This is a genomic window from Pseudomonas sp. PGPPP1 (assembly GCF_002255865.1).
GTDB classification, from domain to species: domain Bacteria; phylum Pseudomonadota; class Gammaproteobacteria; order Pseudomonadales; family Pseudomonadaceae; genus Aquipseudomonas; species Aquipseudomonas cremoris.
The window spans coordinates 1-57,671 of record NZ_NKIG01000002.1; the positions used below are offsets into that span (position 1 = coordinate 1).

General features: G+C 60.9%; 47 protein-coding genes (1 of these 47 running past the window's edge). 28 read left to right on the top strand and 19 right to left on the bottom strand.

The window, feature by feature from the left end:
- On the top strand, window positions 1–338 hold a 338-nt coding region (locus CFE47_RS04615), incomplete at its 5' end, for a ribonucleotide-diphosphate reductase subunit beta (RefSeq protein ID WP_258247061.1).
- A gap of 87 nt (window positions 339–425) precedes the next feature.
- Window positions 426–914 (top strand): DUF1289 domain-containing protein, encoded by a 489-nt coding sequence (locus CFE47_RS04620; RefSeq protein WP_286835703.1) that lies wholly within the window; start codon window positions 426–428, stop codon window positions 912–914.
- A 122-nt stretch (window positions 915–1,036) separates the two neighbouring features.
- Here the strand turns inward: CFE47_RS04620 and mdeB are convergent, their stop codons facing one another.
- Window positions 1,037–3,715, bottom strand: coding sequence for an alpha-ketoglutarate dehydrogenase (mdeB, locus tag CFE47_RS04625; protein WP_286835704.1), 2,679 nt, complete (start codon window positions 3,713–3,715; stop codon window positions 1,037–1,039).
- Between the two features lie 190 nt (window positions 3,716–3,905).
- On the opposite strand from mdeB, the gene CFE47_RS04630 reads away from it, so the two are divergent.
- The 3 genes from CFE47_RS04630 to CFE47_RS04640 all read left to right on the top strand — a co-directional run bounded on the left by CFE47_RS04630 (window position 3,906) and on the right by CFE47_RS04640 (window position 6,644).
- The gene (locus CFE47_RS04630) at window positions 3,906–4,820 is read left to right on the top strand and encodes a class I SAM-dependent methyltransferase (RefSeq protein ID WP_286835705.1); all 915 of its coding nucleotides are present in this window, start codon (window positions 3,906–3,908) and stop codon (window positions 4,818–4,820) included.
- Between the two features lie 149 nt (window positions 4,821–4,969).
- Window positions 4,970–5,689: a phosphatidylcholine synthase gene (gene pcsA, locus CFE47_RS04635; protein ID WP_185709115.1), complete on the top strand. Its 720-nt coding sequence runs from the start codon at window positions 4,970–4,972 to the stop codon at window positions 5,687–5,689.
- Window positions 5,690–5,864: 175 nt separating this feature from the next.
- Window positions 5,865–6,644, top strand: coding sequence for a TSUP family transporter (locus CFE47_RS04640; protein ID WP_185709114.1), 780 nt, complete (start codon window positions 5,865–5,867; stop codon window positions 6,642–6,644).
- Here the strand turns inward: CFE47_RS04640 and nudC are convergent.
- Entirely contained in the window at window positions 6,612–7,445 is an 834-nt protein-coding gene (gene nudC, locus CFE47_RS04645; protein ID WP_286835706.1) for an NAD(+) diphosphatase, read from the bottom strand. The two genes, CFE47_RS04640 and nudC, sit on opposite strands and share 33 nt — an antisense overlap.
- 5 nt (window positions 7,446–7,450) lie before the next feature.
- The gene (locus CFE47_RS04650) at window positions 7,451–8,263 is read right to left on the bottom strand and encodes a crotonase/enoyl-CoA hydratase family protein (protein WP_286835707.1); all 813 of its coding nucleotides are present in this window, start codon (window positions 8,261–8,263) and stop codon (window positions 7,451–7,453) included.
- A 192-nt stretch (window positions 8,264–8,455) separates the two neighbouring features.
- Here CFE47_RS04650 and CFE47_RS04655 point away from each other — a divergent pair, with 192 nt between their 5' ends.
- From CFE47_RS04655 to CFE47_RS04670, 4 genes are all read left to right on the top strand, one after another.
- Window positions 8,456–9,712, top strand: coding sequence for a chloride channel protein (locus CFE47_RS04655; protein ID WP_286835708.1), 1,257 nt, complete (start codon window positions 8,456–8,458; stop codon window positions 9,710–9,712).
- A gap of 74 nt (window positions 9,713–9,786) precedes the next feature.
- Window positions 9,787–10,341, top strand: a complete 555-nt coding sequence (locus CFE47_RS04660) for a UPF0149 family protein (protein WP_286835709.1) — start codon at window positions 9,787–9,789, stop codon at window positions 10,339–10,341.
- Between the two features lie 91 nt (window positions 10,342–10,432).
- The gene (locus CFE47_RS04665; RefSeq protein WP_286835710.1) at window positions 10,433–11,689 is read left to right on the top strand and encodes a 3-phosphoshikimate 1-carboxyvinyltransferase; all 1,257 of its coding nucleotides are present in this window, start codon (window positions 10,433–10,435) and stop codon (window positions 11,687–11,689) included.
- Between the two features lie 32 nt (window positions 11,690–11,721).
- Complete coding sequence (locus CFE47_RS04670) at window positions 11,722–12,111, top strand: hypothetical protein (protein WP_286835711.1); 390 nt, start codon at window positions 11,722–11,724, stop codon at window positions 12,109–12,111.
- Window positions 12,112–12,117: 6 nt separating this feature from the next.
- On the opposite strand, the gene CFE47_RS04675 is transcribed toward CFE47_RS04670, so the two are convergent.
- Complete coding sequence (locus CFE47_RS04675; protein ID WP_286835712.1) at window positions 12,118–12,495, bottom strand: tautomerase family protein; 378 nt, start codon at window positions 12,493–12,495, stop codon at window positions 12,118–12,120.
- Between the two features lie 106 nt (window positions 12,496–12,601).
- Between CFE47_RS04675 and CFE47_RS04680 the strand changes: the two genes are divergently transcribed.
- Window positions 12,602–13,465, top strand: coding sequence for a LysR substrate-binding domain-containing protein (locus tag CFE47_RS04680; RefSeq protein WP_286835713.1), 864 nt, complete (start codon window positions 12,602–12,604; stop codon window positions 13,463–13,465).
- On the opposite strand, the gene CFE47_RS04685 is transcribed toward CFE47_RS04680, so the two are convergent.
- Window positions 13,462–14,067, bottom strand: coding sequence for an NAD(P)H-dependent oxidoreductase (locus CFE47_RS04685; protein ID WP_286835714.1), 606 nt, complete (start codon window positions 14,065–14,067; stop codon window positions 13,462–13,464). The genes CFE47_RS04680 and CFE47_RS04685 overlap by 4 nt on opposite strands.
- Before the next feature lie 69 nt (window positions 14,068–14,136).
- On the opposite strand from CFE47_RS04685, the gene CFE47_RS04690 reads away from it, so the two are divergent.
- A complete protein-coding gene (locus CFE47_RS04690) occupies window positions 14,137–14,736 on the top strand; it encodes a TetR/AcrR family transcriptional regulator (protein ID WP_286835715.1) in 600 nt (199 codons plus the stop codon).
- Here the strand turns inward: CFE47_RS04690 and CFE47_RS04695 are convergent.
- Both CFE47_RS04695 and CFE47_RS04700 read right to left on the bottom strand, forming a co-directional pair.
- Window positions 14,711–15,394, bottom strand: a complete 684-nt coding sequence (locus CFE47_RS04695) for a GNAT family N-acetyltransferase (RefSeq protein ID WP_286835716.1) — start codon at window positions 15,392–15,394, stop codon at window positions 14,711–14,713. The genes CFE47_RS04690 and CFE47_RS04695 overlap by 26 nt on opposite strands.
- Before the next feature lie 21 nt (window positions 15,395–15,415).
- Complete coding sequence (locus tag CFE47_RS04700) at window positions 15,416–16,324, bottom strand: LysR family transcriptional regulator (RefSeq protein WP_286835717.1); 909 nt, start codon at window positions 16,322–16,324, stop codon at window positions 15,416–15,418.
- 112 nt (window positions 16,325–16,436) lie between these two features.
- On the opposite strand from CFE47_RS04700, the gene CFE47_RS04705 reads away from it, so the two are divergent.
- From CFE47_RS04705 to CFE47_RS04730, 6 genes are all read left to right on the top strand, one after another.
- On the top strand, window positions 16,437–17,618 hold the full coding sequence (locus tag CFE47_RS04705) for an MFS transporter (RefSeq protein ID WP_286835718.1): 1,182 nt from the start codon (window positions 16,437–16,439) through the stop codon (window positions 17,616–17,618).
- Window positions 17,619–17,672: 54 nt separating this feature from the next.
- Window positions 17,673–18,383, top strand: coding sequence for a FadR/GntR family transcriptional regulator (locus tag CFE47_RS04710; RefSeq protein ID WP_286835719.1), 711 nt, complete (start codon window positions 17,673–17,675; stop codon window positions 18,381–18,383).
- A 103-nt stretch (window positions 18,384–18,486) separates the two neighbouring features.
- Window positions 18,487–19,680 (top strand): L-2-hydroxyglutarate dehydrogenase, encoded by a 1,194-nt coding sequence (lhgD, locus tag CFE47_RS04715; protein WP_185709099.1) that lies wholly within the window; start codon window positions 18,487–18,489, stop codon window positions 19,678–19,680.
- A gap of 58 nt (window positions 19,681–19,738) precedes the next feature.
- Window positions 19,739–21,064 carry an MFS transporter gene (locus CFE47_RS04720; protein ID WP_286835720.1) on the top strand — a complete coding sequence of 442 codons (1,326 nt, stop codon included), beginning with the start codon at window positions 19,739–19,741 and terminating at the stop codon, window positions 21,062–21,064.
- Window positions 21,065–21,144: 80 nt separating this feature from the next.
- Window positions 21,145–21,996, top strand: coding sequence for a CAP domain-containing protein (locus CFE47_RS04725; protein WP_185709097.1), 852 nt, complete (start codon window positions 21,145–21,147; stop codon window positions 21,994–21,996).
- 153 nt (window positions 21,997–22,149) lie between these two features.
- Window positions 22,150–24,333, top strand: coding sequence for a GAF domain-containing hybrid sensor histidine kinase/response regulator (locus CFE47_RS04730; RefSeq protein ID WP_286835721.1), 2,184 nt, complete (start codon window positions 22,150–22,152; stop codon window positions 24,331–24,333).
- 3 nt (window positions 24,334–24,336) lie between these two features.
- Here CFE47_RS04730 and CFE47_RS04735 read toward each other — a convergent pair whose 3' ends face one another.
- From CFE47_RS04735 to CFE47_RS04750, 4 genes are all read right to left on the bottom strand, one after another.
- Window positions 24,337–25,503, bottom strand: coding sequence for a GGDEF domain-containing protein (locus tag CFE47_RS04735; protein WP_286835722.1), 1,167 nt, complete (start codon window positions 25,501–25,503; stop codon window positions 24,337–24,339).
- A 51-nt stretch (window positions 25,504–25,554) separates the two neighbouring features.
- Entirely contained in the window at window positions 25,555–27,792 is a 2,238-nt protein-coding gene (gene glgB / locus CFE47_RS04740) for a 1,4-alpha-glucan branching protein GlgB (RefSeq protein WP_286835723.1), read from the bottom strand.
- Complete coding sequence (treS, locus tag CFE47_RS04745) at window positions 27,789–31,151, bottom strand: maltose alpha-D-glucosyltransferase (RefSeq protein ID WP_286835724.1); 3,363 nt, start codon at window positions 31,149–31,151, stop codon at window positions 27,789–27,791. Before treS ends, glgB begins: the two co-directional genes overlap by 4 nt.
- 148 nt (window positions 31,152–31,299) lie before the next feature.
- Window positions 31,300–33,294, bottom strand: coding sequence for an alpha-1,4-glucan--maltose-1-phosphate maltosyltransferase (locus tag CFE47_RS04750; protein WP_286835725.1), 1,995 nt, complete (start codon window positions 33,292–33,294; stop codon window positions 31,300–31,302).
- A gap of 204 nt (window positions 33,295–33,498) precedes the next feature.
- Between CFE47_RS04750 and CFE47_RS04755 the strand changes: the two genes are divergently transcribed.
- Window positions 33,499–33,657: a hypothetical protein gene (locus tag CFE47_RS04755; RefSeq protein WP_286835726.1), complete on the top strand. Its 159-nt coding sequence runs from the start codon at window positions 33,499–33,501 to the stop codon at window positions 33,655–33,657.
- A gap of 145 nt (window positions 33,658–33,802) precedes the next feature.
- Window positions 33,803–34,894, top strand: coding sequence for a M10 family metallopeptidase C-terminal domain-containing protein (locus CFE47_RS04760; RefSeq protein ID WP_286835727.1), 1,092 nt, complete (start codon window positions 33,803–33,805; stop codon window positions 34,892–34,894).
- 5 nt (window positions 34,895–34,899) lie between these two features.
- On the opposite strand, the gene CFE47_RS04765 is transcribed toward CFE47_RS04760, so the two are convergent.
- Window positions 34,900–35,394: an MgtC/SapB family protein gene (locus CFE47_RS04765; RefSeq protein WP_286835728.1), complete on the bottom strand. Its 495-nt coding sequence runs from the start codon at window positions 35,392–35,394 to the stop codon at window positions 34,900–34,902.
- A 121-nt stretch (window positions 35,395–35,515) separates the two neighbouring features.
- Between CFE47_RS04765 and CFE47_RS04770 the strand changes: the two genes are divergently transcribed.
- The 3 genes from CFE47_RS04770 (at window position 35,516) to mapR (ending at window position 38,818) form a co-directional block, all read left to right on the top strand.
- The gene (locus CFE47_RS04770) at window positions 35,516–35,755 is read left to right on the top strand and encodes a DUF3203 family protein (protein WP_185709089.1); all 240 of its coding nucleotides are present in this window, start codon (window positions 35,516–35,518) and stop codon (window positions 35,753–35,755) included.
- 185 nt (window positions 35,756–35,940) lie between these two features.
- Complete coding sequence (gene ccoG / locus CFE47_RS04775) at window positions 35,941–37,350, top strand: cytochrome c oxidase accessory protein CcoG (RefSeq protein ID WP_286835729.1); 1,410 nt, start codon at window positions 35,941–35,943, stop codon at window positions 37,348–37,350.
- A gap of 58 nt (window positions 37,351–37,408) precedes the next feature.
- Window positions 37,409–38,818, top strand: a complete 1,410-nt coding sequence (gene mapR / locus CFE47_RS04780) for a GntR family transcriptional regulator MpaR (protein ID WP_185709087.1) — start codon at window positions 37,409–37,411, stop codon at window positions 38,816–38,818.
- 115 nt (window positions 38,819–38,933) lie between these two features.
- Here mapR and CFE47_RS04785 read toward each other — a convergent pair whose 3' ends face one another.
- From CFE47_RS04785 to tpx, 7 genes are all read right to left on the bottom strand, one after another.
- Window positions 38,934–39,680: an SDR family oxidoreductase gene (locus CFE47_RS04785; protein ID WP_185709086.1), complete on the bottom strand. Its 747-nt coding sequence runs from the start codon at window positions 39,678–39,680 to the stop codon at window positions 38,934–38,936.
- A gap of 54 nt (window positions 39,681–39,734) precedes the next feature.
- Window positions 39,735–41,831, bottom strand: coding sequence for a putative bifunctional diguanylate cyclase/phosphodiesterase (locus CFE47_RS04790; protein ID WP_286835730.1), 2,097 nt, complete (start codon window positions 41,829–41,831; stop codon window positions 39,735–39,737).
- Window positions 41,832–42,031: 200 nt separating this feature from the next.
- Window positions 42,032–43,480 carry an efflux transporter outer membrane subunit gene (locus CFE47_RS04795; protein WP_286835731.1) on the bottom strand — a complete coding sequence of 483 codons (1,449 nt, stop codon included), beginning with the start codon at window positions 43,478–43,480 and terminating at the stop codon, window positions 42,032–42,034.
- Window positions 43,477–46,584: an efflux RND transporter permease subunit gene (locus CFE47_RS04800; RefSeq protein ID WP_286835732.1), complete on the bottom strand. Its 3,108-nt coding sequence runs from the start codon at window positions 46,582–46,584 to the stop codon at window positions 43,477–43,479. Before CFE47_RS04800 ends, CFE47_RS04795 begins: the two co-directional genes overlap by 4 nt.
- Window positions 46,581–49,682, bottom strand: coding sequence for an MdtB/MuxB family multidrug efflux RND transporter permease subunit (locus CFE47_RS04805; protein ID WP_286835733.1), 3,102 nt, complete (start codon window positions 49,680–49,682; stop codon window positions 46,581–46,583). Before CFE47_RS04805 ends, CFE47_RS04800 begins: the two co-directional genes overlap by 4 nt.
- Window positions 49,679–50,983 (bottom strand): MdtA/MuxA family multidrug efflux RND transporter periplasmic adaptor subunit, encoded by a 1,305-nt coding sequence (locus CFE47_RS04810; RefSeq protein ID WP_286835734.1) that lies wholly within the window; start codon window positions 50,981–50,983, stop codon window positions 49,679–49,681. Before CFE47_RS04810 ends, CFE47_RS04805 begins: the two co-directional genes overlap by 4 nt.
- 231 nt (window positions 50,984–51,214) lie before the next feature.
- Complete coding sequence (gene tpx, locus CFE47_RS04815) at window positions 51,215–51,715, bottom strand: thiol peroxidase (protein ID WP_185709080.1); 501 nt, start codon at window positions 51,713–51,715, stop codon at window positions 51,215–51,217.
- 157 nt (window positions 51,716–51,872) lie between these two features.
- Here tpx and CFE47_RS04820 point away from each other — a divergent pair, with 157 nt between their 5' ends.
- The 6 genes from CFE47_RS04820 to CFE47_RS04845 all read left to right on the top strand — a co-directional run.
- Window positions 51,873–53,162: a glycosyltransferase gene (locus CFE47_RS04820; RefSeq protein WP_286835735.1), complete on the top strand. Its 1,290-nt coding sequence runs from the start codon at window positions 51,873–51,875 to the stop codon at window positions 53,160–53,162.
- A 72-nt stretch (window positions 53,163–53,234) separates the two neighbouring features.
- On the top strand, window positions 53,235–54,140 hold the full coding sequence (locus tag CFE47_RS04825) for an AraC family transcriptional regulator (protein ID WP_286835736.1): 906 nt from the start codon (window positions 53,235–53,237) through the stop codon (window positions 54,138–54,140).
- Window positions 54,141–54,240: 100 nt separating this feature from the next.
- Window positions 54,241–54,660 (top strand): hypothetical protein, encoded by a 420-nt coding sequence (locus tag CFE47_RS04830; RefSeq protein ID WP_286835737.1) that lies wholly within the window; start codon window positions 54,241–54,243, stop codon window positions 54,658–54,660.
- Window positions 54,661–54,854: 194 nt separating this feature from the next.
- Window positions 54,855–56,165, top strand: coding sequence for an ABC transporter substrate-binding protein (locus CFE47_RS04835; protein WP_286835738.1), 1,311 nt, complete (start codon window positions 54,855–54,857; stop codon window positions 56,163–56,165).
- Between the two features lie 181 nt (window positions 56,166–56,346).
- The gene (locus CFE47_RS04840; protein WP_286835739.1) at window positions 56,347–57,237 is read left to right on the top strand and encodes a carbohydrate ABC transporter permease; all 891 of its coding nucleotides are present in this window, start codon (window positions 56,347–56,349) and stop codon (window positions 57,235–57,237) included.
- A gap of 10 nt (window positions 57,238–57,247) precedes the next feature.
- Window positions 57,248–57,671, top strand: the 5' portion of a protein-coding gene (locus CFE47_RS04845) for a carbohydrate ABC transporter permease (protein ID WP_005788583.1). Its footprint extends 407 nt past the window's final position; the window shows 424 of its 831 coding nt (coding positions 1–424); the start codon lies at window positions 57,248–57,250; the stop codon falls past the right edge of the window.

Sequence of the window (57,671 nt, forward strand, 5' to 3'; positions counted from 1 at the left end):
TGATCAACCAGATCAAAATCGAAAACCCACATTTGTGGGATGCCGAGATGAAAGAAGAAGCGACCCAGATGATCCTGCAAGGGACTCAACTGGAGATCGAATACGCCCGCGATACCATGCCGCGCGGTGTATTGGGCATGAACGCGGCGATGATGGAGGATTACCTCAAGTTCATCGCGAATCGTCGTCTGTCGCAGATTGGGTTGAAGGAAGAGTATCCAGGGACGACGAATCCGTTCCCTTGGATGAGCGAGATCATGGACTTGAAGAAAGAGAAGAATTTCTTCGAAACCCGTGTGATCGAGTATCAGACCGGCGGCGCGCTGAGCTGGGACTAATCAACAACACAGATCCAGTGTGGGAGCGGGCTTGCTCGCTCCCACATGGGTTTGCGGTGCTTTCCGGATTTTGTAATCAAGCCTCTTATGCCCAACCAAACCATCAAAACCCCCTGCGTCGGCCTGTGCTCTACCGTCTATGGCGACCTGGTCTGCCGGGGCTGCAAGCGCTATCACCATGAAGTGATCCAGTGGAACGGCTACAACGCTGAGGAAAAACAGGCAGTGTGGCTGCGCCTGGAGCAATTGCTGGTGCAGGTGATGGCCAGCAAGCTGGAAGTGTTTGATCCGCCCCTCCTGCGCCAGCAACTTGAAACGCGCAAGATCCGCTTTGTGCCGCAGCAATCGCCGTATTGCTGGGCGTACCAGTTGATTGCGCGAGGCGCACGGGTGATTTCCAAGTTGGACGCCTATGGCCTTGCGTTGTTGCCGGAGTTTCGCGAGCGTCACCTGGCGGACTTGCGGGATGCAATTGACCGGGAGTTTTTCCTGTTGTCGGAGGCGCATTACGAGCGCTATATCGCGCCGGGGTTTCTAAAGGAAGCCTTTGGGCCAGCCCTGATCGCCACTTTATAACCAACACCTCTTGATTGTGTGGGAGCTGGCTTGCCTGCGATGACAGGGTGTCAGTCAGCACTCTTATCGACTGACATACCGCTATCGCAGGCAAGCCAGCTCCCACATTTGATCTTCTGCGGTCAGGAGGTCCAGGACGACTCGCGATCGCTCTGCAACGCGTACCGCTCAATCGCCTCTTGGCAAATCTGCCTCTCCAATCCCCCCTGCTCCACCAACGCCGTCAGCGCTGCCAATACGATGTGGTAACGATCCACCTCAAAGAAATCGCGCAACGCTGCCCGCGTATCACTGCGTCCAAAACCGTCGGTCCCCAGTACGGTGTAGCTGGAGTTCACGTACGAGCCGATCATCTGCGGCACCGCCCGCACATAGTCGGACACCGCCACCACCGGCGCACCGTTGGGCAAACAGTCAGCCAAATGGCTCGTGCGCGCAGTGCCTTGTGGGTGCAGACGGTTCCAGCGCTCCACCTCTCGCGCATCCCGCGCCAATTCGCTGAAGCTGGTCACGCTGAACACCTCGCTCGCCACTTGCCAATTCTCTGCCAGCAACTGCGCGGCTGCCTGCGCCTCACGCAGCAACGTGCCGGACGCTATCAGGCGCACCTTGGCATCGGCCGCGCCTTCAAGGCGATACATGCCCTTGATAATCGCTGCCTCCACACCGTGCGGCAGGCTCGGCTGCGGGTAGTTTTCGTTCATCAGGGTCACGTAGTAGAACTCGTCCACATCGTGCTCGAGCATCTGGCGCATGCCATGGTCGAGGATCACCGCAAATTCCCCGGCAAACGCGGGATCGTAGGCGCGGCAGTTGGGGACCGTGGCCGCAGTGAGATGGCTGCTGCCGTCCTGGTGCTGCAAGCCTTCGCCGCCCAAGGTGGTGCGCCCGGCGGTGGCGCCGAGCAGGAAGCCACGGGCGCGCTGGTCGGCGGCGGCCCAGATCAAGTCGCCGACACGCTGGAAACCGAACATCGAGTAGTAGATATAGAACGGCAGCATGCGCAGGCCGTGTACCGAGTAGCTGGTGGCCGCCGCGACCCAGGAGCTGATGGCGCTGGCTTCGCTGATACCCTCTTCGAGGATCTGGCCGTCAGTGGCTTCGCGGTAGCTGAGGATCGAGCAGATATCTTCCGGTTCATAGCGCTGGCCGACGCTGGAATAGATGCCAATTTGCTTGAACAGGTTGGCCATGCCGAAGGTACGCGCCTCGTCGGCGACGATGGGCACGATGCGCGGCCCCAGGGCCTTGTCCTTGAGCAGGTTGGTGAGCATGCGCACGAAGGCCATGGTGGTGGACATTTCCTTGCCCTCAGCGGCCGTCGCAAAACCGGCATAGCCCTCTCTTACAGGTACGTTGACCGGTGCGGCGGCCTGGCTGCGGCTGGGCACATAACCGCCGAGGTCTGTGCGCCGCTGGTGCAGGTAGCGCAGCTCCAGGCTGTCGTCGGAAGGTTTGCAGAAGCTCAGGGATTCGGTCTGCTCGTCCGTCAGCGGCAATTGGAAGCGATTGCGGAACGCGATCAGCGCGTCACGGTCGAGTTTTTTCTGCTGGTGGGTGGTCATCTTGCCCTGCCCGGCTTCACCCATGCCGAAGCCCTTTTTGGTCTGGGCCAGGATCACGGTGGGTTTGCCTTTGGCCCGACGTGCCGCGTGGTAGGCCGCGTGGATTTTGACCATGTCGTGGCCGCCACGCTTGAGGCGGTCGATCTGCTCATCGCTCATGTTCTCGACCAGCTTGGCCAGGGCTTCGCTTTGGCCGAAGAAATGTTCGCGGTTGTAGGCACCGTCCTTGGCGGCAAAGGTCTGGAACTGCCCGTCGACGGTGTTGGACAGGGTCTCGACCAGCGCGCCATCCGTATCCTTGGCCAGCAAGGCGTCCCAGTCCGAGCCCCAGACGAGCTTGATCACGTTCCAACCGGCACCGGCGAACAACGCTTCCAGTTCGTCGATGATGCGCCCATTGCCTCGCACAGGACCGTCGAGGCGTTGCAGGTTGCAGTTGACCACCCAGGTCAGGTTGTCGAGGCCTTCGCGGGCGGCCAGGGTCAGGGCCGACATGCTTTCCGGCTCATCCATCTCGCCGTCACCGAACACGCCCCACACGTGGCGATCGGTGGTATCCAGCAGGGTGCGGTGCTGCAAATAACGCATGAAACGCGCCTGGAAAATCGAGCTGATGGGGCCGATGCCCATGGAGCCAGTGGGAAACTGCCAGAAGTCCGGCATGAGCCACGGGTGCGGGTAGCTGGACAGCCCGCGTGCGCCCGTCTTGGGCCCACCGAGTTCCTGGCGATAGTGGGCCAGGTCCTGCTCGCTGAGGCGCCCTTCAAGGAAGGCCCGCGCATAAATACCGGGAGCGGAATGCGGTTGATAGAACACCAGGTCTCCACCAAAACCGTCGTTACGCGCCCGGAAGAAGTGGTTGAAACCCACCTCAAACAAATCCGCTGCACTGGCATAGCTGGCGATATGCCCGCCGAGTTCACCATAGGCCTGGTTGGCACGCACCACCATGGCCAGGGCGTTCCAGCGCACCAGTGAGGCCAGGCGCTCTTCGGTGGCCAGGTCGCCAGGGAACGCCGGTTGCCTGTCAACGCTGATGCTATTGATGTACGGCGTGCCGTGGCGCGGTTTCCAGTCGATGTGCGGGGCACTGCCTTCGCGGGCCAGCAGGTCGAGGATCTGCCGCGCCCGCGCCGGGCCGGCATTGGCGACCAGTGACGCAAGGGCATCGCGCCACTCGTCCAACTCTGCCTGATCCAAGGCTGTGTGATTCACTGCACTCGCGAAACCGTTCATGGGCACCTCCGGGCTTTTTTCCAGTTTATGTCGGGGCCTGAGGATTTTTTGCCTGTTATCAGGCGGGAAATTTTGTTTTTTGAGCATGTTTAACTGCTATTCAGACGTTTCTCAGCACGTTGTGCTCATGTCCCCCGAAACCCTGCAACTGTGTTTAAAATGCCGCCCGCTCAACGACCGACGCTAAACGATGAACCCAGACGCACTCGCCACCTTGCACGCTCACCTGCTCACCGCCCTGGAGCACCCACCCAGCGAAACCCGACGCCTGTTCCACGGCCGTGGCCGCTGCTGGCCGGGCCTGGAGCAACTGACGGTGGACTGGTTGCAAGGTGTGTTGCTGGTGTCGCTGTTCAAGGAGCCCGAGGCGGCGCAGCTGGAAGCCCTGAAACAGCTGCTGCACACCCAGTTCAGCGCCTACACCGTTGCCCTGCAACACCGTTACCTGCCGCAAAGCACCACCGAATGGCTGGTGGGCAACCCCATCGACGAACTGACCATCACCGAAGGCGGCCTGCGTTACCTGATCGACCTGGGTAAAAAACAGAACAGCGGGCTGTTCCTCGACATGCGCTACGGCCGCAACTGGGTACGTGAACAGGCCCAGGGCCAGCGCGTGCTCAATCTGTTTGCCTACACCTGTGGGTTCTCCGTAGCAGCCATCGAAGGCGGTGCCGACCACGTGGTGAACCTCGACATGGCGCGTGGTGCACTGAGCCGTGGCCGCGACAACCATCGCCTGAATGGCCATGACCTGAGCAAGGTCAGCTTTCTTGGCCATGACCTGTTCAAGTCCTGGGCCAAGGTCACTCACAGCGGCCCCTATGACCTGGTGATCATCGACCCGCCGTCATTCCAGAAAGGCAGCTTCCTGCTGACCAAGGACTACCAGCGCGTGCTGCGACGCCTGCCGGATTTGCTCACCGCACAGGGCACGGTGCTGGCGTGCATGAACGACCCGGCCTTCGGCGAAGACTTCCTGATCGACGGCGTAACCCGCGAAGCGCCGGGCCTGCGCTTTGTCGAGCGCTTGGCAAACCCGCCGGAATTTCCTGATATTGATGCGCAAAGCGGCTTGAAGGCGCTGGTGTTCCGCCAGGGCTAATGCCGAAACGTCCTACGCTTGCTACGCTAAGTGATACACCGGGGTGGTGAACCTTCTTGCCCCCTTCCCGGTCGATACCTGCATTCCCCGGCCAGACCCGACGGCGTTACGTTGTCGGCTGCCCCGTTTCACCTTTTGGAGAACCGCCCGTGATATCGACCCTGCATGTAGCCAGACTCAAAGCCTGGGGCGCCCACGGCTTTACCGCTACCGGTGTGGTGCTGGCCTTCCTGGCCACGCTGGCACTGCTGGAAAACTCACCCAAGGCCTGCCTGCTGTGGCTGGGGCTGGCGTTGGTGGTCGATGGCGTCGACGGCTCGCTCGCGCGACGGGTCAATGTGAGCACGGTGCTGCCCAGCTTTGACGGCTCGGTGCTGGACCTGGTGATCGATTACCTGACCTATGTGTTTATCCCGGCACTGTTTATCTACCGTTATATCGACCTGCCGGACTTCACCCACCTGTTCACGGTGTCGGTGATCCTGGTGTCGTCGCTGTTCTGCTTCTGCAACGTGAACATGAAGAGCAAGGACAACTATTTTGTCGGCTTTCCTGCCGCGTGGAACGTGGTGGCGCTGTGCGTGTACATCATCCAGCCCGAGGCCTGGGTCACGTTGTTGACGGTGATCGGCTTGGCGCTGCTGACCGTGACACCGATGAAGTTCCTGCACCCGTTCCGGGTGAAGCGGTTTATGCCGATCAATATCGCGGTGACCACCATCTGGTTGCTGTGCAGCTTCTTGATGGTGGTGGATTACCCGAACACCAACCCGTGGACGTTTGGGTTGTGGTCGCTGATGTCGGCGTATTTCTTGGGGATTTGCATCTGGCGTACGGCGTTGGAGTGGCTGGACAAGCGTCACGGCTGATCGCGGTTAAAAATGTGGGAGCGGGCTTGCTCGCGAAAGCGGTGGATCAGTGAGAGATGCATTGACTGACACACTGCATTCGCGAGCAAGCCCGCTCCCACATTTGGTTCTCCATACATCTGGCAGTAAGATGGCGGCCTTTCGCATAGCGCCCTGCCAACCATAAGCCCTGCCCATGCCCTTCGAACTCAGCGTTGACCTCACCACCCTCGCCATCCTGGCGTTTGTCGCCTTTATCGCCGGTTTCATCGACGCCATCGCTGGCGGCGGCGGTCTGCTCACCACGCCTGCCCTGCTCACCGCCGGCATGCCGCCGCACTTGGTATTGGGCACCAACAAGCTCAGTTCTACCTTCGGCTCCGCCACCGCCAGCTTTACCTTCTATCGCCGCAAGCTGTTTCACCCGCGCCAGTGGGTGCATGCCATCGTCGGCACGTTTATCGGTGCGCTGACCGGCGCCGTAGTGGCTCACTACCTGCCCGCCGAGACCCTGAACAAAATGCTCCCGGTGATTGTGTTCGGTTGCGGCTTGTACCTGTTGTTCGGCGGCACGCCCAAGGCGCCGCTGGACGCCGATGCGCCAATCAAGAAGAAATGGCAGTCCACCCAAGGCTTTGGCCTGGGCTTCTACGATGGTGTGGCCGGCCCGGGTACCGGTGCATTCTGGACCGTCAGCACGATGTTGATGTACCCCGTGGACCTGGTGAAAGCCAGCGGCGTGGCGCGCAGCATGAACTTCGTCAGCAACGCGGCAGCGCTGTCGGTGTTTATCTTCAACGGGACGGTGGACTGGATCGTCGGCCTGACCATGGGCATTTGCGTGATGTTCGGCGCGTTCTTTGGCGCGCGCAGCGCAATCAGCGGCGGCGCCAAATTCATTCGCCCGGTGTTTATCACCGTGGTGCTGGGCCTGACCGTGCGCCTAGCCTGGCAGCACTGGTTCAGCGTGGCCTAAACGCCGCGCCAGGTAGAGGTCGATCAGGTAGCGCGCGATCGAACGTGACGCCGGCAACGGCGGCAGGTTGTGCACATTGAACCACTGCGCGTCTTCGATCTCGTCGGCCTGGGGCACGATATCGCCACCGGCGTACTCGGCATGGAAGCCCAGCATCATCGAGTGGGGAAACGGCCAGCACTGGCTGCCCATGTACTGGATGTTCTTCACCTCGACCTGCACTTCCTCGCGCACTTCGCGGATCAAACAATCCTCAGCCGACTCACCCGGCTCGGCGAACCCCGCCAGGGTGCTGTAGACCCCGGTGACAAAGCGCGGCGAACGCGCCAGCAGGATCTCGTCGCCACGGGTCACCAGCACGATCATGCTCGGCGAAATTCGTGGATAGCTGCGCAGGTCGCAGGCCTGGCAATACATCGCCCGCTCACGTGGCACCTGGACCATGGCCTGGCCGCAACTGCCGCAAAACCGGTGCTCGCGCGCCCAGGTGCCGATCTGCGCGGCATAACCCAGCACTTTGTACAGGGTGTGATCGCCTTGCAGCATGAAGGCCCGCAGGCCCTGCCAGCTGCAACCCGGCACTTCGGCCGGCGCGCTCAGCTCAAGCAGGTACACCGGCTCACCGTCGAGGTGGCCGATGCCGTGCTCGGCGAACACCGACAGGTCCTGGCGTTTAAGCCATTCGCGAGGGAACAGCGGGCCGTTGGCGTCATGTAAAAAACCATCGCGGCTGCGGGCGACAGCCCAGCCGCCAGGGGTGTCGTTGTCCAAAAGCGTTGTGGTAATCCAGCCTGGGGTCATGTCAGTCAATCCACGAATTCGGGTTTCTGCTTGCTCATATGGGCCGCGATGGCCACGCGCAGGTCGTTGGATTGCAACATAGCCGAGTTCCAGGTGGCAACGTATTCCAGACCATCATTGACCGTATGGTCACGCATGTAGCTGATCATGGCTTTGGTGCCGGTGACGGCAATCGGCGATTTGGCGGCGATTTCATGGGCAATCTCCAGCACACCGGCCAACAGGCTCTCCTGATCGGGATAGACACGATTGACCAGGCCGATGCTGCGCGCTTCCTCGGCGCCGAATTGGCGACCGGTATAGGCCAACTCACGCAGCATGCCGTCGCCGATGATGCGCGGCAGGCGCTGCAGGGTGCCGACGTCGGCGGCCATGCCGATGTCGATTTCCTTGATCGAGAACTGCGCATCTTCGGCGGCGTAGCGCATGTCGCAGGCGCTGATCAGGTCGATGGCGCCGCCGATGCAGTAACCCTGGATCGCCGCCAATACCGGCTTGCGGCAATTGTCGACGGCATTGAACGAGGCTTGCAGTTCAAGGATCTTGCGGCGCAGCAAGCGCGCGTTGCGCCCTACGTCCTTGCCGAAGTCGTTGGCCACCGAGGCCAGCATCATCAGGTCGATACCCGAAGAGAAATGCTTGCCGGCACCGCTGAGCACCACGGCCCGCACGGTGTCGGTGTCTTCGACCCATTGGAAGATGTCGATGATCTCGGTCCAGAACGCGGCGTTCATCGCGTTGATCTTTTCCGGGCGGTTGATCTGCACATGGGCAACGTTACCGGTGAGTTCGACGACGAAAGCTTGGTATTCGGACATGGCAGTGATCCCTGACTGGCGAGTGATAAGGCCCGAACTATAACAAGGGTGCGCCACGGCGCATCGGCCAAAAACGGGACTGGCAAAGGTAATGGAATGTTGTGGCTGCAAGGTTCATGCAGCGCCATTACATTTCACGCGGGAGGCGCGATTTTTCGGCTATACAATCAGGGCCATTGCCTGGAGCCGCCTATGCCGACCACGTTTCGTTCATCCTTGATCCTGGCCCTGGTGGTCGTGCTGACCGGTATCGGCGCAGGCCTGGGCGGGATGTTGCTGGCGTTGCTGTTGCACGGCATCCAGCACCTGGCTTACGGCTACAGCCTCGACAGCCTGGTCAGCCATGAAACCTTCCTGCTAGGCGTTACGGCCGCGTCGCCCGCGCGTCGCTTGCTGGTGCTGGTGGTCTGCGGCCTGGTCGCAGGATTAGGCTGGTGGACGATTTATCGCTATGGCCGCCCATTGGTCAGCATCAAGCAGGCCGTGTCGGACAAGATGCCGATCATGCCACCCAAGACCACCCTCGCCCACGCCTTGCTGCAAATCATCACCGTGGCCCTGGGGTCGCCGCTTGGGCGTGAAGTGGCGCCACGGGAAGTTGGGGCGCTGGGCGCCAGCTGGTTATCGCAACGTGCGCGACTCGAACCCCAGATGCATCGCATGATCGTGGCCTGTGGCGCGGGCGCGGGGCTGGCGGCGGTGTACAACGTGCCGCTGGGTGGCGCGGTGTTTGTCTTGGAAGTGCTGGTGGGTGCATTCAGCTGGCCGGCAGCGGTGATTGCATTGGCGACCTCGGCGATAGGTGCATCGGTGGCGTGGATCGGGCTGGGGGCAGAGTCGCAATACGTGGTGCCGCAATTTGTGCTGAGCCCGGTGCTGATCGCCTGGGCCGTGGTGTGCGGGCCAGTATTCGGGTTGGCGGCGTACGGTTTCACGCGCATCACCGGCAAGGCGCGGGCGAATGCTGCGAGGGGTTGGCGGCTGCCGGTGCTGTCGTTGATCAACTTCACGATCATCGGTGGGCTGGCGATGTTGCTGCCGCAAATACTGGGCAACGGTAAAGGTCCGGCGCAACTGGGTTTCGACAATCAACTGACCATCGGCCTGGCCGCGCTGCTGCTGGTGGTCAAGGTGCTGATCACCACCAGCAGCCTGCGCGCCGGCGCCGAAGGTGGGCTGTTGACGCCGGGCCTGGCGAATGGCGCGCTGCTGGCGATCATCCTTGGCGGCGCCTGGAGCCTGCTTTGGCCGGGCGTGCCGTTGGGCGCATTTGCGATCATCGGCGCGGCGGCTTTTCTCGCGGCCAGCATGAGCATGCCGCTGACGGCGATTGTGCTGGTGGCGGAATTTACCCGAATCGAGCATGACTTCCTGGTGCCGATCATCCTAGCGGTGGTGGGCTCGATGTGCGTGAGCAAGCTGTGCAAACACTGGGAAAATGCTGGATAAAACCCGGCACACCCGCCATCCTTCGCGCTTTAAGCCGCCCCACCTGCGGCGCTCGACGTTTAAAGGATATGCCCATGCACGCCCAACCCCTCTCCCCGACCGAATTCGAATTTATCGAAGACACCCTGCAAAAGTACGGCGACGACCATTCGGTGCTGAACCTGGCCGAACTCGACGGTTATTTCACCGCGCTGGTGTCCAGCCCGGTGCAAGTGGATGTGGCCGAGTGGTTCCCGGCGATCTGGGGCGGGCAGAACCCGGAATGGGACAACATGGATGAAGCGCAGCGTTTCCTGGAACTCTGTGTGCGCCACATCAATACCCTGGCCGAGCAACTGGCCACCGACGCTGAGCGCTTCAAGGCCCGCTTCGACGAAACCGAACATCAGGGCCAAAACGTGACCCTCGCCGAAGAATGGTGCTTTGGCTATATCCGTGGCGCGGCCATCGGCAATTGGCCCGAACTGCCGGCGGCGCAGGCAAGCGAGTTGGAAAAAATCTCCTGGTGCGCCGAACAGGACAACTTCGAACTGCCGGCCGACCTGGATGTAGCGGCACATCAACAGCGTGTCAGCCAGATCCAACCGGCAGCGCGTGCGTTGCATGATTACTGGTTGAGCCAGCGCTAAGCCTCGACAAGCACCGCTGCTTTGGCCGATTATTCGGGTCCGCCCGTCGGCCACTCCGTGCCACCTTGCCTTGAATCAGGAGCCTTGTACCTTGAGTTCGCAGAAAACCGTGACCGTTACGCCGCCCAATTTCCCCCTCACTGGCAAGGTCGCGCCCCCCGGCTCCAAATCCATTACCAACCGCGCCCTGCTGCTGGCGGCCCTGGCCAAGGGCACCAGCCGCCTGAGCGGTGCGCTCAAGAGCGATGACACCCGCCATATGTCGGTGGCCCTGCGCCAGATGGGCGTGACCATCGACGAGCCGGACGACACTACGTTTGTCGTCACCGGGCATGGCAAGCTGCAATTGCCTGCGCAGCCGCTGTTCCTCGGCAATGCCGGCACGGCGATGCGCTTTCTTACTGCAGCGGTCGCGACCGTTGAAGGCACCGTGGTGCTGGACGGCGACGACTACATGCAGAAACGTCCGATTGGCCCGCTGCTGGCCACCCTCGGCCAGAACGGTATCCAGGTCGACAGCCCCACCGGTTGCCCGCCAGTCACCGTGCACGGCGTAGGCAAAGTGCAGGCAAAGCGTTTTGAGATTGATGGCGGCTTGTCCAGCCAATACGTATCCGCCCTGCTGATGCTCGCCGCCTGCGGCGAAGCACCGATTGAAGTGGCGCTGACCGGCAAGGACATCGGCGCGCGTGGCTATGTGGACCTGACCCTGGACTGCATGCGCGCATTCGGTGCCCAGGTGGAAGAAGTCAACGACACCACTTGGCGCGTAGCCCCAACCGGCTACACCGCCCATGACTACCTGATCGAACCCGACGCGTCCGCCGCCACCTACCTGTGGGCTGCCGAAGTATTGACCGGTGGCCGCATCGACATCGGTGTCGCCGCGCAAAACTTCACCCAGCCGGACGCCAAGGCCCAGGCCGTTATCGCACAGTTCCCAAACATGCAGGCAACTGTGGTCGGCTCGCAGATGCAGGACGCGATTCCGACGCTGGCGGTACTCGCAGCCTTCAACAACACCCCGGTACGCTTCACCGAACTGGCCAACCTGCGGGTAAAAGAGTGTGACCGCGTGCAGGCGCTGCACGACGGCCTGAACGAGATCCGCCCGGGCCTGGCCACCATCGAAGGCGACGACCTGCTCGTGGCCAGCGACCCTGCCCTGGCGGGCACCTCGTGCAATGCATTGATCGACACCCACGCCGACCACCGCATCGCCATGTGCTTTGCCCTGGCCGGCTTGAAAGTGTCGGGCATCCGCATTCAGGACCCGGACTGCGTGGCCAAGACCTATCCTGAGTATTGGAATGCCCTGGGCAGTCTTGGGGTTCAACTGAGCTACTGAGGACACAGCGTCGGAATGGGGAGGCAATGCACATGACAATTCGCCAACCCTGCCCACCCGGCGCCTGCGTCTGTGATCGCGAGCAATTGCTGGAAACCCCAGGCGCCGACCAGCGCATCCTGCAGCTCACGCGCCAGGAAGAAAAAAAGCTGCTCGAGCGCCTTGAAGACCTCAAGAGCCTGCAAGACCTGGAGCGCATGCAACAGCTGATGTACCAGCAATTGGGCATCCGCGTGCATGTCGCGCCGGGGCACACCGAGGTCAAAAGCATGCGCGGCCTTCAAATTTTGATCGATGACCTGCCGGGCATGTGTCGCAAGACTCGCCAGTCAATCCCGGCCGCGATTCGCCGGGGCTTGGAAAAACGCCCGGAGATTGCCTACCGCCTGCTGGACGCCCACGACCTGTTTCGCGAAGGCTGACACCTGCTACGCATTGCCCCGGCCTCCGCCAAATGACCAATCCTCAGCCGCCGTGGTGCTGATCACGATCATCACATCCTCTGGGTCCAGCCCGATGCTGGCGCTCAGGCGCTGGGTCACCGCCTGATAAAACCGTCGCTTGGTTGTCGTGTCTCGCGGCTTGCCTCCCGTGATTGCAATCAACACGAAGTCCGCGCTGCGCGGGCCGCCCAGATAGTCAGCATCCACAATCAGTTCCCCTGCGTCATGCTGGTGGATGACGTGGAATCGATCACCTACGGGAATTGCAAAGGCCTCCACCAGTGCGTCATGCAGGCTTTGGGACAGGGCCTGTAAGTACTCGGCGGATTTCCCGCGATGCAGTGAGATTCGCGCGTATGGCATATGCAGTGCTCCGACAATTGAGTTGACGGGCAAAAACTAGCAAGCCAGGATCATTCCGAATATCAGATTAAACAATACCAACCATCCTGTTTATGTGGACCATTCAATGCGCCTGCCCACCTTCGACCTCGACGTACTGCGCACCTTTGTCCTGGGGGTAGACTTGCACAGTTTTGCCAAAGCAGCGGAACGTCTGGGACGCTCCACCTCAGCCATCAGCGCGCAATTGAAAAAACTCGAAGAGCAAGTAGGCACGCCGGTGCTGAACAAATCTGGCCGTGGACTGGCATTGACGCCTGTGGGCGAAGCATTGCTGGGCCATGCCCGACGCTTGCTGGAACTCAATGACAGCATTTTCGACGCATTGAACCAGACCCGCACCGAAGGAACGCTACGCCTGGGCGTGCAGGAAGATTTCGGTGAATGGGTGCTCAGCGATGTGCTACGACGCTTCGCCCTGCTGTACCCGGTGATCAGCTTGGAAGTGCGAATTGCCCGCAATGCCGAACTGCTGACCCTGGTGGACAGTGGCAACCTCGACTTGGCGCTGACCTGGGCCACCGGGCACGCCTCGCCCTACGTCACGCGCCTGGGGCAAACCCCCATGCATTGGATCGGCGCCCACGACAAACCACTGCCCTCGCGCAAGGTGCCGCTGCCTCTAGTGATGTTCGACGCACCTTGTGTGCTGCGCAGCGCCGCCATCGAAGCACTGGACCGCGCCGGCATTGCCTGGCGCGTTGCACTCACCAGCCCGAGCGTCGGCGGCATCTGGGCCGCCGTGGATGCCGGGCTGGGCGTGACATTGCGCACGTCGATGGGTTTGCCGGCGCACTTACGCGTGTTGGAGGAACTGCCATCGGTGCCTTCACTGGCGTATGAGCTGCACCGCAACCGCCAGCAGCCCACCGAACCGGTGGCGCAATTGGCGACGCTGATTCGTGAATCCCTGGAACGGCATCTGCTTTAGGCTTCCTGGCGGGCCTCGACCTGTGTGAACAACTGCTGTCCCAGTTTCAGGGCGGTTTTCAAATGCTCCTGCGCCGTCCCCGACTCGGAGTCCAGCAACAGCTCGGATGTCACCACCTGCGCGCCGCAGTAATCAAAGATCCCGTAATCGATTTGCGTACGCATGGCCTTGGCGTAACCGTGGCGGTCAAATGCGCCGTCATCGGCCGCACCCAATGCCAATAGATGCACCTGCAAGTGCCGCAGTTTTTTCACCACGGGCATATCGGGGCCGTAATCGATTGCCCAGCCGTTGACGAACACGCGGTCGATCCAGCCCTTGAGCAGGCCCGGCATCGACCACCAGTAGATAGGAAATGCCAACACCAAGGCGTCTGCCCGGTCGATACGCGCTTGCTCGGCCAGCACATCGGCGGGCGGCTGGGCGCGGGTGCGATGCACTAAGTGATCGTCGGCGGTGTAGCGCGGGTCGAAGCCTTCGGCGGCGAGGTCGGCGATTTCGTAGGTGTGGCCGGCGGCAGTCAGGCCAGCGGCAGCTTGCAACGCAATACTGTGGGTGAGGGATTGCGGGTCGTGATGTGCAACAACGATCAAGGCATGCATGACATTGACTCCATTTCGGTTTAGGCTGGGCTTAAGCTACCTTTGGTAAGTTACTTTTGGTATATAAGCATGTCAAGCAGTGAATCCCCTGCCCCACGTCGTCGCCTATCGCGTGAAGATCGTCTGCGACAATTGTTGGATGTGGCCTGGCAATTAGTGCGCGAGGAAGGCACCGAGGCCCTTTCCCTTGGCCGCCTGGCGGAACTGGCGGGCGTTACCAAGCCAGTGGTCTATGACCACTTCGTCACCCGCGCCGGGTTGTTGGCCGCGTTGTATGAAGATTTTGACGGGCGCCAAAACCAGGTGTTTACCGACGCCATCGAAGCCAGCAACGCCACCCTGGAAGACCGGGCCTGGGTGATTGCCTCGTCTTACGTCGATTGCGTGTTGCTGCAAGGGCGGGAGATTCCAGGGGTGATCGCCGCGCTGAGCAGTTCACCGGAACTGGAAACCCTCAAGCGCCAGTACGAGGCGATCTTCCTGGATAAGTGCCGTGACGTGCTGTCGCCATTTGGTCGAGTATCCCAGGCCGGATTAAGGGCGATGCTGGGCGCTGCGGAAGCCCTGTCTCATGCGGCAGCCAGCGGTGAGATCAGTCGCGAGGACGCGCAGCAGGAGTTGTTGGCGACGATCCTGGCGATGGTCAGCCGCGGGTGCGTTCCTGGATAAACACCTGCACCTTGCGGGTCAGTTGATCAAGATGACGGTCGCGCTGCTTCTCCGCATCCACCATCGCGCGTTTGCCGTGCTTTTGCAGCAGGTAGGTGTGAATCTGCCGCACTTCCAGCGAGCTATAGATCGACGCTACATCCAACACGCCCATCAGCCCGTCGGTGCCGTAGTCGCGGGTATTCATAAGCACCTGAGTGCCCCGCGCCGCGCGCACTTGAAAGCCCATCGCTTCAAAGGCCGCAACCTTCTCCACCGCACACGCCAATTCCGCGTGGGGATAGCGAGCGAGCACATCCTGCATCATGCCCCGCGCCACACCCTGGCGCCGATGGCCCGCCTGCACCGCCATAAACGCGATACCACATGCCTCAGGATCATCTTTTACCGGCAGGCACAGCACAAAACCGATGACCTTCTCGGGGTCCTGTGTCTCGGTCGCCACGATCAACTCGACGGCAATGCCTTTTGTACCGTTCAACGCTTCGAGGTACAGGTGCACCTCAAACCCGACGGCGTATTGGTAAATGTTGTACAGCAGGTTGCTCGGCGGCAGCGCGACGCTGCTGATGTCGGTGAGGTTGTCCACCACCATCTGCAGGACCTGCGCATTGATGGGCTCGGGGCACGGCGTGGTGTAGCGGGTAAGGCTGAACATGCAAATTCCTGGAGTTTCGCGTCAAGGCAGCGGCGATTGTACCTGTTGCGGCCCGCAGACCTCACGCAAACATCCGCGTAGCCAGCGATGGGCCAGGTCGGCGTCGAGCCGAGGGTGCCAGAGCATCGCCACCGTAAACGCGGGTAAGGTCAGCGGCAATGCAAAACTGTGCAGGCCTTCGCGTTGGTGAGCGGTGTAGCGTTCGGGCACGCTGGCGATCAGGTCGGTGTCACGGGACAATGCGATGGCGGTGGAGAAACCGGCGACGATGGTACTGATCTGCCGAGTCAGGCCTTGGGCTTCAAGGGCATCGTCGATCTGGCCCCGATCCTGGCCACGTCGGGATACGTACACGTGCTGGCCTTGCGCATACCGTTTGGCGCTGACTTCGCCTCGGCTGAGGGAATGGCCGGCGCGCACCACGCCAATCAAGCGGTCACGGAACAGAGCCTGGGTCAGCAACTCGGGGCTGGCGTCGGCATCGACAACGCCGGTGTCCAGGTCGACGCTGCCTTCGCGCAGCGGAGCGCTGTCCTTATCGGTTTTATTGACGAAACGCAGGCGCACACCGGGCGCATCCCGGGCAATTCGCGCGAGCAGCGCCGGGCCGAAGTTTTCGACGAATTCTTCGCTGGCGCGCAGGGTGAAAGTGCGTACGACCTGTGCCATATCCACGGTTAGGGTGGGCCTTAGCACCGCGTGAGCCTCTTGCACCAAACGGCTGACCTGTTCACGCAGTTCCATCGCCCGTGGCGTCGGCACCAAGCCACGGCCAGCGCGCACCAGCAGCGGGTCGCCGGTGGTCTCACGCAAGCGTGCCAGCGCCCGGCTCATGGCGGAAGGGCTCAGGCGCAGGCGCTGCGCGGCACGGGCGACGCTGCTTTCGGTGAGCAATACATCCAGGGTAATCAGCAAATTGAGATCGGGCATCGGCACTCCATAGCTGGCGTTTTACGCAGGTATTAACTGCAACTCATGCGTCTTCCGCCATGTTAGGCGACGCCGTAGATTTGTGACAGTTGCCTTCATCCTAGGAAGTCCCATGCCCTCCTCTTCACGTGGCGCACTTGTAAGCCTGTCGCTGTCCATGTCTCTCGCGTCCCTCGGAACCAGCATCGCCAACGTTGGCCTGCCCAGCCTGACGCAGGCGTTTGAAGTGTCATTTCACGCCGTGCAGTGGGTGGTGTTGGGGTATCTGCTGGCGATCACCGCGGTGATCGTGAGTGCCGGCCGCTTGGGCGACCGGCTGGGGCGGCGTCGCCTGTTGCTCGCCGGGTTGCTGCTATTCGCGGTGGCGTGTGGGTTATGCGGCTTCGCGCCCACGCTGGAATGGCTGGTGGGCGCACGCGTCCTGCAGGGTTTGGGGGCAGCCGTCATGATGGCCATGGCATTGGCGATGGTCGGCGACACAGTGAACAAGGCGCACACGGGCCGGGTGATGGGCTTGCTGGGTACGATGTCGGCCGTGGGCACCGCCATGGGCCCAAGTGTGGGCGGGGTGTTGCTGGGACTGTGGGGCTGGCGCGCGGTGTTTCTGGTGGGGGTGCCGCTGGGATTGCTCGCCGCCGTCCTCGCCTATCGATATTTGCCATCGGACCAGGCGCGCACGTCAATCTCCGGTGGCCTGGGTTTGCGGATGGCGTTACAGGATGCGCCCCTGCGCGCAGGCCTGGCGATGAGCGCCCTGATTGCCGCCGTGATCATGGCTACCTTTGTGGTCGGGCCGTTTTACCTGTCCCGAGGCCTGGGCCTGGATACGGCATCGATGGGCCTGGCCATGGCCGTCGGGCCATGCGTTGCGGCCGTCAGCGGCATACCGGCGGGCCGTCTCACCGACCGCTTCGGCAGCCAACGCATGACCTTCGCCGGGCTGGCCCTGCTGGCCTGCGGCGCACTGGCGCTGTCATTCGCCTCGGGGCTGTTCGCCTACCTGGGCGCGCTGGTGATTTTGACCTGCGGGTACAGCCTGTTCCAGGCAGCGAACAACACCGCTGTGATGAGTGAAGTCGACGCTTCACGCCGGGGCACCGTCTCGGGCCTGCTGAACCTGTCGCGAAACCTTGGCCTGATTATCGGCGCTTCGGCCCTCGGCGCGGTATTTGCCTGGGCCACCCCGGACGTGATCCACGCCAGCCCGCAATCAGTGGCCAACGGCCTGCACACGACCTTCGCGGTCGCCCTCGGATTGATCTTGCTGGCGGGCGTGATGCGACACAAAATTTGACAAGGCAAAATCGTAACGACTATTGTCTGACAACCTGATTACCAAGGCTGTCCCATGCTTGAGCTTCAACGCCCTGATTCGCTCGTCGTACGGGTTGTCAGTGCCCTCCGTGCAGAAATCGACTCCGGCCAATTGCCGCCGGAATCGCGCATGCCCACCGAACAGCAACTGGCCGAACAACTCAACGTCAGCCGCTCCGTGGTGCGTGAGGCAATTGCCCAGCTCAAGGCTGATGGCGTGATCACTGCGCGCCGGGGCTTGGGCTCGTTCATTTCGCAGACGCCCGCGGGCACTGTGTTCCGTTTTCCGCAAGCTGACGGGCGCAGCCCAGACCTGGCGCAGATGTTTGAAGTGCGCCTGTGGATCGAAACCCAAGCCGCCTCAATTGCCGCCCAGCGCCGTGATGAGGCCGACCTGCAACGCATGAAAAGCGCCCTGCAGGCCATGCACGATAACCGCGACAACTTCGAAGCCGCCGCCATCGCCGACGTGGAATTCCACCGCGCCATCGCCGACGCCAGCAAGAATGACTACTTCGTGGCGTTCCATGACTTTCTGCGCAGCCAACTGGCCAGCGCCCGCAAGACGGCCTGGGAAAACTCGGCATCGCGTTTTGCCACTGGCTCTGCCGATGCTACCCAGGAACATGAGTTGCTCTACCAGGCGATTGCCGACGGCGACGCTCAACGCGCCGCTGCCAGCGCCGAAGCACACTTGCGCGCGGCGGCCCGACGCTTAAGCCTGGAGCTGCCCGCCACCCGTTGATCCTTTAAGTAGCGTGTCCTGGACACGCCATTTTTTTAACAAAAACATTAGTCTGACAACCTGATAAGCAGACCGAAATGTGCAACTTGAGGCACCCCACGCAATGATTCACGATTTTTGCATTATCGGCGGCGGCATCGTCGGCCTGGCCACCGCAATGGAACTGCTCAAGCGCCAACCCGGCGCGTCCCTGGTGATCCTGGAAAAAGAATCGGTGCTGGCCAAGCACCAGACCGGCCACAACAGTGGCGTGATCCACGCCGGCATCTACTACGCACCTGGCAGCCTCAAGGCCGACCTGTGCAAGCGTGGCGCTGAGCAAACCAAGCAGTTCTGCACCGAACACGGGATCAAGTTCGAGGTGTGCGGCAAGCTGCTGGTAGCCTCCAGCCCGCTGGAAATGCAACGGATGGAAGCGCTGTACGCACGCTCCCAACTCAATGGCATGAAGGTCGAGCGTCTGGATGCCGACCAGTTGCGCCAGCGCGAACCGAATATCGTCGGCCTGGGCGGGCTGTTTCTCGACGCCACCGGCATCGTCGACTACCGCCAGGTGTGCGAAACCATGGCGCAGGTGATCCGCCGCAGTGGTGGGCAGATCTGCCTGGAACGCACGGTCACCGCGATCCACGAAGACACCGACAAAGTCACCGTCAGCACCCATGGTGAAACCTGGCAGGCGCGGCACCTGGTGGTCTGCGCGGGCTTGCAGTCGGATCGGCTGGCAACATTGGCCGGGATAAACATCGATCACCAGATCATCCCGTTCCGTGGCGAGTATTTCCGTCTGCCGGCGTCGAAAAACAACATCGTCAACCACCTGATCTATCCGATTCCCGACCCGGAGCTGCCGTTCCTTGGCGTGCACCTCACCCGCATGATCGACGGCAGCGTCACCGTCGGCCCGAACGCCGTGCTGGGTCTTGGCCGCGAGAACTACCGCAAGTTCTCGGTGAACTGGCGCGACGTAGCGCAGTACGCCAGCTTCCCCGGTTTCTGGAAAACCATCTGGCAAAACCTGGGCTCAGGCACCACCGAGATGAAGAACTCGCTGTTCAAGTCCGGCTACCTGGAGCAGTGCCGCAAGTACTGCCCATCGCTGACCCTCGACGACCTGCTGCCCTATGAAGCGGGCATCCGCGCCCAGGCAGTGATGCGCGACGGCAGCCTGGTGCACGACTTCCTGTTCGCCCAGACCTCGCGAATGCTCCATGTCTGCAACGCGCCCTCGCCGGCCGCCACTTCAGCCATGCCCATCGGCGCGATGATCGCCGACCGCCTGTTCCAGCCCGAGTAACACCCCGAAATACGCGTCCATTTGACAATAACTATAAAGACCCAGAAGGAAGTTCAGCATGTCGGCACCTGCCTCCATCCCGACCACCGAAACACCCGAACAAACCCGCAAGCGCCTGCGCAAGGTGGCCGCCGCCACCATTTTTGGCTCGATGCTGGAGTGGTACGACTTTTACCTGTACGCCACCATGGCAGCCATTGTGTTTTCGAAGATCTTCTTTGATAACAGCGACCCCAAGACCGCCACATTGATGGCCTTCTCTACCTTTGCCATCGGCTTCATCGCCCGTCCGTTCGGCGGTATCTTGTTTGGTTACCTGGGCGACAAGTTCGGCCGTAAACAAGTGCTGGTGCTGACCTTCTGCCTGATGGGCGTGTGCACCACGCTGATCGGCCTGATCCCGAGCTACGCCTCCATCGGCATCTGGGCGCCGATCGTGCTGGTGTTTATCCGCATCATCCAGGGCCTGGGCGCTGGCGCCGAGTTGTCCGGTGCGGCGGTGACCTCCTATGAACACGCCTCCCAGGGCAAGCGCGGCAGCCAGGGCGCCTGGCCGGCATTGGGCCTGAACCTGGGCCTGCTGCTGTCGTCGCTCACCGTGTACTTGCTGACCATCAACGGCAACGAGTTCCTGCTGGCCGGCGGCTGGCGTATCCCGTTCATCTGCAGCATCGTGCTGGTGGGCGTGGGGCTGTGGGTGCGCAACAGCATCCCGGAAACGCCGCAGTTCAACGAGCTGAGCAAGGAAGCGGCAAAAGCCAAGGCTTCACCACTGAAAGCGCTGTTCAAGAACGACCTGAAAGGCCTGGCCGTGGTGTTCTTCGTGGCCATTGGCTACAACGCCCTGAGCTACATCTTCAAGACCTTCTCCCTCGCCTACCTGACCCAGTTCAAGGGCGTGGATGTACACGTCACCTCGCTGTCGGTAACCATCGCCAGCCTGATTGCCATCGTCGCCGTGCCGTGCTTTGGCTGGCTGTGCGACAAGTGGAGCAGCAAGACCGTGCTGATGCTCGGCGGCGTGTGTTCGCTGCTGTTCGCCTACCCGTTCCTGGCCCTGCTGAATACGGGTGAAAGCCTGATGATCTACATCGCCATCGGCGTGGGTACTGGCATCCTCGCACCGATGATGTTCGCACCGCAGGGCTCGTTCCTTAGCCGTCAGTTCCCCACCCAAACCCGCTCTTCGGGCTTCGGCACCGGGCGTGAAATCGGCACCGCCATCGCCGGTGGCCTGGCACCACTGGGTGCACTGTCGATGGTGGCGGCGTCGGCCACTCACTCCACCGATGGTGTAGTGATCATCCTCGGCATTTCGGCACTGCTGGTGGTGGTGTTCGCCTTGTGCGACCAGGGCCGTAAACACTCGACCTTCAAGAACTGAGAAAAAAGTTCGGACCAACGGGTGCATGGACGCACCTACATCGCGCATCATGGGCACTTTCAAGCTCAAGGGTAACGTCCATGCGCGTGCTGTCATTGATGATGAGCCTGACGACGCTGGCCGCCACTACGGTGTTCTGCGCCAGCGCGATGGCGAATGAAGAAAGTCAGTTGGTACAACAGATCAACGAATACCGCAGCCAGGTGCAACGCTGCGGTAACCAGGGCTCCCAGGAGCTGCCACCGCTGGCCAGCGATACACGCCTGGTGCTGCCGGCCAACAATGTCGGCGACCTGCAACAGGCACTGGCCCGTGCCGCGTACCCAATGGTCAACGTACAGGCCATCAGCCTGTCGGGGCCCAAGGATGCGCAAGCGGCCATGAAGGCTGTGCGCGAGAGTTTCTGCCGCGTGGTGCTGGACCCGCAGTTTGTCGATATCGGCGTGAGCAACAGCGGCCAGGACTGGCGCATCGTGCTCGCCCGCCCTCTGCTCACCAGCGGGCTGGGTGACTGGCAAACCGAAGGCAAACAACTGCTCAGCCTGATCAACGCCGCCCGTGAACAGCCGCGTCAGTGTGGTACGCAGGCGTTTACCGCCACCACCCCATTGTCGTGGAACGAAGATCTCGCGGGCGCCGCCAACAGCCACACGCGCAACATGGCCAATGGCAACTTTTTCGACCACCTCGACCACGACGGCCGTACTCCCGGCGACCGCGCCGAACTGGCCGGTTATATCGCGAAGAACATCGGCGAAAACATCGCTGCCGGCCTGGATACCCCACGCAAGGTCGTCGACGGTTGGCTCGCCAGCCCCGGCCACTGCGCCAACCTCATGAACCCGCAATTTCGTGAGCTGGGTGCGGCATATGCCATGGACCCGAAAAGCGATGCGGGGATTTATTGGACAGGGGTTTTCGGCGCGCAATAGCCAGTGTCCGAATCGCCTCATCGAAGGGGGGAGCATCAAAGTGCCATCTCATGGATAATTGCGCTGAACTGGCAGCGACCCCTCGGGTCTGTAGCTTGATAGCCTGATCTTTCAGGCAGCTTAAAAGATGGCGGCAAACAAGGTGTTCTCCCAATGATGAATTGGCTGCAAAGCAGCAGCGACATGGCTGAGCGTGTTCGCCAGCATGATTGGGCCAGCACGCCCCTGGGGCCGCTGGAACAATGGCCGGACGTACTCAAGACCACCGTGGCGCTGTGCTTTGCCTCAAGCTTTCCCCAATCCATCGTTTGGGGGCCGCAACTGACCATGCTCTACAACGACGCGTTCATTCCGATCCTGGGGGATAAACCCTATGCATTGGGGCGCCCGTTCAGCGAGGTATGGCATGAAGTCTGGGATAAGGTCAGCCCGATCGCCAAGGCCGCATTCGAAGGGCATGCCACCTATATCGAGAACTTCCCACTGGTGATCGAGCGCGGCGCCGGTCCCGAGCAAGCGTATTTCACCTTTTGCTACAGCCCGATCCGCGACCCCCTGGGCAAGGTCGTGGGCATGCTGGATACCGTCACCGAAACCACCGCCACCGTGTTTCTCGCCCGCCGACTGGCGGTGCTCGACGCGGTCGGCAGCGCCGTGGCCAATGCCGCCGACGCCGAAGCCATCATGACCACCACCACGCGCCTGCTGGCCGAGCACCTACAGGTGTCGAACTGCGCCTACGCCGACATGGACGCCGATGAAGACGGCTTTACCATTCGCGGCAACTGGGCCGCGCCAGGTTCGCCGAGCATTGTCGGGCACTACAGCCTTGCGTCATTCGGAACGCTGGCGGTACAGCGCCTGAATGCCGGGGAACCCGTGGTGGTGCAGGACAACCGCATTGAGTTCTCTCCTGAGGTTGCCGCCAGTTACCAGGCGTTGGGGGCCCTGGCCACCGTGTGCTTCCCGCTGATCAAGGACGGTCGCCTCACCGCGCTGATGGCCGTGCATCACAAGACTGCGCGGGTCTGGTCGCCATACGACCTGGCGTTGGTCAAAGAGGTCACCGAGCGTTCCTGGGCGCATATCGAGCGCGTGCGCGCCGACGCCGCTGTACGCGAAGGCCTGGCAGCGTTTACCGAGCTCAACGCAACCCTGGAACAACGGGTGGAAGAACGCACTGCCGCCCTCACCCAGGCCGAAGCGGCGTTGCGCCAGTCGCAAAAGCTGGAAGCCATCGGCCAGTTGACCGGTGGAGTCGCCCATGACTTCAACAACCTGCTGACCATCATCCGCTCATCCGTAGACTTCCTGCGCCAACCGGGGCTGTCCGAAGAACGTCGCCAACGCTACATGGGCGCGGTCTCCGACACTGTCGAACGCGCCAGCAAGCTCACCAGCCAATTGCTCGCCTTCGCCCGTCGCCAACCGCTCAACCCGCAAGTCTTCGACGTGGGCGTGCGCGTGCGCAACATCGGCGAGATGCTCGAGAGCCTGACCGGCGCACGTATCCACGTACAGTTGCAATTGCCTGAACACCCTAGCCATGTACGCGTCGACTCAAGCCAGTTCGAAACCGCGCTGATCAATATCGCCCTGAATGCACGTGACGCGATGGAAGGCCAAGGCACCTTGACCTTGCGCGTCGCTAACGTCGACAGCGTGCCGCGCATCCGTGGCGATGCCGAGATCCGTCAGCCGTTTGTGGCCATTTCCCTGACCGATACCGGTGGCGGAATTCCCGGCAATGCTTTCGAGCGTATTTTCGAACCTTTCTTCACCACCAAGGCTGTCGGCAAAGGCACCGGGCTGGGGCTGTCCCAGGTGTTCGGGTTTGCCAAGCAGTCCGGCGGCAACGTCGATGTGGCCAGCACCGTGGGCCAAGGGACAGTGTTTACCCTGTACCTGCCGCAAGTGGCGCCGGAGGCTGCGCAGCAGCTACCGCAGGAGGATCATGCCCCGCTTCGGGACACGGCGCTGCGCCATATCCTCATCGTGGAAGACAACCTGGAAGTGGGCCGCTTTGCCAACCAGATCCTGCAGGACCTGGGCTACCAGACGACCTGGGCGACCGATGCCGAACAGGCTCTGGCGCTGGCTGGCCCTGAGGCACAAGCCTTCGATGGGATTTTTTCGGATGTGGTAATGCCGGGGATCACCGGCGTGGCCATGGCCAAGCTGTTGCGCGAGCGGCGTCCGGACCTGCCGGTGGTGCTGACCTCCGGCTACAGCGAAGAGTTGGCCGACAGCGGCTATGAAGGGTTTGAATTCCTCGCCAAGCCCTACTCCGCCGACCAGGTCGCGCGGGCGCTGGCCAAGGCCATGCAGAGGAACTGAAACCTACTCCGCCACTGCGACCTGGTTGCGCCCTTGCGCTTTGGCGCGGTACAGCGCCTTGTCGGCGGTGTTCATCAGGCCGTGCAGGTCTTGCTCCCATGCACGGGTGGACGCCACGCCAAGGCTGGCAGTCAGGCCCTGCACCGGCTCGGAGGACAGACCGGAAATCGCCTTGACCAGTTGCTCGGCGATATCCCGCGCGGTTTCCAGCGACGTGTTAGGCAGTAATACCGCAAATTCCTCGCCGCCCAGGCGCCCATATACATCGGCCTGACGGAACGAGGCGCTGATCACCCCGCCGATCTGACGCAGCACCTGGTCGCCGGCCTGGTGGCCGTAGGTGTCGTTGATTTCCTTGAAGTGGTCCATGTCCATCATCAGCGCACACAGCGGCTGCTGGTTATGGCGGCACTGGGCGTACAACACCTGGGCATGTTCGAAGAACGCGCGGCGGTTCATCAGGCCGGTGAGTTCATCGGTCTGTGCTGCGCGGGTAGAAATAGTGTGGGCACGTTCCATTTGCCGAGTCAGGCGAAACGCTTTTTCCAGGGCATCGGACAGTTTGCGCGTGGCGCTGGCCACAAACGTGGAAAACACCAGTACCGCGATGGCCACTCCCACTTGCATCGACGATGGCTGGAACAGCAGCCACAGTGTGCACGGCAGCAGCACCAGGCCCATGGACCCCAGCGTCAGGTAGCGGTATGCCGAATAACAGGACACCGCACTCACTGACATGCCCACGGTAAACAGCATGACCAGCGCCTGGGACAACCGATCGTCGGTGGGCATCACCGCCAAGGCGCCAAACCCCCAGATTCCCGCCGACAGCATCAACGTCACCGCATAGCGGCGCTCCCAGCGGTCGGGCGTGCGCTCGCTGGGCGGGCAACGGAACCACTCCATGAACATCTTCAGCCGCAACAGCGAAGAGACCGCCAGCAGCGCCAACCACACCAGGATCACCTGATGGTCAAAGCGATCCCAGCACAGCCAGCACAGCATGACGGCGCCTAGGTAGCTGCCGAAAATCGCGGCAAATGACTGTCGAAATAACTGGTGCAACCGGTCGGTTCGCACCTGCTCCTCAATAACGCAATCCTGGTCCTGCTCACGCCCAAGGCCATTCATGAAAACCGCCTGATTCGACTGCCACGACAAAGGTGCCATTGTGGCACCCTGCCAGTAGCGCGGACAACAGAATCCAGCACGGTAGAGCCCTTAAAGCGCTTCCGGCCGCAGAATCAATACGCCAAGCGGCGGCAGATTCAACGACAGCGACACCGGTTGCCCATGGCGCGGCTCATCCTGGGTGAACACTTCCCCCCCATTTCCGTAGTTGGAGCCAGCATATGTGTCGGCATCGCTGTTGATGACCTCGTTCCAGCGGCCTGCAAAGGGGACGCCCACCGAATAGGCCGCACGCGGGACCGGTGTGAAGTTGGCCACCACCAGCACCGGCTTGCCGTCCTTGCTCCAACGCAGCCAGGCGTAGACGCTGTTGATCGCATCGTCGCCGATCAACCACTGAAAGCCCTGCGGCGCATCGTCCTGTTCATGCAGGGCCGGTTCCTCGCGGTACAGGCGGTTCAAGTCGCCGACCAGCTTCTGGACGCCCTTGTGTTCGGCGTATTGCAGCAGGTACCAGTCCAGTTGCTGGTCGTGGTTCCACTCGCGCCATTGGCCGAATTCGCAGCCCATGAACAGCAGTTTCTTACCGGGGTGCATCCACATGAACGCCAGGTAGGCCCGCAGGTTGGCAAACTTCTGCCAGCGATCGCCGGGCATCTTGTCGATCAGCGAGTGCTTGCCGTGCACCACTTCATCGTGGGAGATCGGCAGGATAAAGCGCTCGGACCACGCATACACCAGGCCGAAACTCAGCTCGTTATGGTGATGGGCGCGGTACACCGGGTCTTGCTGGATGTAATGCAGCGAATCGTGCATCCAGCCCATGTTCCATTTGTAGTTGAAGCCCAGGCCACCCTGCTGGGTCGGCTGGCTCACACCTGGCCAGGCGGTGGATTCCTCGGCGATGACCAATGCGCCCGGCGCCTCCTGGGCGACCACATCGTTCAAATGGCGCAAAAAATCGATGGCTTCCAGGTTCTCACGGCCGCCATGGCGGTTGGGTACCCATTCTCCTGCCTTGCGCGAATAGTCGCGGTAGAGCATCGACGCCACGGCATCCACCCGCAGGCCGTCGACATGGAAGTGTTTCAGCCAGTGCAGTGCCGAAGCCAGCATAAAACCATGCACTTCGGTGCGGCCCAGGTTGTAGATCAGCGTGTCCCAGTCCTGATGAAAGCCTTCAAGCGGGTTGGCGTATTCGTACAACGCCGTGCCATCGAACTGCGCCAGGCCGTGGGTATCGGTAGGAAAATGCGCCGGTACCCAGTCAAGGATCACGCCGATATCGGCCTGATGCAGGGCGTTGACGAAGTAAGCGAAATCTTCCGGCGAGCCAAACCGCGCAGTGGGGGCGAATTGGGACAGTGCCTGGTAACCCCAGGAGCCGCCGAACGGGTGTTCCATGATCGGCATCAGCTCGATATGGGTGAAGCCCAATTGCTGAACATACGGAATCAAGCGTTCGGCCAGCTCTCGCCAGTTGTACTGGCGGGCCACTTCACCCGCCTCGTCCAGCTCGGCCTGCCAGGAACCGACGTGCAGTTCGTAGATTGACAGCGGCGCTGAAGTTTTTTGCTTCTCGGCGCGCGACTGCATCCATTCGTGGTCCTGCCAGTCCACCTGCAACGGCGCAGCGACTTTGGACGCGGTGTCGGGTGGCAGTTGAGTGGCCAGTGCCACGGGGTCGGCCTTGAGCGGCAGAATGCCGTTGGCACCAAGAATCTCGTACTTGTAGGCCGCGCCCGGTTGCAGGCGCGGGATAAAGATCTCCCATACGCCAGACGGATGCCGCAGGCGCATTGGATGACGACGTCCGTCCCAAATATTGAAGTCACCGACCACCGACACGCGTCGCGCATTCGGCGCCCACACGGCAAAGCGCACGCCTTGCACACCGTCGACGCTGGTCACCTGAGCGCCCAGGCAACTGCTGAGGTCACGGTGATTGCCTTCGGCAAACAGGTACAGGTCCATTTCACCCAGCAATAACTGGCTAAAACTGTAGGGGTCTTCAGTGATCTGCTCACCACCGGCCCACTGAATCTTGAGCAAGTACGGCTGGCGATGGTTGAAGTGCCCCACAAACAAACCCGGCACCTGGGTCGCATCCAGGCTGCCGATCTGTTCACCGTTATCGCGCGCCAACACCTGGACGCTCAAGGCCTCCGGCAAAAACGCGCGGATAAACTGGCCGCCGTGCTCATCCTCATGCGGCCCCAGGATCGAGAACGGGTCTTGGTGTTCGGCGCGTACCAGCGCCTCGACGTCCTTGGACGCCGGCAGTGCAGTCAACTTCGGTTGCAGCGGTTCTTTATGTGTAAAGCTCATGACGTCTCCCCACCGCGTGCAGTTTTCGAATTAGGTGCTTTCGTTGTCAGTGCAATCCCGCTAAGCAACCCGTGCAACCCTTGCAGGGGCACCGGCAGCCACGTCGGGCGGTTTTCCGCTTCGTAAGCCACTTCATACGCGGCCTTTTCCAGGCTGAACAACGTCAGCGCTGCGTCCTGGCCGTGGGCTTCCTGCCAGTCATGCGCCAGTGTAGACGTAGCTGCCTGATAAGCCTGGATAAATGCCTGGCGTGCTTCCTTCAAGTAACGATCGGTCACGCGTTTACGCGCCAAGTCCGCTTCGGGCGAGTGATCCACTCCCTGCCCATTCAGCGCCATGGCTGCCGCGTAATCAAAGGAGCGCAGCACGCCGCTCACATCTTTATACGGGCTGTGCTTGCCGCGTCGTTCATGCAGCGGGCGGGCCGGCTCGCCTTCAAAGTCGATCAGGTAGGCATCGCCCTTCACCACCAGCACCTGGCCCAGGTGCAAGTCCCCATGCACCCGAATACGCAGCCCGCCCGCCGTGGCTTTCGCCAAGGTTTGTACGTGACTGGCAATGGCTTTTTTCTGTGCCAGCAAATCACTGACCAGCGCCTGATCGGCAGGGTTCAACTGATGTTGATGAAGTTTGAGCAATTGCAGGGCGCGGTCGATCTGTGCGCCCACGTCCTTGGCCCAGGTTTGCGTGTCCTTGACGCTGGTGACTTCGGGCTTGAAGTCTTTATCGGTGGTTTTCGCGCCCAGTACCCCGTGCATTTCGCCCAACCGTTGCCCCAACAGGCCGGCAAAGTCTTTCAATTCACCCAGGGCGTTGTAGTGCTGCTCCTGCTCGGACATGGCCTCGGCCAGCTCATCACGAATCGCCCGTTCCAGGCTGTTTTGCGTCCAGGCCCAGGCATCGCCCTGATTGCTGAGGTAACCCTGGGCAATCATCAGCAGGTTGTCTTGCCCTGCCCCATCGCGGCGAATCACCGAACCCAGCAGCGGCGAGATATTGGGGTAGCCGGCAGCGGTCAGGTAGGCGCTCATTTCCAGTTCCGGGTGCACGCCGGACGCGACTTTGCGGATCAGCTTGAGCACCAGGCTTTCCCCCACCACCACCGAGCTGTTGGACTGCTCAGCCGACAGGTAGCGCACTTCCGATTCGTCGGTCAGCTGCAGTTTGGCCAAGTGCGGCGTGGCCTCAAAACGCAGATCGCCCTCACTGGCGTTCAACACCGTGCCTGCCTGCAAGCCGTGGATCACCGCCCGAATAAAGTGTTCAAGGCTGAATGCGTCGGTGACCAACCCCACCTGGCGCGCGCGGCGCACCCGAGCCAGCGCCAACTGCTGGGGCAACGCGCTGGTGAACTGGTCTTCGCCGAGGAAACCGAACGGCAACTGGTAACGGCTGACTTGGCCGCCGCTGGTCACGTCGATCTCACTGAGCAATACCGGGTGCTGCGGGTCGCCGAAACGCACACCGTAGGCGATATGCACGCTGTCGATGGCCGTATCCTTGCCCGCGAACCAACGCCGTTTCGGCAGCCAGGCCGGCAGTGAGGTCTGTTCTAGCGTAGCGCGGCACGGCGGCTCCAGCAGCTCTTCCATGCGCTGTTTCAGCACCAGGGTGGTGAAGTCCGGCATGCTCTGCGCGGGCTCCACATGCCAGCTGGGCATCTGGTTTTCCGCCGCCAGCACGAACCAATAGAAGCCATACGGCGCGAGGGTCAGCAGGAAATTCAGCTGGCCAATCGGCGGGAACGCATTACCGCCGAGCATTTCCACCGGAACCATGCCGGCAAACGCCGAAAGGTCCAGTTCGGCGGCCTGAGCGCTGCGAGAGACGTTGGCCACGCACAAGATGATTTCCGTACGCCCATCCTCACCGGTGAACTCTCGGGTATACGCGAGGATGCGGCGGTTGCTGGGCGAGAGCATCTTCAAGCTGCCCCGGCCAAACGCCTTGGACTGCTTGCGCACGGCCAACATCCGCCGGGTCCAGTTCAGCAGCGAATGCGGGTCCTGGGTCTGGGTTTCGACATTGACCGACTGGTAGCCATATTGCGGGTCCATGATCGGCGGCAGCACCAGGCTCGCCGGGTCGGCGCGGGAGAAACCGCCGTTGCGGTCGATGGACCACTGCATCGGCGTGCGCACGCCGTCGCGGTCGCCCAGGTAGATGTTGTCGCCCATGCCGATTTCATCGCCGTAATACAGGGTCGGCGTGCCGGGCATCGACAACAGTAGGCTGTTGAGCAACTCCACACGCCGGCGATCACGCTCCATCAGCGGTGCAAGACGGCGGCGAATCCCCAGGTTGATCCGCGCACGGCGGTCGGCAGCGTAGTAATTCCACAGGTAGTCGCGCTCTTTGTCGGTGACCATCTCCAACGTCAGTTCATCGTGGTTGCGCAGGAAGATCGCCCATTGGCAATTGGCGGGAATCTCCGGGGTCTGGCGCAGAATGTCAGTGATGGGGAAGCGATCTTCCTGGGCCAGCGCCATGTACATGCGCGGCATCAGCGGAAAATGGAAGGCCATATGACATTCGTCGCCGTCATCGCCTTTTTTGTCGCCGAAGTACAACTGAGTGTCTTCAGGCCACTGGTTGGCTTCGGCCAGCAGCATGCGGTCCGGATAATGCGCGTCGATCTCGGCGCGGATCTGTTTCAGCACAGCGTGGGTTTCAGGCAAGTTTTCATTGTTGGTGCCGTCGCGCTCGATCAGGTAGGGGATGGCGTCCAGGCGCAGACCGTCAATGCCCATGTCCAGCCAATAGCGCATCACCGACAGCACGGCTTTCATGACTTGCGGGTTGTCGAAATTCAGGTCCGGCTGGTGGGAATAGAAACGGTGCCAGAAGTACTGGCCGGCGACCGGGTCCCAGGTCCAGTTGGATTTTTCGGTGTCAAGAAAGATGATGCGGGTGCCGTCGTACTTTTGGTCGTCATCGGACCACACATAAAAATCCCGCGCTGCCGAACCGGGCTTGGCCTTGCGCGCCCGCTGGAACCACGGGTGCTGGTCGGAGGTGTGGTTGATCACCAGCTCCGTAATCACCCGCAACCCGCGTTTGTGAGCCTCGGCGATAAAGCGCTTGGCGTCGGCCATCGTGCCGTAATCACTGTGCACACCTCGGTATTCGGCAATGTCATAGCCGTCGTCGCGACGTGGTGAGGGATAGAACGGCAGCAGCCAGATGGTGTTCACGCCCAGGTCAGCAATGTAATCAAGCTTGGCGATAAGGCCGGGAAAGTCGCCGATGCCGTCGTTGTTGGAGTCGAAATAGGATTTGACGTGAACCTGATAGATCACCGCGTCCTTGTACCAGAGCGGGTCTTTGATGAAGGTGGCTGGAGTGGGTTTCTTCGCCATTGGAAACTCCTGGAATACGTGAACTTCTGCCTGAAGAAACTCGGTCAATGTGGGAGCTGGCTTGCCTGCGATAGCGGTGTATCAGCGCCAAAAACATCGGCTGACTTACCGCTATCGCAGGCAAGCCAGCTCCCACAAGGGCTCTGCGTCAGGTTTGGGAATGGGTGATGCGCCAAATACCAAAGGGCGTATGTGGCTCCAGCCGCATCCACTGGGTCTTGCCATACCAGGTCCAGCGATGGCCATTCATCAGGTCTTCACCCTGGGTCTGGGCATCGTCCGGCAGGCCCAATTCCCACAATGGCAACTCAAAATTCGCTTCCTGAGCGTTGTAGGGGTCGAGGTTCACTGCAACAAGGATGAAGTTGCTGCCATCGTCACTGCGCTTGCCGAAGTACAGGATGTTGTCGTTCCAGGCGTTGTAGAGTTTCAGGCCCAAGTGCGTCTGCAACGCCGGGTTTTGCCGGCGGATGCGGTTGAGCTGGGCGATTTCAGCAATGATGTTGCCCGGCGCAGTGAAGTCGCGAACGCGGATCTGATACTTCTCCGAATCCAGGTATTCCTCTTTGCCGGGCACGGGCGCGGCTTCGCACAGCTCATAGCCCGAATACATGCCCCACAGCCCCGACCCCATAGTGGCCAGCGCCGCGCGAATCAAGAAGCCCGGGCGTCCTGACTCGTGCAGGAAGCCTGGGTTGATATCTGGCGTATTGACGAAGAAGTTCGGGCGGAAGCACTCGCGCAACGGCGATTCATTCAGTTGGGTGAAATACTCACTCAGTTCGGCCTTGGTGTTGCGCCAAGTGAAATAGGTGTAGCTCTGGGAGTAACCGACCTTGCCCAGCCGCGCCATCATGGCCGGGGTGGTAAAGGCTTCAGCGAGGAAGATCACCTCCGGGTGTTTGGCGCGAACATCGCTGATCAGCCATTGCCAGAACGGCAGCGGCTTGGTGTGGGGATTGTCGACACGAAAAGTCTTCACGCCCTCTTCCACCCAACCGACCACAATGTCGCGCAACTCGGTCCACAGGCTGGGAATCGCGTCGGCCGCATAGAAGTCGACGTTGACGATGTCCTGATACTTTTTCGGCGGGTTTTCCGCGTATTTGATCGTGCCGTCCGGGCGCCAGTTGAACCAACCGGGGTGTTGCTTGAGCCACGGGTGGTCCTGTGAGCACTGGATGGCAAAATCCAACGCGATTTCCAGGCCGTGGTCAGCGGCGGCCTGCACCAACCGGCGGAAATCATCGCGGCTGCCCAGTTGTGGGTGAATCGCTTCGTGGCCGCCCTCCTCGCTGCCAATGGCATAGGGGCTGCCCGGATCATCCGGACCAGCAGTGAGGGAGTTATTCGGGCCTTTGCGGTGGCTGCGCCCAATGGGGTGGATCGGCGGGAAGTACAGTACGTCGAAGCCCATGTCATGGATCATCGACAGGCGCGAGTGCACGTCGTTAAACGTGCCGTGGCGAGCCGGATCGTCGGTGATCGAGCGCGGAAACAGCTCATACCAGCTGGCAAACAGCGCCGCCGTCCGCTCCACATCGATCGGGTACACGGTGCTGATGCTCAAGTAGGCGCGGTGATCGGCCTGGGTCATCAGGTGTGCACTGTCTTCGTGCAGGAACAACGCAACTTGCTCGGTTTCTAGCAGGCCGGAGAGTTCGTGATGCAACAGCATCAGGCGGTCACGCAGTTCATTGTCACTGCGCTCGGCGGCCTGTAGCACGAGGCTGCGGCCTTCCTGCAATTCGAGGCTCACCGGCACGCCGGCCTCGTGTTTCTTGCGCAGTTCGTAGCAGAAACTGGCGAACGTATCGATCCAGGCTTCGATGCAATATTCATGAGGGCCAATGGCCTCGACGGTAAACGCGCCCTCCCAACCGTTGTTGCCCACATCGGTCATCACCACGCTGTGCCAGCTTTCGTCGGCCAACGGACGCCAGCGGATCAGCACGGCGAGCTTGTCGTGGCCGTCGGCGAACACTTTGCTGGTGACAGTAATACGCTGGCCAACCACGGCCTTTACGGCGAATTCGCCGCCGTCGATCACGGGCGTGGTGCTTTCAATGGCGATCCTGGGCAGCAACAACGCCTGGGACAGCGGCAATAACGATTGATCTGGAGTCAGTGTTTCAGCAGTCATCGAGCATCTTCCCCTTACGCCCTGTGGACGCTCTTTGCTTGATCCGAATTCTGATACGGCGCCGCTCTCCCTGAGCAGGGCCGTAATAGGTCCGAGCCCAGGCCCCGGTTAAAAGTTCAGGTGGATGTGCCGCCATTGGGCGGGGAATCAATTCGCCTCGGCGGCTGTCCACCGATAGAGCAAAGCACAAAGGAGGCCACACCGATGAATATCCCGATCCCGGCTGAAACCCCGGACCCAAATATCGACAATCCGGCCTTGCCGCCCAGTGAACCGGAGCCGATTCCAGAGAAAGAACCGCCGGAAAACCTGCCGCCACCGGTCGAGGAACCCCCAACGACCATGCCTCCGGTGATCGTCTGAACGAAGCTTTAATGCGCGGGCGCACGGGCAGTGAATTATAAGAACCACTGCCCTCACGCGACGCCCAATAACCGAAGCTTCCTACCTGATCACCGGGGAAATCCCGTACGCCCAGCGGCGTTGATAGTGGTGATATTGAACGTTCATGGAGATCAACTTCCGGACTGTGGAAGAAGTCCTCAGCCCTCTGTTCGCGAGGAATATCATGCCAACCATCAGCCCCATTTCAATCACCCCAACCGCCTTGGCTGCTGGCCAAGGTCTCGCTACGCCCAGCGCTCTGCCGCCACCCACGAGCGCTCTGCCGCCACCCACGATAGTCTCGCCCGAAGCCTTGGACGCGCTGCTCCATTCACCACCGGATCCCGCCCGGGAAGCCAAGAAACCTGATGACAAGGTACAACCTGGCGATAGGTCGACATTGGAGCAAGGCCTCGCCGACCTCAAACGCACAGACAAATCAACGGTTAGGCGCGCGCTGTGCGACCCGAACGCCAACTCATCCGCCGCTTTCATCAGCACCCTCAATACGGTATTCACGAAAGAAAACGTCGACACCTTGTTGCGTAGCCCCCCGGCCCAGGCTCAAACCGCAGTCCTCAGTGAGATCGGCACCCACCTGAACACCGACACGATCAACGCGGTGCTGTCTCCCCTTGAGGCAGAGCAGATCGAAACCTACCGAAAGTGCGTCGACTCTGCGCTGTTCGGCTTGAAGTACCAATTGTTCAGCGCCCCCGTTGGCGCGCGCTTTGATCTTGTACGTCGTTTCGCAGGCAATAAACAGGGGGCCCTGACTGACATTGAAAGCCGCCTGGGGGGCTTGGGGACCACCGCAACAAACCTCTTCAACATTGCCGCCGAGGTCAAAAGAGTTAACGAATCACTGCAATACTCGCACCCAGATGACTGGGACAGACGTCGAAACGAGCCGGATAGCGCGCCGCCAGCCAATATCTACCGCTACCTGAACACCCGAGAGTCGAGCCTCGACGCTCCGAGCGAAATCAGGGACTTTGTACATGGCCGAGACAAGCTGGACGTTTCAGGCATACGCAAGCAACTCAACAAAAAACTGCACTGGGTCAACCAACTGTCCGGAGCAAGTGGCGAAATGCAATTGAAGTATTCACCCACCCACGATGCAAGCGTCCTGGTGATTTCCGGCAACCAGGGCGACCCTGCATTTGTCGCAAAGATAGTTGGCAAGTTCAGGGAAACCGATCTGGTGGCTTGACCCTGTCAATGGGGTTTTTCAAAAAGCTTGACGATCCGCGGCATCAGGCTAAACACCGCCAACGCCAGCAAGGTACTCAGCACCGCTGTCGATTCCCGGCCCAACCCGGCCGAGACCCCAATCGCAGCGGTCATCCAAAGCCCGGCGGCGGTGGTCAGGCCTTTGACATGGCCTTCCTCATCGTCCTTGCCCTTGATAATGGTGCCGGCCCCCAGAAAGCCGATCCCGGCGATCACCCCCTGCACTACCCGACTCATGGCATCGGCCTGGTTGCCTGACATCTGCGGCACCATCACGAACAACGCAGCACCCAGCGCCACCAGCATGTGGGTGCGCACGCCTGCCGCCTTGCCCTTGCTCTCGCGCTCAAAGCCCAGGATGCCGCCCAGCACGGCGGCGATCAGCAAGCGCACGGTGATCTGCGTCAGTTGCTTCGCATCACCGATATCGGCGAATTCAGCCTGCAGGGTTTGCCACACTTCATGCCACCAAGCGTCCATGAGAGCCGTCCTTTGTCGTTGTTGGTAAACGATGGACAGCGCCGACCGTCAGTCAGTTGCCTGGAACAGTTGATGCGCAAGGGGAACCTAACCTTTACCAGCCCATAAAAAGGAGAGCGTCATGCCGGTACGCATCGAAAATCAGACCTGCTACTTCAAGGTCAACGAAGACGGCCAGGAACACAGCCTGCAGGCGGCCGACGTCACCGTCAGCACCGACATTCCCAAGGCCATGTCCTATGTGCAACTGGACGCAGATCGGGTCTACATCACTGAACAGGAAGCCGATGCCTTGACCGTGGCCGGCGCCATCGATGGACGCCAGCACAAGAAGGTCACCGAGCCTGGTTCGGCGATTTGATTGACCTGTATCAGCACCGCAAAAAATCTAGCTGCATCCCTTTGAAAACGGGGTGCAGCACATTGTCGCAGTGGTAAGCGCACGCCCCATCTGATCCGCTTTTTATCGCCATAGCTGAGTCTGTTATGCAAACAGAGCCACGCGCATAGTTCATCGGCCTGATGGAGGCTGATGAGCGAACGACCATGAGCGAACGAATCCCTACCGTGGAAACCTTTGTGCCCATTCACCCAAAGAAGGTGAAGGCCAGATCCAGCGACAACTTGATCCATACCCGCAGCTTCACCGGCCTGTTCCGCACCTTGCGCGTGGCCGGCGCGGGTTTTCTGTTCTTGGCTTTTTTCGGCACCGTGTGGCTGAACTGGGGAGGACGCCAGGCCGTGCTGTGGGACCTGGCTGAAAGCAAATTCCATATTTTTGGCGCGACCTTCTGGCCCCAGGACTTCATCCTGTTGTCCGCGTTGCTGATCATCTGCGCCTTCGGCCTGTTTGCAATTACCGTATTCGCCGGCCGCGTGTGGTGCGGCTACACCTGCCCGCAAAGCTCGTTTACCTGGCTGTTCATGTGGTGCGAGAAAGTCACCGAGGGTGAGCGCAACCAGCGCATCAAACTGCATAACGCACCATGGAGCCTGAACAAACTGGCGCGGCGTTCGGCCAAGCACACTTTGTGGTTGGGCATCAGCGTGCTGACCGGGTTGACCTTTGTTGGCTACTTCACGCCCATTCGCCCGCTAGTCGCCGACCTGCTGACCTGGCAAATAGGCGGCGTCAGCCTGTTCTGGGTGCTGTTTTTCACCGCCGCCACCTACATCAACGCTGGCTGGCTGCGCGAGGCAGTGTGCATGCACATGTGCCCGTACGCGCGCTTCCAAAGCGTGATGTTCGATAAAGATACCCTGACCATTTCCTACGATGCAGCTCGCGGCGAAAAACGTGGCCCGCGCAAACGCGAGGTCAAACCCGCCGCCGTCGGCCTGGGTGATTGCATCGATTGCCAACTGTGCGTGCAGGTCTGCCCCACCGGCATAGACATCCGCGACGGCCTGCAAATGGAATGCATCGGCTGCGCGGCGTGCATCGACGCCTGTGATTCGATCATGGACAAGATGGGGTACGCCCGTGGGCTGGTGAGCTACACCAGCGAGCATCAATTGCAAGGTGGTAAAACCCACCTGCTACGGCCACGCCTGATCGGCTACAGTGCCGTGCTGCTGGTGATGATGGCCGCCTTGGTAGTGGCGCTGGTGGAACGGCCGATGGTGTCGCTGGACGTGACCAAGGACCGGGGCATGTTCCGCGAAAATGCCCAAGGGCAGATCGAGAACATCTACAGCCTCAAGGTGATCAACAAGACCCAGCAGCGCCAGGATTACCGTCTGGAACTGGTGGATGCGCACGACTTCCAGCTGCACGGCAAAACCGAGATCAGCCTGGCACCGGGAGAAATCAGCGATGTGCCGGTGTCGGTGGCGTTGCTGGCGGACAAGCCAGCGAGCAGTTCGCAGACCTTGCGCTTCAAGGTGACGGATGTGGATGAACCGTGGGTCTATAGCGCGGCCGATAGCCGCTTCGTCGCCCCGTTGAACCGCTGAAACACTGGAGCTCCCACATTGAGTTCCGCGTACCCTTTGAGAAAATGACTGAGCTGCCATGAAACGCTACGAAAAATTCGCCGACGACATTGCAGAATTGATCCGCTCCGGCGTACTCGGCCCCGGCCAGCGTGTGCCGTCGGTGCGCTACGCCAGCCAGACCTACGGCGTCAGCCCATCCACCGTATTCCAAGCCTATTACTTGCTGGAGCGCCGCGGCCTGATCCGTGCGCGGCCGCGCTCTGGTTACTTCGTCAATACCCACGCGCCCAGTCCGTTTTCCGAGCCGGTGGTAAGCGAACAGGTGCATGAGTCCACCGAAGTCGACGTGAGCGAATTGGTGTTTTCGGTACTCGACTCGATCAAGGACCCGAACACCGTACCGTTCGGCTCGGCATTCCCAAGCCCCATGCTGTTCCCGTTGCCGCGCCTGGCCCGCTCCTTGGCCAGTGCCGGCCGTGAAATGGACCCGCGCATGGTGGTCACCGACATGTCACCGGGCAACCCGCAATTGCGCCGCCAGATTGCGCTGCGCTACATGGTCGGCGGCCTGATGCTGCCGATGGAAGAGCTGCTGATCACCAACGGCGCCCTCGAAGCCCTGAACCTGTGCCTGCAAGCCGTCACTGAACCGGGCGATCTGGTGGCCATCGAAGCCCCGGCGTTTTACGCCTGCCTGCAAGTGCTGGAACGCCTGAAACTCAAAGCCGTGGAAATTCCCGTGCACCCTCGCGATGGCATCGATCTCGGCGCCTTGGCACAAACCCTGGAGCGCTACCCGATCAAGGCCTGCTGGACCATGACCAGTTTCCAGAACCCCATGGGCGCCACCCTGCCCGAAGCCAAGAAACAAGCGTTGGTGGAACTGCTGCGCAGCCACCAAGTGCCCTTGATCGAAGACGATGTATACGCCGAGCTGTATTACGGTCAACAGGCCCCCAAACCCGCCAAGGCGTTCGACACCGAAGGGTTGGTGATGCATTGCGGCTCGTTCGCCAAGAGCCTCGCGCCGGGTTACCGCGTCGGTTGGGTGGCCGCTGGGCGTTTTGCGCAGAAGGTCGAGCGCTTGAAGCTGATGACCTCGCTGTGCCCGTCGATGCCGGCCCAGGCAGCAATTGCCGACTACTTGCAGCACGGCGGTTATGACCGGCACCTGCGTAAATTGCGCTATGCACTGGAAGAACAGCAAAGCGCGATGCTGGCGGCGATTGCCCGTTACTTCCCGGCACAGACCCGGGTCAGCCAGCCGGCAGGCGGGTATTTCCTGTGGCTGGAACTGCCGGAGCAGACCGACTCGTTGAAGTTGTTCCAGATGGCGCTGGCCCAAGGCATCAGCATTGCGCCGGGGCCGATCTTCTCGGCGACCCAGCGGTTCAGGAACTGTATTCGCCTGAACTACGGCAGCCCGTGGACTGAAGCGTCAGAGAAAGCGATGGAGACGTTGGGGCGGATTGTGCGGTCGTTCTGAATGATCGAGTTGTGTGTTCTGACGCCTTCGCGAGCAAGCCCGCTCCCACATTAAAATGCATTCCAAATGTGGGAGCGGGCTTGCTCGCGAAGGCGTAGTGCGCGGCACTACCTATTCAACGGCCGCCACCCAAGTCCAAAAATGTTCCCGTGGCATACGACGCCTTATCCGATAACAACCAGATAATCGCTTCCGCCACCTCATCAGGGCGCCCGCCCCGTGCCATGGGGATACCTGATTCAAGCTTGCTGACCCGATCCGGGTCGCCGCTCAGTGCATGGAAATCGGTAAAGATGTAGCCAGGGCGCACCGCATTCACCCGAATACCTTCGCCCGCGACTTCTTTGGAGAGGCCCAGGGTGAAGGTATCGAGCGCACCTTTGGACGCGGCATAGTCGACGTACTCACCTGGAGAGCCAAGGCGCGCCGCCACCGAGGAGACGTTGACGATGCTGCCGCCCTGCCCGCCATGCTTGGGCGACATGCGCAACACCGCATGCTTGGCACACAGGATCGGCCCCAGCACGTTGGTCTTCATGATTTTCAGGATGCGGAACTCGGACATCTCGTCCACTCGCGACTTGTGCCCCACGGTACCGGCATTGTTGACCAGCGCCGTGACACGGCCCAACTCGGCATCGACGCGGCTGAACAGCGCGATCACCTCATCTTCGATACTCACGTCCGCACGCACGGCAATGGCCTGGGCACCCAACGCGCGAACCTGTTCAAGCACGCGGTGGGCAGCCTCTTCGTCAGACTGGTAGTTGATGCAGATGCGATAGCCTTGGCGGGCGGCCAGCAATGCCGTCTCGGCGCCAATCCCACGACTGCCACCGGTGATGATGACGACTTTGTCCATGCGTGCGGTCTCCTGGTTCAACCTGATGTTTATGGCTGGATCCAAGAATACCCGTCACGCACGGCTTTTGTCAGGCGCGACTGCATCTTCGGCGCGCTGGATATCCGCCATGAAGCCATCGGCCGGCAACGGATGCCCCAGCAAGTAACCTTGCAGGGAGTTACAGCCCAGGCGTGTGAGGAAATTCTGCTGCACATCAGTTTCTACGCCTTCGGCGACAATGCGCAGGCCCAGGGCCTGGCCGAGGGCGACGATGGCCGAGACGATGGCGGCGTCATCGCTGTCGTGCTCCAGGTCGCGCACGAAACCACGGTCGATCTTCAACTCGTTGGCCGGCAGGCGCTTGAGGTACATCAGGCTGGAATAGCCCGTGCCGAAGTCATCGATGGACAGGTCGACGCCCATGTCCGAAAGCTGTTGCAACACCGTCATGCTGGCGTCGGCATCGCTCATGGCGGTGGTTTCAGTGATTTCCAGGGTCAGGTTGTTGGCCGGCAATTGGTGGCGTTCCAGTGCCGTGGCCACGCTCTTGACCAAGCCGGCATGGCAGAACTGCAACGCCGAAAGGTTCACGGCAATGCGCCAATCCTCATAGCCCTGCGTGTACCAGAGGGCCATCTGCCGACAGGCTTCATCGAGCACCCACTCGCCGATGGGGATGATCAGGCCGGTCTTTTCCGCCAACTCAATAAACGTGGCCGGCAGCAGCAAGCCCTGCTGCGGATGCTCCCAGCGCAACAACGCCTCGGCCCCTACCGGAATACCGCTGACGGCGTCGAACTTGGGCTGGTAGTACAGGCGAAATTGTTGATGCTCAACGGCGCTGCGCAGGTCTTGCAACAATTGCAGTTGTTTTCGCGCATTGGTGTTCATTGACACATCAAAGAAACTGTAGCCGTTCTTGCCCATGCCCTTGGCGTGGTACATCGCGGCGTCGGCGTTCATCAACAACTCCTGCGGGTTGCCACCGTTGCCTGGGAACATCGCGATACCGACGCTGGCGGAGATCTTCAGCTCATGCTCGGCAACCTTGAACGCCCGGTTGATCAGCCCCACCTGGCGCTCGGCCAGGCGCAAGGCATCGTCGGGTTGGCTCAATTGCACCAGCAACACAAATTCATCGCCGCCGATACGCGCCAGCGTGTCCTGGCTGCGCAAGTCTTCACGCAGGCGCAGGCCCACTTCGCGCAACAGCTGGTCACCCATGTGATGGCCAAACGCATCGTTGACCGGCTTGAAGCCGTCCAGGTCGATAAACATCAGCGCGAAACAACCGCCCTGCTCTTTGACGGCCTGCATGGATTGCTGAATGCGGTCGGCGAGCAACGTGCGATTGGGCAGGCCGGTGAGCGTGTCGTGCAAGGCCAAGTGGGTCAGTTCCTGGTTGGCCAGGCTCAGCGAATCGGCGAGCACGGCGGTGCGGGCTTCCAGGCGTGCGTCGAGCAGCGAAGTCAACAACGCGATTGCGAGCACGGCCAGGGTGGTGACCAATACCAGATTGTCCAGGCCCTTGCCGCTCAACCCGGTGAGTGCCGCGCCGCAGAAACTTTCATCGGCAAACTGTGCGGCCGCCATGCCGGTGTAGTGCATGCCGACAATGGCAAAGCCCATCACCACTGCGGCTCCGCCACGCGCCAGGCGCACGTAGGGCGTGTTGCGCCGCAGGTTGTACGCGATCCACAACGCGGCGCCAGAAGCCCCGACTGCGATCAACAACGAGGCGCCAAACAGCGTGGGGTCGTAGTCGATACCCGGCGTCATGCGCATGGCCGCCATGCCGGTGTAATGCATGCTGCTGATGCCCGCGCCCATGATCAGCGCGCCAAACGCCAGTTGCCAGGCGGGCAAACGGGGCTGGCTGACTAGCCATAACGCAAAGCCGCAGGACAACACCGCGATCAACAACGACAGTGCGGTGATGCCGAAGTCAAAACCCAGGGCAAAGGGCAGGCGCAGCGCCAACATGCCAATGAAATGCATCGACCAGACGCCAATGCCCATCGCGATGGCCCCACCGGCAATCCACAAATACACGGCGCGACCCTTGGCGGTTGCAATGCGCCCGGAGAGGTCCAGCGCCGTATAGGAAGCAAGGATCGCGACAAACAGGGAGATCACGACCAAGGAGGGAGAATAGCTACCGATGAGCATGGGACTTCTCGAGACTGACGGGCCTGAAAAGCCCGTGCCAGGTGGCAAAGCGAGCGATTGTAGCGAGAATAATTCTTGTACAGTTGAATTATTAGCGTATAGCCATCATTGGCTTTTTGACGTCAACGTAATGGCTTGAAAACACGCTGAACCCGCAGTCGGGCGCAGTTCAAAATGTGGGAGCGGGCTTACTCCCACATTTAGTCCGCGCTCACCTTTGTTTGGCCGTCCCAGCCGCCACCCAACGCTGCGATCAGTTGCACACTCGCCACCAACCGCGTCTGCAACAGCGTCAACACCGTGCGCTCATTGCTCAACGCCGTGGCTTGCACCGTCACCACATCCAGATAGGCAATCAAGCCGGCCTTGTACTGGTTTTCTGTCAGGCGCAGAGATTCGCGTGCGGCGTCCAGCGCTTCGTTGCTGACCACGGCTTCATCCTCCAGCACCTTCAACTGCACCATATAGTTTTCCACTTCACGGAAACCATCCAGTACGGTCTGGCGGTACTTGGCCACGGTCTCGTCGTAGCTGGCGATGCTACGGTCGACTTCTGCCGAACGTTGGCCGCCGTCGAACAAGGTCATGGCGACTTTCGGCCCCACCGACCAGAAGCGGTTCGGCAGGCTGATCCAATCGGCGTAGGTGCTGCTGGAATAACCACCGGCCAGGCTCAGGCTCAAGTCTGGGTAATACGCCGCCTTGGCCACGCCGATGTTGGCGTTGGCGGCGATCACCGAGCGCTCGGCCGAGGCGATGTCGGGACGGCGTTCCAGCAACTGCGACGGCACACTCACTGGAATCTGTGGCAGTGCCGGAATGTTCTTGCTCACGGCCAGGTTGAAGTTGGCCGGCGCCTCGCCGATCAGCACGGCAATGGCGTTTTCCAGCTGCGCACGCTGCCAGATCAGGTCGATCAGGCTGGCCTGGGTGGTCTTGAACTGGGTTCGCGCCTGGGCAATGGCGTCCTTGCCGGAGACACCGGCGCGGTATTGGTTTTCGGTCATTTTCAACGAGCGCTGATAGGCGTCGAGGGTGGCTTGCAGCAGCCGCGTCTGCTCGTCCATGACCCGCAGTTGCAGGTAGTCTTGCACCAGTTCCGATTGCTGGCTCAGGCGCATCGCCGCCAAGTCCGCTGAACTGGCTTCGGCCGTGGCTTCGTTGGCTTCCAGGCCACGGCGCAACTTGCCCCAGACATCCGCCTCCCAGCTCACGCCCAGTTGCGCGTTGAGGGTGTCGCGGATGCCGCTGCTGGAGCTGCTGAGGCTGGCGTTGCTGCTGCCGGTGCCCTGGCTGGCGCGGGTCTTGCCGGCACTCAGGTCAACGGTGGGGAAAAACGCGCCCCGTGCACTGCGTACCTGGGCCTGGGCCTGGCGAAAGCGCGCTTCAGCCTGGGCCACGGTCTGGTTGGCGTTGTTCAGGCGCACCACCAGGTCATTGAGCTGACGGTCACCGTACAGCTCCCACCAGGCGCCACGCGCCAAGGAGTCGCTTGGGGTGGCTTGGCGCCAGCCTTGGGCTTCCTTGAATTGCACCGGTTCGGTGACGTCGGGGCGTTTGTAGTCGGGGCCGATGGCGCAGGCGCTGAGTAGCGCACCACACATCATCAGCACCAGCAGCTTCACACCCGTGTTGGTTGAATCGGTCATAGCGCAGTGTCCAAGGCAGCATCGGTCCGCACGCCGCGCCAGGCATTGAAGCGATGGCGCGCGCGGTCGAGATAGAGGTAAACCACCGGGGTGGTGTAAAGGGTCAGGATCTGGCTGAACACCAGGCCGCCAATGATGGTAAGGCCCAGCGGCTGACGCATTTCTGCGCCTTCGGCGGTGCCGAGCAACAGGGGCAAGGCGCCGAGGATCGCGGCCAGCGTGGTCATCAGGATCGGGCGCAAGCGCAGCAGGCAAGCGCTGCGAATCGATTCCAGTGGGCTCATGCCGTCGTTGCGCTCCAATTGCAGCGCAAGGTCGATCATGAGGATTGCGTTTTTCTTCACCACCCCGATCAGCAAGAAAAGGCCCAGCAACGAGATCAGGCTGAACTCACCGCCCAGCAGATAGATCGACAGCAACGCGCCCACACCCGCCGATGGCAACGTGGACAGAATGGTCAACGGGTGAATATAGCTTTCATACAGAATGCCCAACACCAGGTACACCGCCACCAACGCGCCGAGGATCATGAACGGCTGGCCCTTCTGGGTCGCGGCAAATGCATCCGCCGTACCGGCCATCTTGGCGATTACGTCTTCCGGCAAACCGACCTTGGCAATCGCCCGCTCGATAGCGGCTGTGCCCTGCTCCACCGTCACCCCGGGCGCCATGTCGAAGGCAATGTTTTCCGAGGCGAACTGGCCTTCATGGCTGACACGGTCATCCGCCAGGCTGTTCTCGTAATGGGCGATGGTCGACAACGGCACCCGCGCACCGGTCGAGGTGATCACCTGCATCTGGTTGAGGGTGATCGGGTCCTGGGCGTATTTGGGGTTGACCTCCATCACCACCTGGTACTGGTTGAGGCTGTCGTAGATGGTGGAGATCTGCCGTTGGCTGTAGGCGTTGTTAAGCACCGCCGTGACCATGCTCATGTCGATGCCCAAGCGTTTGGCCTGGTCGCGGTCGACCACCAGCGTGACCTGCGCCGCACCACGACCTTCGCGGGCGTCGATGGCGGTGAGCTCCGGCAGTTCGCGCAAGGCAGCGACCACTTTCGGGTACCACAGACGCAACGCGGCCAAGTCGCCGCTTTGCAGGATGTAGGAGTACTGCGCGCTGGTCTGGTCGCGGCTGCCGCCAAATTGCAGGTCCTGGTCGGCCATCAGGAACAGACGCCCGCCCGGCACCAGCGGCACCTCTTTACGCAAGCGCTCGATCACCGCCTGGGCCGAAATCTTGCGCTCGCTGATCGGCTTGAGGCGCACCAGCATCACCGCGTTGTTGGTGCCGTTGTTGCCGCCGATAAAGCCGGCCACGCTAAGCACCGCCGGGTCCTTGAGCACGGCCTTGCGGAAGGTTTCCATCTTCGGCTGCATAACATTGAACGACAGCCCGTCATCGCCGCGCACGAAGCCGATCAATTGCCCGGTGTCCTGTTGCGGCATGAAGGTTTTCGGCACTACCACGTACAGCGCAATATTCACGCCCACGGTGATCAACAGGCTGAGCAAGGTCAGTCGGCGGTGGCGCAGCACCCAGTCGAGGCTGGTGGCGTAGCCGGCAACCATGCGGTCGTTGACCTTCTGGCTCCAGCGCTGCAGACCGGTCATCTGCCCTTTGACATGGGGCTTGAGCCAACGCGCGCAGAGCATTGGGGTCAAGGTCAGCGACACGACCAGCGAGACGATGATCGCAGCCGACAGGGTGATGGAAAACTCGCGGAACAGGTTGGTGACGATCCCGCCCATAAACAGAATGGACAGGAACACCGCCACCAACGACACGTTCATCGACAGCAGGGTAAAGCCGACTTCCTTGGCCCCCAGGTAAGCGGCCTTCATCGGCGGCACGCCCTCGTCGATGTGCCGGGAAATGTTCTCCAGCACCACGATGGCGTCATCGACTACCAGGCCGGTGGCCAGGATTAGCGCCATCAGCGAGAAGTTGTTCAGCGAGAAGCCAAACAGGTACATCACCGCAAAGGTACCCACCAGCGACACCGGCACTGCCAGCGTAGGAATCAACGACGCACGGAAGTTACCGAGGAACAGGTACACCACCAGGATCACCAGGGCCACGGCAATCAGCAAGGTCATCTCGGCTTCATGCAGGGTAGCGGTAATCACCGGCGAGCGGTCCATGGCCAGGTTGAGCTTGACGCTGGACGGCAACACCGCCTGCAACGCCGGCAACTGCGCCTTGATCTGCTTGACGGTCTCGATGATGTTGGCGCCGGACTGGCGGTTGATCACCAGCAGCACCGCCGAGTCATTGTTGAAAAAGCCGCTGTTGTAGCGGTCTTCCACGCCGTCGCTGATCTTCGCCACATCGCCCAGGCGCAGCGCCGCGCCGTTCTGGTAGCGAATCAGCAACGGCTCGTAGTCCTTGGCCTTTTCCAACTGGTCGTTGGCCTGGATCTGCCAATTGCGCTCGCTGTCTTCCAGCGACCCCTTGGGGCGACGCTGGTTGGCGTTGGCGATGGTGTTACGCACATCGTCCAGGGCCACGCCGTACTGGTCGAGGGCCTTGGGCTCCAGCTCGATGCGCACCGCCGGCAGGGAGCTGCCTCCAATCTGCACTTCGCCCACACCCGGTACCTGCGACAGGCTTTGGGACAGGATGGTGGACGCCAGGTCGTACAACTCGCCTTTCTGAAGCACATCCGACGTCAGCGACAGCACCATGATCGGTGCCTGGGACGGGTTGATCTTCTTGTAGGTGGGCATGCTGCGCATACCGCTGGGCAACAAGTTGCGCGAAGCGTTGATTGCCGCCTGCACTTCTCGCGCGGCGCCGTTGATATCGCGGTCGGAGTCGAACGCCAGGATCACCCGCGTGGAGCCCTGGCTCGACGAACTGCTCATGGTGGTGATGCCGGCAATCGCGCCGAACGAGCGCTCCAGTGGCGTGGCCACTGTAGACGCCATCACCTCGGGACTGGCACCGGGTAGGCTGGCCGAGACCACGATCACCGGAAAGTCGATCTGTGGCAGCGGCGACACCGGCAGCAGGTTGAAGCTCACGCCGCCCAGCAACATGATCGCCAGGCTCAGCAGCATGGTGGCTACCGGCCGGCGAATGAAAGGTCCGGACAGGTTCATGACTCAACCGGCTCCAGGCTTTGCGGCTCTTTGCGCCAGCGACGGCCAAGGCGGTCGAAGTACAGGTAGATCACCGGCGTAGTGAACAGGGTCAACACCTGGCTCACCAACAAGCCGCCGACCATCACCAGGCCCAAGGGTTGACGCAGCTCGGCGCCAGAGCCGGTAGCCAGCATCAACGGCACCGCGCCGAACAGTGCAGCCAAGGTCGTCATCAGGATCGGGCGGAAGCGCAACAGCGCCGCCTGGTAGATCGCGGTCTGCGGGTCAAGGCCCTGGTTGCGTTCGGCATCGAGGGCGAAGTCGATCATCATGATCGCGTTCTTCTTCACGATACCGATCAGCAAGATGATGCCGATGATCGCGATCATGCCCAGGTCATTGCCGCTGAGCAGCAAGGCGAGCAAGGCCCCTACCGCTGCCGACGGCAAGGTCGAGAGAATCGTGATCGGGTGGATATAGCTCTCGTAGAGCACGCCGAGCACGATGTACATGGTGACCACCGCCGCCAAAATCAGCAGCAAGGTGCTCGACAGCGACGCCTCAAACGCCTGGGCAGCACCCTGGAACTGGGTCTGCACGCCCACCGGCATACCGATGTCTTTCTGGGTCTGGTTGATCAGTTCCACACCTTTGCCCAGCGCAACGCCGGGAGCCAGGTTGAACGACATCATCACCGCCGGGAACTGGCCAATATGCGCAATCGCCAGCTGCGCCTGGCGCTGTTCCACACGGGCCAGGCTCGACAAGCGCACCTGGCCGCCATCGGTGGTTTTCACGTGGATCTGGTTCAGCGCTGCCGGGCCAAGGGTTTCGCCCGATTGGGCCTGCAAGACCACGCGGTACTGGCTGGCCTGGGTGTAGATCGTGGAAATCTGCCGTTGGCCGAACGCGTCGTACAGCGCGTCGGTGATGGTCGACACGCTGACTCCCAGGCGCGAAGCAGCGTCACGGTCGATCACCAGGAACACTTGCAGGCCTTTGTCCTGCAGGTCGCTGGCGACGTCGGTGAGTTCCGGCAATTGGCTCAAGGCGTGTACCAGCTTGTCGCTCCACAGCGCCAACAGGTCGGCGTCCGGCGAGGACATGCTGAATTGGTACTGGGTGCGGCTGACGCGATCCTCGATAGTCAGGTCCTGCACCGGCTGCATGAACAGACGAATGCCTACCAGCTTGTCGATTTCCGGTTGCAGGCGCGTGATCACCTGGGCCGCGCTCAAGTCGCGCTGGCCGTGGGGCTTGAGGTTGATCAGCAAGCGCCCGCTGTTGAGCGTGGCGTTATCGCCATCCACACCAATATAGGAAGACAGGCTCTCCACGGCCGGGTCGGCAAGGATGATCTTGGCCAACTCCTGCTGACGCTGGCTCATCGCAGCGAACGAGATCGACTGCGGCGCCTCGGAAATGCCCTGGATCACGCCAGTGTCCTGCACCGGGAAAAAGCCCTTGGGCACCACCATGTACAGGAACACGGTCAAACCCAGGGTCGCCACAGCCACCAGTAGCGTCAGTGGCTGGTGCTTGAGCACCCACTGCAACTTGCGCCCGTAGGCTTCGATCAACCAATCGATCCAGGCACCGCTGGCCTTGTAGAAACGGCCCTGCTCTTCCTCTTTGGGCTCACGCTTGAGCAATCGCGCGCACATCATCGGCGTGAGTGTCAGGGACACCACCAGGGAAATCAGGATCGCCACCGCCAGGGTAATGGCGAACTCGCGGAACAGGCGCCCCACTACGTCGGCCATGAACAGCAGCGGGATCAGTACCGCAATCAGCGACAGGGTCAGGGACACCAGGGTAAAGCCGATCTGCTTGGCGCCCTTGAGCGCTGCCGCCATCGGCGTCTCACCCTCCTCGATATAACGGGAAATGTTCTCCAGCATCACGATGGCATCGTCCACCACAAAGCCGGTGGCGATGGTCAACGCCATCAGCGTCAGGTTGTTGATGGAGAAACCGGCCAGGTACATCACGCCAAAGGTGCCCACCAGCGACAGCGGTACGGCGATGGACGGAATGATGGTCGCGCTGAAACGGCGCAGGAATAGGAACGTCACCATGACCACCAGGGCAATGGCGATCAGCAATTCATGTTGTACGTCTGTCACCGACGCGCGGATGGTCTGGGTCCGGTCGGTGAGTACCGTCACGTCGAGGCCTGCCGGCAGGTTATCGGTGATGCTCGGCAGCAGCGCCTTGATGCGGTCCACCACCTCGATCACGTTGGCGCCCGGCTGGCGCTGGATATTCAACAGGACAGCCTGGTTTTCGTTGGCCCAGGCGGCGAGGCGTTCGTTTTCAGCGCCATCGACGATCTGCGCCACGTCTTTGAGGCGCAGCGGCGCGCCGTTGTTGTACGCCAGGATCAGCTCGGCGTATTGCTGCGGCGAGACCAACTGGTCGTTGGCGTCGAGCATCGATACGCGCGTGGGGCCGTCGAAGTTGCCCTTGGGCTGGTTGACGTTGGAAGCGGCGATCAGGGTGCGCACATCCGACAGGTTCAAGCCATTGGCCGCCAGGGCTTCAGGGTTGACCTTGATACGCACGGCCTGGCGTTGGCCACCGGCGATGCTGACCATGCCGACGCCGCTGATCTGCGCAATTTTTTGCGCCATGCGCGTGTCGACCAGGTCATTGAGCTTGGGCAGCAACATGGTCTTGGAGGTGATGGCCAAGGTCAGCACCGGGGTATCCGCCGGGTTGACCTTGTTGTACACCGGCGGTGCCGGCAAATCCTTGGGCAACAGGTTGGTGGCGGCGTTGATCGCGGCCTGCACCTGTTGCTCGGCGACATCCATATTGATGTCGAGGTTAAAACGCAGAGTGAGTACCGAGGCACCGCCGGAACTGGTGGACGCCATCTGGGTAAGGCCGGGCATTTGGCCGAACTGGCGCTCCAGCGGCGCGGTGACCGCACTGGTCATCACATCCGGGCTGGCGCCTGGGTACAGGGTCATCACGCGGATGGTCGGGTAGTCGACCTGGGGCAAGGCCGACACCGGCAGCAAGCGATAGGAGATGATGCCGGCCAAAACAATGGCCAGCATGCTCAGCGTGGTGGCGACCGGGCGAAGGATAAACAGCCGCGACAGGTTCATGAACCGACCTTTTGCGCCTTGCCGGCGTTGACGCCGGTCTCCCCTTTCGCGGCGGGCTTGCCTTGCAGGTGTTCGGTCGGGGTGGTCGGTACTTCGCTGCTGTCATTGACCACTTCGATCTCGCTGTCGTCCTTCAGGCGGTCGGTGCCTTCCAGTACCACGCGGTCACCGGCGACCAGGCCTTGCTTGATCACGGTGTTGTCGCCATCGGTGTCGCCAATCACCAGGGGCTGGACCTTGACCTTCTTGTCGCCATCGAGCTTGTAGACAAAGGTGCCGTTGTTGCCGAACTGGATCGCGGCGGACGGCGCCAGCACCACGTTATGCAGGGTATCGGCAAGCAGGTGCACGTTGACGAACTGGTTGGGGAACAGCGCCTGGTCCTTGTTATCGAAGCGGCCCTTGAACTTCAGGGTGCCGGTGGTGACATCGATCTGGTTGTCGAGGCTTTGCAGCACGCCGACCGCCTGTTTTTTCACGTCGCCACGGTCCCAGGCTTCCACGGGCAGCTTGTTGCCGGCGTGGTAACGAGTGAGGACGGTGTCTAAGGTGTTTTCCGGCAGGGTGAAGACCACGCTGATCGGCTGGGTCTGGGTGATCACGGCGAGGAAGGTGGTGTCGTTGGCGGCCACAAGGTTGCCAACGTCGACCTGACGCAAGCCCACGCGGCCGCTGATGGGTGCGCGGATCTTGGTGAATTCGAGGTTGAGCTTGGCGTCATCCACCGCGCCCTGGTTGGTCTTGACCGTGCCCTGGTATTGCAGCACCAGCGCTTCAGCGGTGTCCAGGGTCTGTTTGGCGATACTGTCCTGGGCATACAGGTCGCGATAACGCTGTACGTCGACCTGGGCGTTTTTCAATTGGGCCTGGTTCTGCAACAGGGTGCCCTGCGCCTGGAGCAACGCGTTCTGGTAGCTGCGCGGATCGATCTCGGCCAACAGGTCGCCGGCCTTGACCATCTGCCCTTCTTCAAAGGCGATCTTCACCAACTCCCCGCCAACCCGGCTGCGCACATTGATGGTGTTGAGCGCGGTCACCGTGCCCAAGGCCTTGTAGTACACCGGGAACTCCCCCAGCACCGCCGGCGCCACGCGCACGGGAATCGGGCCGGTGGAACCACCGAAACCCGGGCGCATCATCCCCGACTTGCCGGCACGCCCCGCGGGCTTTTGCGCGGTAGCCTCCTTATGGCTGCCAGGCCAGAATTTCCAGCACAGGCCGGCAATAATCAGCAGCACAAGCAGGCCGAACAGCCAGCGGCGGGATTTACGAGGGGACGATTGCATGGATTGATCAACCATTGGGCGCGAGAGCTTCTACTTTGGGAGGCTGAAAGATAAGCACTGGGGCGCATTAAGAAAAGCGCCTTTACCGGCTATTTACCTTGGACTTACAACTTTTAACTTCTGACCTTAGTCCATTCGCTATTGGGCTAACCCTCTGAGCGACAAATAAAAACGGCCTGGACTAGGCCAGGCCGCAATCATGCATCAAGCGTGTTACTGCAAAACGACAGTAATGCGCAGAAACAGTTACTTCAAAACAGCCAGGGCTGCTTCGTAGTTCGGCTCTTGGCCGATTTCGCTGACCAGTTCGCTGTGCAGCACGTTGTCGTTTTCGTCCAGCACCACCACGGCGCGGGCGGTCAGGCCTTTCAGCGGGCCTTCAGCGATTGCCACGCCGTAGTCGACGGCGAAGGCGGCGCTGCGGAAGTCCGACAGGTTCTTCACGTTTTCCAGGCCTTCGGCGCCGCAGAAACGGGCTTGGGCGAATGGCAGGTCGGTGGAGATGCACAGCACAACGGCGTTGTTCAGTTCGTTGGCCTGGGCGTTGAACTTGCGTACCGAAGTGGCGCAGGTCGGGGTGTCGACGCTTGGGAAGATGTTCAGCACTTTGCGCTTGCCGGCGAAGGTAGCCAGGGTTGCGTCCGACAGGTCGCCGGCGGTCAGGGTGAACTCAGGTGCCTGGCTGCCGACTTGCGGCAATTCGCCTTCAACCTGGACAGGGTTACCACGGAGGGTGACTTGAGCCATGAACGGAATCCTTCTGCTGTATTGGGTTAAACGAATTCGAGAGGCGGAAGTTAACCACAAAGTACGGTGGCTACCTACCGCCAGACATAAATTGTCATGTCGCCGTTATGGTTTAATTGCGCGCCTTCCGCCCTGCCCTTCAAGGAACCCGTTGTTGATGAATCTGCCTGCCACCAAAGTCCTGGTCATTGGTTATGTCTGGCCGGAGCCCCGCTCCTCGGCTGCAGGCGGGCATATGATGCAAATACTCGAAACTTTTCTTACGCAAGGTTGGGACATTACCTTCAGCAGCCCGGCCGCACTTGGAGAGCACAAGGCAGATTTGCAGGTGCTGGGCGTCAAAGAATGCGCCATCGAGCTCAATAACAGCAGTTTCGATGATTTTGTGCGCGAACTGGCCCCGGACATCGTGCTGTTCGACCGCTTCATGATGGAAGAACAGTTCGGCTGGCGCGTCGAGAAATGCTGCCCCAACGCCCTGCGCGTGCTGGAAACATCCGACCTGCAAAGCCTGCGCGACGCGCGTCACCAGCGCCTCAAGGAGCACCTCAAGGCTCACCCGGACAGTGACGACTTCAGCCCGCTCTTTGCCCCGGCTCTCAAGCAGGAATTCCAGCTGATGGCGGACACCGACCTGGCCAAGCGCGAGATCGCCGCCATTTACCGCTGTGACATCAGCCTGATGATCTCCGACGTGGAAATCCACCTGCTCACCGAGCAATTCAAGGTGCCGCCCGCCCTGCTGCATTGGTGCCCGTTGATGCTTGCACCGCCGACCGAAGCGTTCGCGCCGTTTGAAGACCGTGCGCACTTCCTCAGCATCGGCAACTTCCGCCACGCGCCCAACTGGGATGCGGTGCTGTGGATGAAGAACAGCCTGTGGCCGCTGATCCGCCAACAACTGCCTGGTGCGCAACTGCACATCTACGGCGCCTACACCCCGCCCAAGGCCACCGCCTTGCACAACCCGGCACAGGGTTTTCATGTGATGAACTGGGCCGAGGATGCGTTGCAGGTGATGAGCGCCGCACGCATCTGCCTGGCGCCGCTACGCTTCGGCGCCGGTATCAAGGGAAAACTGGCGGACGCGATGCTGTGTGGCACGCCGAATATCACCACCCCTATCGGCGCCGAAGCCATGGGTGATGATCAGCCGTGGCCGGGCGCGATCGAACAGAGCGCCCCGGCGCTAGCCGCTGCCGCCGTCGCGCTGTACCAGGACCGCTCCCGCTGGACCCAGGCCCAGGAAGACGGCCGCCAGCTGCTGGCCCGTCGCTACGACCAGGCTATCCACGGCCCGGCATTGGTGGAGTGCCTGGAGCACTGTCGCGGCAACCTGGCCGCTCACCGCCGGGACAACTTCACGGGTAGCATGCTGCGCCACCACGCACATAAAAGTACGCAGTACATGTCCCAATGGATCGAGGCAAAAAACCGCAGCCTCTAGACACCGGCGCTGGCAGGGTCACGCACAAGGGGGCATTATTCGGTTTGCAACCAACAATAAAGCGACGGCAGCATGACCCGAGCAGCGCGCATCACCGACCCTTCCTACGAGTTGATGGACGATCACAACGGTCTGTCCATCATCTATCGCCAGCATGGCTTCCCCTGCCCGCTGGTGCGCTGGCATTTCCACAAGGAATACGAGCTGCACTTGATCGTCGCCAGCTCCGGCAAGGTGTTTATCGGCGACTACATCGGCAACTTCTACCCCGAAAGCCTGTTCCTCACCGGCCCCAACCTGCCCCACAACTGGATCAGCCAGGTTGATGAAGACGAGGTGGTGCCCAAGCGCGACATGCTGGTGAACTTCACCGATGAGCTGTTCGACAGCGGTAGCCAGATCTTCACCGAACTCAAGTCCTTGTCACCGCTACTGGAACGCGCGCAATACGGCATCGAGTTTCGCTGCAAAAAAACTATCGCCCAGGCCATGACGCTGATGCAACGCATCGAGGACGCCCAGGGCATGGCGCGCTTGGGGCACTTTTTTATCCTGCTGGAAGTGCTCAGCGCCTGCGAGGACTACCAGTTACTGTCGGGCGTAACCACACCGCAACTGGCCGACGAACACAGCATTGACCGCACCAACCGCGCAGTGGACTACATCTTTGCCCACTACGCACGGGAATTACCGCTGGAAGAAGTGGCGGAACACCTGGGCATGAAGCCGACGTATTTTTCGCGTGTATTCAAACAGGCCACCGGACGCACGTTCATCGAGTTCGTCAATCGGCTGCGTATCAGCAAGTCGTGCGAGTTGCTGGCGGACGGTGATAAAGCGGTGACAGATGTGTGCTTTGAGTCGGGTTTCAACAACATCTCCAACTTCAACCGGCGCTTTCAACAGCTCAAGGGCATGACCCCTTCCCACTATCGGCGTCTGGTGGTGCAGCGCTTGACGGAGCAGAACTTGGCTTGAGCCACCTCGCTACCGTTCATCCAAACTGTCATTTCCTACAGTGTCCTAACCGATCGGCAGCGAGCATGCTGAAACCTTCTACGTGATGGAGTGTTTCGCCATGAATAACGAGCCCGATCCAAGCACCAATGCCATTAACGAAATCGCCTTCTTCGATACCCCTGGCGATACTCGCGGCTGGACCGGTGAAGGGGAAATACTGCCAGATGACCCTGACGGTAATGGCCCGGTAAATCGCTGGTTTTCGACAGGTGTCAAAAGGGACTTTGGCAACCCCTTTTCACGGCAGACCACTGTCAGGGTGGTCATTCGCCTGCGCGGCCAATTGCCCCGCGAAACCCTACAAGGCAGCGGGCCTGACGGGATCATTCAGGAAATACACAATATAGAACCTGTAAAAACGGCACTCTATGAGTTTTTCCTGAGATCTACACCGGCAGGCGAGTTTTCCGTGCAGTTCAACTTTGCGACCCGCCAGAAAATGGTTATCCAAACGATCCAGGTAAACGGCCCTGTGTAGCCCTGCCCACATAAATCGTTTAAGCATTGCTGCCACGAGTACAAAAAAGTATCAGTCCAAGTGCGCCCAAGGATTTGTCACAACCCCATTTCAAGGCTGTAATCAACCGCACACTCTTCCTGACTCCTTGTAGGAAGACACAACAACAATAACTGTCCTTCTGTAGCCCCCTGGGCGCGGAAACGGAGTGCGCGATGAAGTTCACAGCAAAAGCTCTGCTTGCCTGTACCTGCATGACCCTCAGCGCCGTCAGCCTTGGCGCGCAAACCCTGACCATTGCCACCGTCAACAACAGCGACATGATCCGCATGCAAAAGCTCTCGAAAACCTTCGAGACCGAGCATCCGGAGATCAAGCTGAACTGGGTGGTGCTCGAAGAAAACGTGCTGCGTCAACGCCTGACCACCGACATCGCCACCCAAGGTGGACAGTTCGACGTGTTGACCATCGGCATGTACGAAGCTGCACTCTGGGGTGCAAAAGGCTGGCTGGAACCGATGAAGGACCTGCCGGCGTCCTACGACCTCGATGATGTGTTCCCTTCGGTGCGTGACGGTTTGTCCGTCAAGGGCTCGCTGTACGCCCTGCCGTTCTATGCCGAAAGCTCGATCACTTACTATCGCACCGACCTGTTCAAGGACGCCGGGCTGACCATGCCTGAGCACCCGACCTGGACGCAGATCGGCGAATTCGCCAGCAAACTCACTGACAAGACCAAAGAGCAATACGGCCTGTGCCTGCGTGGCAAAGCCGGTTGGGGTGAGAACATGGCGCTGATCACCACCTTGGCCAACGGCTACGGGGCGCGCTGGTTCGATGAGAAGTGGCAGCCTGAATTCAACGGTCCGGAATGGAAGGACGCGTTGAACTTCTACGTCGACAACATGAAGAAATCCGGCCCGCCGGGCGCGTCCAGCAACGGTTTCAACGAAAACCTGGCGCTGTTCAACAGCGGCAAGTGCGCGATCTGGGTCGATGCCAGCGTCGCCGGCTCGTTCGTCACCGACAAGACTCAGAGCAAAGTGGCTGACCACGTCGGCTTCACCTTTGCCCCCCACGAGAAGACCGATAAGGGCACCTCGTGGCTGTACTCCTGGAGCCTGGCGATCCCGACCAGTTCCAAGGCCAAGGACGCCGCCAAGGTGTTTACCAGTTGGGCAACCTCCAAGGAATACGGCGAGCTGGTGGCCAAGACTGACGGCGTTGCCAACGTACCGCCGGGTACCCGTAAGTCCACCTACAGCGATGAGTACATGAAAGCTGCACCATTTGCCAAGGTGACGCTGGAATCGCTGAAAGTTGCGGACCCGACCAAGCCGACCCTCAAGCCGGTGCCGTATATCGGTATCCAGTTGGTGACCATTCCTGAGTTCCAGGCGATTGGTACGCAGGTGGGCAAGTTCTTCTCGGGTGCATTGACCGGTCAGCAGACGGTTGATGCGGCGCTCACTGCCGCGCAGACCACCACTGAGCGGGAAATGAAGCGGGCGGGTTATCCCAAGTAGGCCTGACTCACCCCTGTAAATGTGGGAACCCGCTTTATGTGGGAGCCGGGCTTGCCCGCGATAGCGGACTGTCAGTTGATGCATTTGTGTGCTGACACACCGCTATCGCAGGCAAGCCAGCTCCCACATTTGATCGCGCTCCGACTCTGGTTCTGCCTGTAATCGACTGGTTCTGAATACCATGAATACAACACCCAAAAACCGCCTGGCCAACCCTGGCTGGTTCCTTGTCAGCCCTTCGGTGGCCTTGCTGCTGCTGTGGATGATCGTGCCACTGGGCATGACGCTGTACTTCTCCTTGATCCGCTACAACCTGCTCTACCCCGGCGAAAACCAATTCGTGGGGCTGGAGAACTTCACCTACTTCATCACCGACTCGGGCTTCCTGCCGGGTGCCACCAACACCCTGTTGCTGGTGGGCAGCGTGCTGCTGATCAGCGTGGTGTTTGGCGTGTTGATCAGCGCGCTGCTGGAGGCCAGTGAGTTCTTCGGTCGCGGCCTGGTGCGGGTGTTGTTGATTTCACCGTTTTTCATCATGCCCACCGTCGGTGCGCTGATCTGGAAAAACCTGATTTTCCACCCCGTGTCCGGGGTTCTCGCCGCCGTGTGGAAGCTGTTTGGCGCCGAGCCTGTGGACTGGCTGGCGCACTACCCCTTGCTGTCGATCATCATCATTGTGTCGTGGCAATGGCTGCCCTTCGCCATCTTGCTGCTGATGACCGCCATGCAGTCTCTCGACCAAGAACAAAAGGAAGCCGCGCGCCTCGACGGTGCCGGCGCCATCGCGATCTTCTGGCACCTCACCCTGCCCCACCTGGCCCGCCCGATTGCCGTGGTGGTGATGATCGAAACGATCTTTCTGCTCTCGGTATTTGCCGAAATCTTTACCACCACCAACGGTGGCCCGGGCTACGCCTCGACCAACCTGGCGTACCTGATCTACAACCAGGCGCTGGTGCAGTTCGACGTGGGCATGGCCTCGGCCGGCGGCTTGATTGCCGTGGTCATCGCCAATATCGCGGCGATCATCCTGGTGCGGATGATCGGCAAAAACCTGACTGACAAGCCTTGAGGGCCGCGCCATGACGCTTCAACAATCTCGCCGCCTGCAAAGCCTGTTGCTCGGCACCTTGGCCTGGGCCATCGCGATCCTGATTTTCTTCCCGATCTTCTGGATGGTGCTGACCAGCTTCAAGACCGAAATCGACGCATTCGCCACACCGCCGCAGTTCATCTTCACGCCGACGCTGGAGAACTACCTGCACATCAACGAGCGCAGCAATTACTTTGCCTACGCCTGGAACTCAGTGGTGATTTCGTTCAGTGCCACGGCCCTGTGCCTGCTGATCTCGGTACCGGCCGCCTACTCCATGGCGTTCTACGAAACCCAACGTACCAAGGGCACGCTGCTGTGGATGTTGTCCACCAAGATGCTGCCGCCAGTGGGCGTGCTGATGCCGATCTACCTGCTGGCCAAGAGCTTTGGCCTGCTGGATACGCGCATCG

What these genes read in the sequence shown, in the direction of transcription:
- CFE47_RS04620 (WP_286835703.1), top strand. Translation starts at nt 426, where the DNA reads ATGCCCAACCAAACCATCAAAACCCCCTGCGTCGGCCTGTGCTCTACC.
- mdeB (WP_286835704.1), bottom strand. Translation starts at nt 3,715, where the DNA reads ATGAACGGTTTCGCGAGTGCAGTGAATCACACAGCCTTGGATCAGGCA.
- CFE47_RS04630 (WP_286835705.1), top strand. Translation starts at nt 3,906, where the DNA reads ATGAACCCAGACGCACTCGCCACCTTGCACGCTCACCTGCTCACCGCC.
- CFE47_RS04640 (WP_185709114.1), top strand. Translation starts at nt 5,865, where the DNA reads ATGCCCTTCGAACTCAGCGTTGACCTCACCACCCTCGCCATCCTGGCG.
- nudC (WP_286835706.1), bottom strand. Translation starts at nt 7,445, where the DNA reads ATGACCCCAGGCTGGATTACCACAACGCTTTTGGACAACGACACCCCT.
- CFE47_RS04650 (WP_286835707.1), bottom strand. Translation starts at nt 8,263, where the DNA reads ATGTCCGAATACCAAGCTTTCGTCGTCGAACTCACCGGTAACGTTGCC.
- CFE47_RS04655 (WP_286835708.1), top strand. Translation starts at nt 8,456, where the DNA reads ATGCCGACCACGTTTCGTTCATCCTTGATCCTGGCCCTGGTGGTCGTG.
- CFE47_RS04660 (WP_286835709.1), top strand. Translation starts at nt 9,787, where the DNA reads ATGCACGCCCAACCCCTCTCCCCGACCGAATTCGAATTTATCGAAGAC.
- CFE47_RS04670 (WP_286835711.1), top strand. Translation starts at nt 11,722, where the DNA reads ATGACAATTCGCCAACCCTGCCCACCCGGCGCCTGCGTCTGTGATCGC.
- CFE47_RS04675 (WP_286835712.1), bottom strand. Translation starts at nt 12,495, where the DNA reads ATGCCATACGCGCGAATCTCACTGCATCGCGGGAAATCCGCCGAGTAC.
- CFE47_RS04680 (WP_286835713.1), top strand. Translation starts at nt 12,602, where the DNA reads ATGCGCCTGCCCACCTTCGACCTCGACGTACTGCGCACCTTTGTCCTG.
- CFE47_RS04685 (WP_286835714.1), bottom strand. Translation starts at nt 14,067, where the DNA reads ATGCATGCCTTGATCGTTGTTGCACATCACGACCCGCAATCCCTCACC.
- CFE47_RS04690 (WP_286835715.1), top strand. Translation starts at nt 14,137, where the DNA reads ATGTCAAGCAGTGAATCCCCTGCCCCACGTCGTCGCCTATCGCGTGAA.
- CFE47_RS04695 (WP_286835716.1), bottom strand. Translation starts at nt 15,394, where the DNA reads ATGTTCAGCCTTACCCGCTACACCACGCCGTGCCCCGAGCCCATCAAT.
- CFE47_RS04700 (WP_286835717.1), bottom strand. Translation starts at nt 16,324, where the DNA reads ATGCCCGATCTCAATTTGCTGATTACCCTGGATGTATTGCTCACCGAA.
- CFE47_RS04705 (WP_286835718.1), top strand. Translation starts at nt 16,437, where the DNA reads ATGCCCTCCTCTTCACGTGGCGCACTTGTAAGCCTGTCGCTGTCCATG.
- CFE47_RS04710 (WP_286835719.1), top strand. Translation starts at nt 17,673, where the DNA reads ATGCTTGAGCTTCAACGCCCTGATTCGCTCGTCGTACGGGTTGTCAGT.
- lhgD (WP_185709099.1), top strand. Translation starts at nt 18,487, where the DNA reads ATGATTCACGATTTTTGCATTATCGGCGGCGGCATCGTCGGCCTGGCC.
- CFE47_RS04720 (WP_286835720.1), top strand. Translation starts at nt 19,739, where the DNA reads ATGTCGGCACCTGCCTCCATCCCGACCACCGAAACACCCGAACAAACC.
- CFE47_RS04725 (WP_185709097.1), top strand. Translation starts at nt 21,145, where the DNA reads ATGCGCGTGCTGTCATTGATGATGAGCCTGACGACGCTGGCCGCCACT.
- CFE47_RS04730 (WP_286835721.1), top strand. Translation starts at nt 22,150, where the DNA reads ATGATGAATTGGCTGCAAAGCAGCAGCGACATGGCTGAGCGTGTTCGC.
- CFE47_RS04735 (WP_286835722.1), bottom strand. Translation starts at nt 25,503, where the DNA reads ATGGCACCTTTGTCGTGGCAGTCGAATCAGGCGGTTTTCATGAATGGC.
- glgB (WP_286835723.1), bottom strand. Translation starts at nt 27,792, where the DNA reads ATGAGCTTTACACATAAAGAACCGCTGCAACCGAAGTTGACTGCACTG.
- treS (WP_286835724.1), bottom strand. Translation starts at nt 31,151, where the DNA reads ATGGCGAAGAAACCCACTCCAGCCACCTTCATCAAAGACCCGCTCTGG.
- CFE47_RS04750 (WP_286835725.1), bottom strand. Translation starts at nt 33,294, where the DNA reads ATGACTGCTGAAACACTGACTCCAGATCAATCGTTATTGCCGCTGTCC.
- CFE47_RS04755 (WP_286835726.1), top strand. Translation starts at nt 33,499, where the DNA reads ATGAATATCCCGATCCCGGCTGAAACCCCGGACCCAAATATCGACAAT.
- CFE47_RS04760 (WP_286835727.1), top strand. Translation starts at nt 33,803, where the DNA reads ATGGAGATCAACTTCCGGACTGTGGAAGAAGTCCTCAGCCCTCTGTTC.
- CFE47_RS04765 (WP_286835728.1), bottom strand. Translation starts at nt 35,394, where the DNA reads ATGGACGCTTGGTGGCATGAAGTGTGGCAAACCCTGCAGGCTGAATTC.
- CFE47_RS04770 (WP_185709089.1), top strand. Translation starts at nt 35,516, where the DNA reads ATGCCGGTACGCATCGAAAATCAGACCTGCTACTTCAAGGTCAACGAA.
- ccoG (WP_286835729.1), top strand. Translation starts at nt 35,941, where the DNA reads ATGAGCGAACGAATCCCTACCGTGGAAACCTTTGTGCCCATTCACCCA.
- mapR (WP_185709087.1), top strand. Translation starts at nt 37,409, where the DNA reads ATGAAACGCTACGAAAAATTCGCCGACGACATTGCAGAATTGATCCGC.
- CFE47_RS04785 (WP_185709086.1), bottom strand. Translation starts at nt 39,680, where the DNA reads ATGGACAAAGTCGTCATCATCACCGGTGGCAGTCGTGGGATTGGCGCC.
- CFE47_RS04790 (WP_286835730.1), bottom strand. Translation starts at nt 41,831, where the DNA reads ATGCTCATCGGTAGCTATTCTCCCTCCTTGGTCGTGATCTCCCTGTTT.
- CFE47_RS04795 (WP_286835731.1), bottom strand. Translation starts at nt 43,480, where the DNA reads ATGACCGATTCAACCAACACGGGTGTGAAGCTGCTGGTGCTGATGATG.
- CFE47_RS04800 (WP_286835732.1), bottom strand. Translation starts at nt 46,584, where the DNA reads ATGAACCTGTCCGGACCTTTCATTCGCCGGCCGGTAGCCACCATGCTG.
- CFE47_RS04805 (WP_286835733.1), bottom strand. Translation starts at nt 49,682, where the DNA reads ATGAACCTGTCGCGGCTGTTTATCCTTCGCCCGGTCGCCACCACGCTG.
- CFE47_RS04810 (WP_286835734.1), bottom strand. Translation starts at nt 50,983, where the DNA reads ATGGTTGATCAATCCATGCAATCGTCCCCTCGTAAATCCCGCCGCTGG.
- tpx (WP_185709080.1), bottom strand. Translation starts at nt 51,715, where the DNA reads ATGGCTCAAGTCACCCTCCGTGGTAACCCTGTCCAGGTTGAAGGCGAA.
- CFE47_RS04820 (WP_286835735.1), top strand. Translation starts at nt 51,873, where the DNA reads ATGAATCTGCCTGCCACCAAAGTCCTGGTCATTGGTTATGTCTGGCCG.
- CFE47_RS04825 (WP_286835736.1), top strand. Translation starts at nt 53,235, where the DNA reads ATGACCCGAGCAGCGCGCATCACCGACCCTTCCTACGAGTTGATGGAC.
- CFE47_RS04830 (WP_286835737.1), top strand. Translation starts at nt 54,241, where the DNA reads ATGAATAACGAGCCCGATCCAAGCACCAATGCCATTAACGAAATCGCC.
- CFE47_RS04835 (WP_286835738.1), top strand. Translation starts at nt 54,855, where the DNA reads ATGAAGTTCACAGCAAAAGCTCTGCTTGCCTGTACCTGCATGACCCTC.
- CFE47_RS04840 (WP_286835739.1), top strand. Translation starts at nt 56,347, where the DNA reads ATGAATACAACACCCAAAAACCGCCTGGCCAACCCTGGCTGGTTCCTT.